This window comes from Methylobacterium sp. CM6246 (genome assembly GCF_054818005.1).
Genome location: NZ_JBTXKY010000001.1, coordinates 4,631,705 through 4,687,890, shown reverse-complemented (window position 1 = coordinate 4,687,890; position 56,186 = coordinate 4,631,705). Strand labels below are relative to the sequence as shown.

Sequence of the window (56,186 nt, the reverse complement as noted above, 5' to 3'; positions counted from 1 at the left end):
GAACGGATAGCCGCCCCGCGTCGCCCAATCGGCGCTGGCGAGGCCGAGCACCCCGCCGAGCGCCAGGGCGTAGACCGCGAGGCCGGCGACCGAGCTCTTGCGCCAGACACGGGCGAGGAACCGGCCGGCGCCGCCGAGGGACCGGACCTTCGGCGCGGGACGGGGTTCTCCAGCCGCAGCGCTGCGGCCGGGGCTAGCGGGGATTGCGAACCTCATTGGGTCACCGCAGCTCGATGCGGCCGCCGACGGACCGTGCGCCCTCGGCGACCTCGCGCGGCTGGGCCGGGGGTGCCGCGGCCCGGTCGCCGGGCTTCCGGTCGGTCTTCTGGGTCGCCTTGTCGACGCCACCAGCGGCATCCGGCCGCGCGTCGCCCGCGGGCGGGCGCTCGACGGTGCGGAACAGGCCGTTCAAGCCGCCGATCACCTCGAAGGAGCGACGCGAGAGCTTGCCGTAGGCGCTGGCATTCGGATCGATCGGTGCGGTCGGACCGCCGGACGCCTGCTGCTGGGCGGCCCGCGGGCTTTCCTTGAGGCCGGGCAAACCCTTGATCTCGATGCCCTGGTGGGCCGGCTCCATCACGTCGTGCCAGAGCTGGGCGGGGAGCGAACCGCCGGTCAGCTTGTTGGTCGAGGTGTGGTCGTCGTTCCCGAACCAGACCGCGCCGACGTAATTGCCGGTGTAGCCGACGAACCACGCATCCCGGTAGGCGTTCGTGGTGCCGGACTTGCCGGCGACCTTCACGCCCTCGAGCTGAGCGCGCTTGCCGGTCCCCTCCTCGACCACCTTGTTGAGCATGAAGTTCATGTCGGCGACGACCTGGGACGGGAGCACCCGATCGGGCGCCTCGTCGGCGTGGCGGTAGATCACCTCGCCGGACGAGTTCTTGACCTCCATGGCGGCGTAGGGCTTGGCCTTGTAGCCGCCGTTGGCGAACACCGCGTAGCCGGCGGCCTGGTCGATCACCGTCACCTCGTCGGAGCCGATCGGCATCGAGACCGTGTCGATCAGGTTCGAGGTGATGCCCATCTTGTGGGCCAGATCGGTGATCTTCGCGCGGCCGGCCTTCGCGGCGCGCGCCTCATGGCTGATACCCATGGCCTTGCCGAGCGAGATCGAGATCTTGATCGGGATCGTGTTGATCGATTTCGCCACGGCGAGCCACATCGGCACCCGGCCGGCATAGGACCGGCCGTAATTCTGTGGGCACCAGTTGCCGATGCAGACCGGGCTGTCGACCACCGTGGTCTCTGGCTTGAACAACCCCGATAGGAGGGCAGCGGAGTAGACGTAGGGCTTGAACGACGAGCCGGGCTGGCGCAGCGCGTCGGTGGCGCGATTGAACTGGCTCTCGCCGTAATCGGCGCCGCCGACCATGGCGCGCAGTGCCCCGTCGGGATCAAGGATGACCATGGCGGCCTCGTCGACGTCGAAGGCGTCGCCGGACTTGCGCAGGATGTCGGCCACAGCCTCGTCGGCCCGCTTCTGGATCGCGAGGTCGAGGGGTGTCTTGACCGTCAGGACGCGGTCGTTGCGGAGCTTGCCCGCATCGGCCATGGCCTTGATCTCGCCGAATGCCCAATCGAGGTAATAATCGGCGGTGATGTCGCGGGTGCGAGTCACGGGGGTCGCCGGGTTGCGGAGGGCGGTCTGGATCTGGCCTTCCGTGACGAAGCCGGCTTCCACCATGTTGTGGAGCACGTCCGCGGCGCGGGCGCGGGCGGCGGGCAGGTTGACGTGCGGGGCGTATTTCGTCGGCGCCTTGAACAATCCCGCCAGCATGGCTGCCTCGGCCAGGCTGATGTCTTTCAACGGCTTGCCGAAATAGTAATCCGCCGCCGCCACGGCGCCGAACGTCCCGCCGCCCATGTAGGCCCGGTCGAGGTAGAGCTTCAGGATCTCGTTCTTGGTCAGGTGGCTCTCCAGCCACAGGGCCAGGAATGCCTCGTTGATCTTGCGCTCCAGCGACCGCTCGTTGGTCAGAAACAGGTTCTTGGCCAGCTGCTGCGTGATCGAGGAGCCGCCCTGCGTGCCGCCGCCGCCGCGCGAGTTGTTGACCAGGGCCCGCAGGGTGCCGATCGGGTCGATGCCCCAGTGCTCGTAGAAGCGCCGGTCCTCGGTGGAGACCAGCGCCTTGATCATGATGTCGGGAAACTCGTCGAGCTTGAGCGAGTCGTCGTGCTTGATGCCGCGCCGGCCGACCTCGGTGCCGTACCGGTCCAGGAACGTGACGGCGAGGTCCTGCTGCTTCAGCCAGTTCTCGCTGGTCAGCTGGAACGCGGGCTGCGCGAAGGCGAGCAGCAGAACCGCGCCACCGGCCCCCAGGGTGACGGCCTCGCTGGTCAGGTCGAGGGCGATCCGCTTCCAGCCGTGGACGGCGAACCGGCCCATGAACCGCTGGAAGCGTTCGTAGGCCGCGCCGGTCGAGCGACCGCTGTCGTAGAGGCCGGCATTGACCCAGGCATCGAACGCCAGCGCGGCGCGCTCGATGCGGATCTTGATCTCGGTGAGCGTCGGCAGGCGCACGTTGTCGGACCCGGCTTGTCGAGCGCCTTCGCGGCGGAGGATCGAGCGCCCGCGCCGCGGGCATGGCACCGCGCGGCCGAGACACCGCGCGGCGTATCCATCCTTAGCAGGATCCGGAACGGTCGGCGAGGCTCTGCGCGGTCCCGTGATTCGCCGCAGGTGCAGCGCCTTGCCCCGCGGCACCAGCTCGGGCAGAGACAGACACTTCCCGCTCGCGAGATTGACCGATGTCCAAGCCCGAGGCGCTGCGCCACGGGGTCGCCGAGCCGTTCTGGCGGACCAAGACCCTCGAAGCCATGACGCCGTCCGAGTGGGAGAGCCTGTGCGACGGGTGCGGTCGGTGCTGCCTGATCAAGCTCGAGGATGACGAGACCGGCGAGGTCCATCATACCGATATCGGCTGCACCCTGCTCGACGGCCTGACCTGCCGCTGCCGCGATTATGCCCGCCGGCAGAAGCGCGTGCCCGACTGCGTCCGCCTCACCCCGGAGGCGGTGCGGACGATCCCGTGGCTGCCGCCGACCTGCGGCTATCGGCTCGTGCGCGACGGCGAACCGCTCTATCCGTGGCATCCCCTTGTCTCAGGCCGGGCCTCCAGCGTGCACGAGGCCGGCATCTCCATCCGCGGCCGGCTCGCCGGCAACGAGGAGGAGTTCTCCGACGACGAGTTGCCGGACCGGATCGTGGCTTGGCCGGGGGCGGATCCGGACGAGCGCTGACGCTCAGCTCGAGTTGACCCGGCTGCCGAGCAGCCGGCCGCCCGCGAGGCCATTGAGCCCGATCACACCGAGCACGGCGACGGCGTGAATCAGCAGATCCGACGCGGTGGCGTCGTGCGGATGGAACGGCATCAGCAACGCCGCGGCCGCGGCCGCGGCCGCGAGTCCGCCGAGCGCTGCCGTCAGGTTCGGCCGCAGCGGGCAGGCGCGGCGCAGCATCACGACGATCAGCACGGACAGCGGGACCGAGACACAGACCAAGAAACTGAAGCAGCCGGCGACTTCCTGGGGATTCGGCCGGTCGGTGCCGGGGGCGATCCAATCGCGCAGGCAGCCGAAACCGCTCGCCCCGATCCAGAGGGCCAGGGCCGGGAGCGGCAGCAACGCCCAAGCCCGGGAGCGGCCCGGCACGCTCGTGGCGAAGGCCGCGAAGGCGGCGCCGACCGCCGTCAGCACCGCCCCGAGTGCGGCGCAGACGAGATCCGGCACCTGCATCCGCTGCATGAAGCCGGTGCTATCGATCCGGCTCGCCAGGACCAGCCCGACGATCAGCGCCGCACCCAGCCACAGGGCTGCACGCAGGGCCGGGGAGGGCAGCGGCCGCACCGGCTCCAGGCCGAAAGCGAGATCCTCGACCAGACGATCGTGGCAGCTGAAGGCCTGCGGACCCGGGTCATGGCCGGCCAAGTCGGCCATCAGCGCCGCTCCTGCATCAGGTTGGCGCGCAGGGCCTTGAGCGCCCGGTGAAGGTTGACCTTGAGCGCGCCCTTGCTGCGCCCGGTCAGGGCCGCGGTCTCATCCAACGACAGCTCCCGCAGGCCGAGATGTTCCACGGCCTGCCGTTGCCCGTCCGGCAGCGAGGCGACCGCACGCGCAAGGGCGGCGGCGCGGTCGCGCGCCTCCAGACCCTGGCCCGGCGCGGGACCGGGATCGGCCTCCGCCTCGTAGGCGATCGGATCGTGAACCTCGCGGGGCCGGCGCCCGGTCCGGCGCAGGCGATCGATCGCCCGGCGCTGGGTGATGGCGCGCAGCCACGGCAGGAACGGCCGCGCGGGATCGTAGCTGGCCCGAGCCCGATGCACGGTCATCAGCGTGTCCTGGACGACGTCGTCCACGGCCTCGCCGCGCACGCCCTGCGCACGGGCGATCGACGAGACCACCGGCAGGCACGCCTTGAGCAAGGCGCGATATGCGGCCGCGTCGCCACCCTGCGCCGCCGCCATCAGAGCGGCCAATTCACCTTCGAGCGCCATCCGGGCTCCGCCGCCGATCCATTCCCCGGCACGGCCGGAGTCTAGCGCGGGGTTGGAGTCGGGCGCCAGGGCCCATCCGCATCCCGCGACGCCGGGCATCGCCAGCATCATTGCGGCATCTCCGCGGCGCTGGCGACGCGTTCGCCCAGGCGGGCCGCGCCCAGGATACGGCCGTCGGTCGCTTGCACCAGGAGGGCCGCCGTCTCACCCGCAGGTGCAGCGGCCTCGAACATCATGGCGGCGCCGGACCACGCTCCGAGATCCCGGATCGAGCGGACGACGTTCGCCTGTTCGAGCGTGCGGCCGGCATTCTCGCCGCGCAAGACCCGGCTGGTATGGCTCGGATCGAAGCCAATTAGCAGGACCCGGCCTGTTCCGCTTCCGGCTCCGACCCGGGCGGCGAGGCCGGCACCGTCGCGGGACAGCGTAACTCCGACCGCCATCCCGGCACGCCGGGCCTGTGCCACGGCGGCCCGCAGGCCGGCCTCGTCGGAGCCGACAACGGCCGTGCGTCCGTCGATGACGGCCTGCGGGGTGTAGTTCGAACTGCCCAACCGGGCTGCGTAATCAGCCTGCCGCTCGGTGGCGGCAGGCAGGGAGTAGGGATCGCGCCAGTCGAGGTGGTTCCAGTAGGTGATGTGGAAGGCCAGCGGCAGCACGTCCGCACCTTCATGCGCGAGCCGCCCGATCAGCGCTTCGGCGGGCGGGCAGGAGGAGCAGCTCTGCGAGGCGAAGAGTTCGACGACGACGGGCCGCTCGAGCGCCGCGGCCGGACGTCCGGCGGCGAGCAACAGGGCGACGGAGATCAACGCGACGACTTTCATGGCCGAGCCTCTCGGCGCCGGCATATGCTGCACGGCGCGTAACGGACCTTTCGGCGGCACGTCCGCGCCGGTTACGCCGGATCCAGCTCGAACCGCGCCACGTCCCGCAGTAGTTCCACGAAAGCGGCGGCGCCGTGATCGAGGGCAACGTGACCGGCCTCGGCACTGCCGAGCCGGGCATCCCCCATGGCTCCGGACGGGTGCAGGTCGCCTGCCTTCCAGGCGAAGGCGGCTGGCCGGCCGGCGCGGAGATGGGTGAAATCCCGGATCATCGCGCGGCTGCGAGGTGGAAAATCCGCGATCCGGTCAGTCCGCACCAGATCCGGCCGCAGCGCCAACATCAGTGCGGTCTCGATGCCACCGGCATGGATGCCGTGGGCGATCTCGTCAGCGGGAAACAGGCCGTCGGGATAGCCGAACCGGGCCCAGGACGTCGTGACCGCGACCATGTCGAATCGCGCGCGCAGATCACTGGTCACGAGATCAATGAGGGCGCTGTTGCCGCCGTGGCTCGTGACGATCACCAGCTTGCGGCAGCCGGCGCGATGGATGGCGGTGCCGATCCCGGTCCAAGCCGCCAGGGCCGTCCCGGTATCGAGCGAGAGCGTGCCGGGAAACGCGTCGTGTTCGTCGGACTTGCCGATGACCTGCACCGGCAGCAGCAGCACGTCGAGGTCGTGCGGCACACGCGTGCGCACACGGTCGAGGTAGCCGTCGGCGATGATCGCGTCGGTGCCGAGCGGGAGGTGCGGCCCATGCTGCTCGATGGCGGCCACCGGCAGCACCGCGATCACCCGCCGCATGTCGCGCCGGTTGAGGTCGTCCGTCGTCAGCTCGGACCAGTTTTGCGCCGCCATGCCTTGGCCGGAACTTTCCTTCGACACCGCCCTCGGCATCAGGTTGCCGAGGGCGATCTAACCCGCCCAACCGACTCGCGTCGATGGGCGCCGGACCGACCGGGGCCGGAGCCGGAGCCGGTCAGGCGAACAGGGCGTCGATGTCGTTCTGGGACGGAGTTTCCTCGACGGCCTGGGGGCCGTTGAGAAGGAGGTCCTCCGCGCGGGCGCGGCGAGCCGTTTCGGCCGGGTCGGTGGAGGATGCATCCCGGGCCTTCACGGCGCCGACAAAGCGGGCGAGCCGCTGTTCGAACAGCCGCAGGGCCTCCACGACCTTGGCGATGCGCTGGCCGGTGATGTCCTGGAAGGCGCAGGCTTCGAAGATCGTGTTGATTCGCTCTTCGACGGCATCCCGGTAGCCAGGCCCGTCCGGGAGGCCGAGCATCGCCTCCGCGGCCTCCATGATCGTGTTGGTGGCCCCGGCGGTCGCGACCACGACGCTGCCGAGTTCCTCATGCGCCATGGGAATCCGGTCGCGGCTCATCTCGTTCGCCCGGAGCGCACCGATCTCTTCGCGCAAATGGGCGATGTAATCCGCGATCTCGATTAACTCGGAGATCACGGCGTGCGGTTCACGGAACCGCATATCGGGCTGTCGCGCGGCGGCTGACGACATGCTCTCCTCCTGGGATCGGCGAGCAGCGATGCCGGCGGCATCGCTCTTGGGCGCCTTCCGGCGTGCCGGCGGCTTTGCCGGGGGGCGCGTTGGACGTGCCACGGAAATCATCAGTTCCCGCAGACCGCCTCGATCTTGGACTTGAGCGTCGCCGCATTGAACGGCTTGACGATATAATTGTTCACGCCAGCCTTCTTGGCGGCGATGACGTTCTCGGTCTTGGATTCGGCGGTCACCATGATGAACGGCGTCGTCCGAAGATTTTCGTCGGCCCGCACGTGCCGGAGCAGCTCGTAGCCGGTCATTGGCTCCATGTTCCAGTCGGAGATGACCAGGCCGTACTTGCGGTCCTTGAGGCGAGCCAGTGCCGCCGTACCATCCGATGCGTCATCGACCTCTTCGAAGCCAAGCTGCTTCAATAGATTCCGAATGATTCGGACCATCGTCTGGTAATCGTCGACAACGAGGATCGGCATGCTCAGATCGAGAGCCATAGACCAACTGCTCCGTATTGCCCGGCGGGAAGCCGCGGCGGCTCCCGGAAAGATGAACGCTTCACTAACGCCGCAAAATAGCCGCGCTGCACAGCATTTAAAATAGGCCCGCCGCATTGCGAAGCCGTTAATCTGCGGGTGTGTCTTTCGCAGACCGCCCCTGCGTCGTCACAGGGCGGGGAGGTCGCTTGACCCTCCGGACGGCTTTCGGCAGGGTCCGGCGCTGTCGGGCCTGACGCGAACCGCGCAGGCGCCTCTTTCTCATCCGACCCTTCCGAGTCTCCGACCCCGAATCGATGGCCTCAGGCGACAAACCGGCCATGCGGCCTTTCACGATTTGCGGCATCGATACGCCGATCCCACCGGCCCTCGCTGGAGCGGTCGCGGCGATCGGCAATTTCGACGGCGTCCATCGTGGCCACCGCGTGCTGGTCGAGAACGTCCGGGCGGCGGCGCGCGAGGTGGGCCGGCCGTCCGCGGTGCTGACCTTCGAGCCGCATCCGCGCGCCTATTTCGCGCCCGATGCGCCGATGTTCCGCCTCACCGCGCTGGCGGCCAAGGAGATCGTGTTCGCGCATCTCGGCCTCGACGGGTTGGTCGTGCGCCGCTTCGACGGGGCGCTTGCCGCCACGGGCGCCCGCGCCTTCGTGTTCGACTTCCTGAGAGGGTCTCTGGGGCTGTCCGGCGTGGTGGTCGGGCACGATTTCCATTTCGGACGCAACCGCGAGGGCACGCCGGCGATCCTGGCCGAACTCTGTGGCGAGGCCGGCCTGGGCTGCCGGATCGTCGAGCCCGTCGCCCTGGCGGGCGAGACCGAGCCGGTCTCGTCCAGCGCGATCCGGGCTGCCCTGGCCGCCGGCGACGTCGCCCGGGCCAACGCGCTGCTCGGCTACCGCTGGTTCGTGCTCGGCCAGGTCCGTCACGGCGACAAACGTGGGCGCCAGCTCGGCTTCCCGACCGCCAACGTGATGCTTCCCGATTGCGGGCTGGCCCACGGCATCTACGCGGTGCGCGTCCGCCTCGGCCCCGGCGAGATCCGCGACGGCGTGGCGAGCTACGGGCGCCGTCCGACCTTCGACGACGGCGCGCCGCTCCTGGAAGTCTACGTGTTCGATTTCGCCGGGGACCTCTACGGACGGGAGATCGCCATCGAATGCGTCGGCTACATCCGCGGCGAGGAGCGCTTCGACAGCGCCGACGCGTTGATCGCGCGCATGCACGTCGATTCCGACGCGGCGCGGGCCCTGCTGGCCACCGATACCGCCCCGTCGATGCTGACCTGAATCCGTGGCCAGGGTGCACCATTCCGGGCGATGCTTGCCGGCGTTCGGGAAAACGTGATGCGGATCAGACCGCTAGACCCCTGTCGCGGATCCGATATCTAGGGCGGCAGGATCGATCAGGAGGCGGATGTGCTGGGTCGCTACGAGCGCGGACATAACGGCGAGGCGGTCGTCCAGTATGGGGACGGCACGATGCGGGTGGTCAAGCCGGGCAGCTTCGTGCGCTGCGCGGTCACAGGCGACCCGATCCCGCTGGACGAATTGCGCTACTGGAGCGCGGCCCGGCAAGAGGCCTACGTATCACCCGAGGCGATCCTGTCGCGGCTCAAGGAAACCGGGCGCCCGTAGCGTCACAGGGCCCGGCGGATCTGCTCGCGCAGGGCCTCGGGATCGTCCGGCACGAGGCGCACGGGCTGGACGTGGACCCGCGCCACGAACGCGCCGGGCAGGCGGACCGCGTCCTTCTCGGTGGTCACGAGTTCCGCACCGAGACGGTCCGCCTCGGCCGCCAGGGCGGCGAGTTCCGCCTCGCGGTAGGGATGATGATCCGGAAACGGCCGAGCAGCCGCGATGACGGCCCCGGTCCCGCGCAGCGTCGCGAAGAATTTCTCAGGCCGACCGATTCCCGCGAAGGCGAGACAACGCCGGCCGGTCAGGCCGACCGGATCCGGAACCAGCCGCGCCCGGTGGACCGGCAGCCCCCGCCGCTCCGCGGCCAGCGCCATCGCGACGCCGGGAGCCCCGTCTCCGACCAGGATCAGACCGGCGACATGGGACCATTGTCCTTCGAGCGGTGCGCGCAGGGGCCCCGCCGGGAACGGCCGGCCGTTGCCGATGCCGGCACCCCCATCGATCACCGCCCAGGCGAGGTCCTTGGCGAGCGTCGGATTCTGCAACCCGTCATCCATCACGATCACATCGGCACCGAGCGACAGGCACAGCGATGCTCCGGCGGGGCGGTCCCGGGACACGACCGTCGGCGCATGACGGGCCAGGAGCAGCGGTTCGTCGCCAACATCCGCGGCCCCGTGGCTGGTCGGATCGACCCGGACGGGCCCAGCCAGGCGCCCGCCATAGCCCCGGGACAGGAAGGCCGGCCTGAGGCCGAGTTCGATGAGCAGGGTCGCGACCGCGATCGCGGAAGGCGTCTTGCCGGCTCCGCCGAGCGTAAAATTCCCGAGGCACAGGACCGGGCAGCCCGCCTGGATGCCGGGGCGGTTCATGCGCCGGGCGCTCAGCGCTCCATAGGCCGCGCCGAGCGGCGCGAGGGCGCGCGCGGCTGGATGGTCGGCCCCCGCCGTCCAGAAGCGCGGTGGCCTCATCAGGCACGCATGAGCGGGCGCGCGAGGTCGCCGCGGTCGAGCCGCTGAAGCTTCATCTGCGCCACGAACGGCTCCAGCACCGCGAGCGTACGGCCGACCGCACCCTCGAACGGCTCCAACGCCCGGGGGCCGGCCTGCACCATGCCGGCCAGACGCGCCGGATCCCCCAAGAGTTCGCCGACCAGGACGGCCAACTCGACCCCGTCCCGCACCGGCAGGGCGGCGCCGGCACGGTCGAGGGCGCGATAGACCATATCGAAATTGGCGGTGTGTGCGCCGTGCAGGATCGCCGTATCGAGGCGAACCGGCTCGATGGGGTTCTGGCCGCCATGCGGAACCAGGGAGCCGCCGAGGAACGCCAGCGGGGCGAGGCGGTAGAACAAGCCCATCTCACCGATCGTGTCGGCGACGTACACTTCGACGGACGGATGCGGACGTCCGCCGCTGGAGCGCCGGGCACTACGCAGGCCGTAGGTGGCCGCGGCTTCGGCCGCATCCGTGCCGCGGCTCGGATGCCGGGGTGCGAGGATCGTCAGGAGTCTCGGAAATTGCGACTTCAGCACGGCATGGGCGTAGGCGACGATGCTGTCCTCGCCCTCATGGGTGCTCGCAGCGACCCAGACCGGTCGGTCGGCGACCATGCCGTCGAGATAAGCCAGTTGCTGGCGATCGACCGGCGGCACCTGGGAGTCGAATTTCAGGTTGCCGGCGACGCTGACCCGGGGTGCGCCGAGCTTGGCGTAGCGCGTGCCGTCCTCCTGGGTCTGCGTCAGGCAGATTGCGATCCGGGAGAGCAGCGCCTTGGCGGTGCGCGGGCACCGCTCCCAACCCTTGAACGAGCGCTCCGACATCCGGCCGTTGACCAGGATGAGCGAGATCTCGCGGGCGTCCAATTCCAAGATCGTGTTCGGCCAGATCTCGGATTCGGCCACGATGGCGAGGTCGGGCTGCCAATGGTCCAGGAACCGCGCGACCCAGCGCGGCGCATCGAGCGGCACGTATTGGTGCACGGCACCCGGAGGCAGGCGGGCCCCGATCAATTCGGCGGCCGAACGCGTCCCCGTGGTCACCAGCACCGAGAAGCCGCGGGCGATCATGCCCTCGACAAGCCCGATCAGCGACAGGACTTCGCCGACGCTGGCGCCGTGCATCCAGGCGAGCGGTCCGACTGGGCGAGCCCGGCCGGGCAGCCCGCGCCGCTCGGGCAGCCGCAGCGGATCCTCCTTGCCGTGATGCGCGCGCCACGCGAGGAGCCCGGCCAGCGCCGGCTCACCGACGCGCAGGCCGGCCCGGTAGGCCAGCAGCGGCAGGGTCACGGACGGCAGCTTCACGCGGGGTCTCCCACCGGGGCGGCCGCCGCGGCCGGAGACCCGTTGCGATAGAGCGCCGCCCGGTCGGCACGCCCGACCAGCGCGTAGGCCCGGGCGTGCACGCGGTCCATCTCGGCTTCGAGGTGGCGCCGGAGCGATTCGAACTCCTCGCCGGCGCAGTCGCGGGCGACGTAGATCGGCTCGCCGAGCACCACCGCGCCCCGGCCGAAGGGCAGACCGAGACAGGCCCTGTCCCAGGATCCGAAGCGCAGGTGCCGGCTCGTGACCACGGCAGCCGGGACGATCGGGCGTCCGGAGAACCGCGCGAGGGTCAGGATCCCGGCATCGCAACGCCTGGACACTTTCGGTACGTCGGCGCTGAACGCCACCGACTCGCCGGCCTTCAGGGCCCGCAGCATCGCCCGCAACCCTTCCGCACCGCCCTTGGCGCGCAGGTCGGTCGCCCGGTCCCGGCCGCGAGCGCCGGACGCCCGGATCACGCGCACGCCGAGATGCTCCAGCGCGATGGTGTTGATGTTGCCGTCCGGATTCTTGGAGATGATCGTCGCGACCCGATCGCTCGGCCGTCGCATGAACGGCATCATGATATGCTGCCCGTGCCACATGCCGGCGATGAGCGGCACATGTGCGCCGATCCATTCGTCGGAGCTCCCGTTTGCCGCCGCGCCGGCCTGCACCTCGAAGCGATTCGTCGCCTGCACGAGCCGCAGATAGCCGGCCGCGAGGCGCCCGAGGGCGCGCTGAACGACGGGATGGCGTAGGATGCGCTTGCCGAGACTCATGAAACGCTTTTGGCGACCGGAGCGGCGCAGCCCGATTGGGGCGAGCGCGGATTAGTCCGGCCATGGTCTAGTCCCCGCGCCTCGGCCAACGCAACTCGATCGGCCATCGGACAGACGCGATCGCACGCCCGGCACCGGAGCGGCCCAGGCGAAAGCGCGGCCATCGCAGCGAAAATCCGTCCGCGCTTGTTTATATCAATTCTAAACAGTAGATTAGAACAAATCCAAACAGGAGTGCCGAGCATGGCTGCCGCCTTCGAATCCGTGATCGACGCCGCCGAAGCGCGGCGGAATTTCGCGCTGCGCTACGTCCAGCCTGGGCTCGCCGGCCTGATCGACGGTTCGGTCTCGACCCTCGCGCCGATCTTCGCCGCCGCCTTCGCCACCGGCCATAACGGCGCGACCTTCCTGGTCGGGCTAGCGGCCTCCGTGGGGGCGGGCATCAGCATGGGCTTCACGGAGGCGCTGTCGGACGACGGCAGCGTCACCGGACGGGGCGATCCGTGGATGCGCGGCCTGGTCTGCGGGGTCATGACGACGCTGGGGGGCCTCGGCCATACGCTGCCCTACGCGATCCCGGACCGGCTGCCGCCCGGCTGGCCGAACCCGTTCCTGCTCGCCACGAGCCTCGCCGTCGTGGTCGTGATCGTCGAGCTGGTCGCCATCGCGGCGATCCGGACGCGCTTCATGGCGACGCCGTTCTGGCGCGCGGCACTCCAGGTGATGCTGGGCGGCGCGCTGGTGCTGGCCGCCGGGATGCTGATCGGCAGCGCTTGACGCGGGAGCCCGCGACCGCGATGCCGGGCGCGTTCCGTGCCCTCCTTCAGCGTTGATCGTCGGCCTTGATCTTCCGCCTGGCCCATCTCAGTGACCCCCATGTCGGCCCACTGGGCCGCGTGCGCCTGCACCAGCTCATCGGCAAGCGCGCTACCGGCTACGCCAACTGGCGGCGTGGTCGCTCGCGCAGCCACGACATGACCGTGCTCGAAACCCTGGTGGCCGACCTGAAGCAGCAGGGTGCCGCGCATGTCGCCTGCACCGGCGACCTGTGCAACATCGGCCTGCCGAGCGAGTGGGAGACGGCGCGCACCTTCCTGGAGGCCCTGGGGCCCCCCGAGACCGTGAGCTTCGTGCCGGGGAATCACGACGCCTACGTGCGTGGCTCCCTGGAGGGGTTGCTGGCGGCCTGCCATGGCTACACCGGGGACGATTCGGGCTCGTCGGGACGCTTTCCCTACCTGAGGCGGCGCGGCCCCGTGGCCCTGATCGGCCTCTCGAGCGCGATCCCCACGAAGCCGTTCGTGGCCACCGGCCGCCTCGGACCGCCGCAACTCGCCGCGGCCGAAGCTTTATTGCGCGCGCTGGCGACCGAACCGGGCAAACCGTTCCGGGTGGTGATGATCCACCACCCGCCCCAACCGGGGGGCGCGTCGTCGGGGCGGGAGTTGAAGGACGCCGCCGCCTTCACGGCGATGATCGCGCGGGCGGGCGCCGACCTGATCCTCCACGGCCACAACCACACCACCACCTGCGCCCTTGTACCGGGGCCGGACGGCCGTTCCGTACCGGTAATCGGCGCGCCATCGGCGTCCGCGCGCCCGGATGGGCATGGCGGGCTCGCGGCGCGGCGGGCGTCCTATCTGATGTACGAGATCGCCCGCTCGGGCGAAGGTTTCGCGGTCAGCGCGCGGCGGCGCGGCCTGGACGCAGCTGGTGTTGTCTGCGACCTCGGACCGATCAGCTTGACCTGAACGCCCGGGGCGTCGTCGAAACCGAGACCGGCCTGCCCGTCTGGCGGCCGGCCTCGGCTCAGGTCATCAATGGCTCGCAGCGGCGAGCTCGGACCGTCGCTGTTTGCTGATACTGGCCTCATAGCGCTCCGCCTGCAGGCGGGTCAGCCCGCTGATCAACGCGAGAGTCCCGCGATAGACCGTATAGGTGCCGTCGTGAGTCGGCTTGACGCGAATCATCTCTGCCATGGAAGCCTGCCTTGCTCTGGAGGTTGTCTGTCTTCGTCGGAGGAGATTGATCCTTCCCGCAGATTTGGCCGGTTGAACGGGCGAACGCTGGCGAGGTTATCAATCAGTCCATGCTTGGCAAGGGTCGGCTACCGCGAAATGCTTAGGTTCCTCTGCTGCGATGCGGCAAGCCGTTGCCGATACTCGCGATCGGCCAATGCTTAAAAAAACGGCCGCGCGCTTGCATAATGAATAAGGCCGTGACGGACGGTGTCGCGCCTCGACTCGGCGCGTGTCCGAAGCGAATCTCGCCCTGCGGGGCTCGGCAAAGGGACATCACATGCAGCTCTGGCGTCTGACCGCGACCGACCTGTCGGCTCTGATTCGCAGCGGCCAGGTCTCGGCCCGGGAGGTCGCACAGGCCGCCCTCGATCGCCTCGACGCGGTCAATGGGCGAATCAACGCCGTGGTCGAGCATCGCCCCGACGAGGTGCTGTCGCAGGCCGATGCGGTCGACGCCGCCCGCGCCCGGGGCGATACGCTCGGGCCGCTCGCGGGCGTGCCGGTGACGATCAAGGTCAATGTCGACCAGCGGGGCTTCGCGACCACGAACGGCCTGCGCCTCCAGCGCGATCTCATGGCTACCGACGACAACCCCGTCGTGGCGAATTTCCGGCGTGCCGGAGCGGTGCTGCTCGGACGCACCAACACGCCCGCCTTCTCGCTGCGCTGGTTCACCACCAATCAGTTGCACGGCGAGACCAGGAATCCCCGCGATCCCGGCTTGACGCCGGGGGGCTCGTCCGGCGGCGCAGGCGCAGCCGTGGCGGCCGGGATCGGGGCCGTCGCCCACGGGACCGACATCGCCGGCTCCGTCCGCTACCCAGCCTATTCCTGCGGCGTTCACGGGCTCCGTCCGAGCCTGGGGCGGATCCCAGCCTGGAACGCCTCGTCGCCGGAGCGCGGGATCGGGCCGCAATTGATGGCGGTATCGGGTCCGCTGGCCCGCAGCATCGCGGATGTGCGCCTCGCTTTCCACGCGATGGCGGCCCCGGACCCGCGCGATCCTTGGTGGGTGCCGGCGCCGCTGGAGGGTCCCGCGGTGCCGCGCCGGGCTGCGCTCTGCGTGCGGCCCGGCGGCCTCGCGGTGGTGCCCGAGGTCGAGGCCGCGCTGCGCGAGGCCGCCCGGCGCCTGGCCGAGGCCGGGTGGGCGGTGACCGAGATCGCCGACACGCCGCCGATCCGTGAGGCGAGCGCCTTGCAGCTTCAGCTCTGGCTCGGCGACGGCTACGAGGCGGCCCGGGCGGCGGCCGAGCGCGAAGGCGACCCGGCAGCCATCGACCTGCTGGAACACTTCCGTACGCGCGCGGAAGCGATGGCCCCCGACGCCATCGCCAAGGCACTGACGCGTCGCGCGACGCTCGTGCGCGACTGGTCGTTGTTCCTCACCGAGCATTCCGTGTTGCTGGTGCCGGTCTCCGCCGAGCTGCCGTTCCCGGACGGGCTCGACCGGACCGGCGAGGTCGGGATCGCACGCGCCTTCGAGGCGAACCTCCTGCAGGTCGGCCTGGCGCCGATCGGAGTTCCGGCGCTCACCGTCACAACCGGGCTGGTCGGGCGCACGCCCGTCGGCGTCCAGCTCGTCGCCGCGCGCTACCGGGAGGATCTCTGCCTCGCGGCAGGTGCGGCCATCGAGGCTGCCGGCGTTCCAGAGATGCCCGTCGACCCAGTCTGACCCAGCGCCTCCCCGCAGGCGGGAACCTGATGGAAACAGCCCCGGTTATACAACCGATAGTTGCATGAGGTTCCCGATGTCCGTGATCGCCACCGCAGGCTGCGTCGGAAGCTCCCTGGTCTTCGCGCTGGCGGCGCCCTCGGGTCCGCTGCTGGCCATGGTGGGCTTCTTCGGGGGCGGCACGATCGGGGGGATGATCGGCGCCGTGGCGGTGGCCACCCTGGGTTGGGGCCGCGCCTGACTGCGACGCGGCGTCGGCTACCGGCCCCGTCGCCGCGCGGCCTCCGTCAGAAAGGCCTGGACCGTGGTCCAGCGCAGGTCCGGGTAGCGGGCGTTGTCGAGCGGCGTGAGCCGCGCCCGCCCCTCGAACATGTCGCGCAGGTACTGCATGCCCTGCCAGGGCGGGAACACCGCGCCCCGCCCCGGCGCCAGGGTGCGGGCGACCCGGATCATCAAGCTCAAGGTCCCGAGCCCACCGGCGCGCAGGGGCCGGTAGCGGGTGCCGAAAACATCGCCCGCCGTCTCGGCCAACGTGCGGGCGCTGAGGCTGTCGCCGGCGACGCGCAGCCAGCGTGGCGCCTCGGGGTCCAGGGCTGCCCGGGCCGTGAAGCCGGCGGTGTCGTCCTTCGTGGTGAAATCGAGGATCTGGTCGGCGCTGCCCCAGCAGAGCACCCGGTGCGGACGATGGAGGATCAGCGGGGCCTGCCCGTCGAGCAGTTCCATGAATGCGCCGCTGAGCACCGAGGTGGCCTGGATCGGCGCGGCGTCGAGCCGGGCCTGAAAGGCTCGGCGGAGGTCGAGGTTGCGGTTTCCGCCGGGCGCGGTTTTCGCATAATCGATCGCGAAGTCGGACGGGATGAAGCGCGGGACGCCGGCCCGGACCGCGCCCTCGAGCAGGGCGGTCTGCGCGTCGATCACCGTGCCGCTCAGACCGTTGAGCGCCGAAACCACGCAGCCGGCGCCAACGCAGGCTGCCTGCCAGCTGCCCGGGCGTCCGGGGCCGGCCTCCACGATGCGCGCGCCGAGGGCCGTGAGCGGTGCCGTCCGGGCGAGATCGGTCCCGGGCCGGACGATGGCGGTCACAGGCGCACCCTCGCGCCGAAGGGCCCGCACGATCCGCAGTCCGAGGTCGCCGGTCGCGCCGGCGACGACGACCGTCACGGGGTCCGCGCTCACGGCTGTCCCACGGCGCCGAGATTGGCCAGCAGAGCCGCGAACAGGCGCGCCCGCCGGGGCAGCGTCTCGATCAGCACATGCTCGTCGAGGGTGTGGTAGCCCTGGCCGAGCGGCCCGAGACCGTCGAGAGTCGGGATGCCGTTGGCGCCCGTGAAGTTGCCGTCGGAGCCGCCTCCGGCGCTGCGGTGGGGCAGGGTCTGGCCGAGAGATTCGCTCAAGGTGCGCGCCTGCTCGTAGAGGGCCATGCAGCCGGCATCCGGCTCCCAGACCGGCCGGGTGACGCCCCGGGTGACCGAGAAGTGGACGCCGTCCTGCTCGCCCGTCAGCGCCAGCATCCGCTCGACCCCCCGGTCGAGGTCCACCTGGCGCTTGGCCATGCTCAGCGCTTGGCCGCGGCACAGGGTCGGGACGCAATTGACCCATTGCCCGCCCGAGACGATCCCAGTGGAGAAGGTACAGTCGGCGTCCGACATGGCGTCGATCGCCAGGATCATCCGCGCCATGGCGCGGATCGCCGAGCGGCCCTCAAGCGGGGACGCGCCAGCATGGCTCGGGCGGCCGAACGCTTCGAGGTCGAAGCGCGCGATGGCGTAGCGCCCGGTGACGACGCCGTTGTCGGCTTGGCCGGGCTCGGGCACCAGCACGATTGCGTGGCGGGCAGCCTCGGCCTCGATCAGGTCCCGGGTCGAGGGGCTGCCGACCTCCTCGTCGCCGGTGAACAGGAACGTCACCGGCAACGGCGTCTCGATCCGGGACGCCGCCAGGGCCCGGATCGCCGCGAGCGCGATCACGTTGCCGCCCTTCATGTCGAGGATGCCCGGCCCATAGGCACGGTTGCCCTCGATCCGCCAGGGCAGGCTCCCGAGGGTGCCGACGGGATGCACGGTGTCGAGATGCCCGAGCACCAGGATGCCGGGCCGGTCAGGATGCCTGTGCGGGAACCGGGCGCGGACGCAATCGCTCAAGCCCATCGATCCAGGAATGGTCTCGACCGCGGCCCCGGCGACCGCGAGTTCGCGCGCGGCCAGGCCCATCATGCGGTTGACCGCGGCCGCGTCGTGGGTCGGGCTCTCGCATTCCACCCAAGGACGCAGCGTCGCCAGGATCGCGTTGGCATCGAAAGACAGGTCCGGGGTCATCGGGCGCCCTCGGCGAAGGGATCGGCAACCTTGGGCCAGTAGCGGTCCGAGCGCTTGGTGTAGGGAATCGCACCGTAATCGGGCGGGACCGCGCCAGGGGCCGCGACGTAGCGGACCTCGCTCGCGATCGGTGCGAAGGCGGCATAGAAATGCTGCATCGATTTCACCACCACGATCCGCTTGTCGTCGAGGGTCAGCCCCAGCCCCGCGAAGGCGTCGGGCGCGAAGGCCTGCTGGCGGATATGGGTCAGGACCACGTGGATCCCGTCGGCCTCGACCCAGGCGGCGGGGCCGAGGTGGGCCCGGCCGCCGCTGAGGCCGCCCTGGCTGTGATCCTCGGAGAGGCCGCGCACGGTGATGCGCAGGTCCACGGGATCGCCCGAGGTCACGCCGCACTTGCCGCCGATGCGCAGCACGAAGGACGCGCCGAGCCCGGCCTCGTGGCAGATCCCGACCGCGCCCGGATCCCAGATCAGCCCGAGTGCCACATCTTTGATACCGCGCTCGGCCAGCCGCGCCAGGATCGCGGTGTTGTCCGAGGGCGCTCCGGCGCCGGCATTATCCGCGAAGTCGGCCAGCACCATCGGGCGCGGGTCGCCGGAAGCGAGCGCGGCGTCGATGGCGGCATCGATCGTATCGCAGCGGCTCGCCGCCGCCTCGCGCATCGCCCAGACTGCGCCGGCGAGTTCGTTCGCGAGCGCCTGCGCCTTGGCGGCATCGCCGTCGGCGACGACCAGCATCTTGGCGCCGACATCCGGCACGTCGCCCCATGGGAAGCCGTGCCCGAAGGAGACCGACAGGATGCCGTCCCGGCCCTCCAGGGCCTCCATCCGGCGCACGAAGCCCGCGACCGGCTCACGGGTGGTGCGCCACATGTTGACCATCCGGCAATCGGCATACGCCATCACCGGGCGGATGTTCTTCGCCACCGTGCGCATCACCAGCGGGTAGAGGTCGCGGGCGCGGTCCACGATGTCGGTGTGGGGGTATTCCTTGTAGATCACGATGATGTCGGCGCTCCGCCGCATCGTCTCGGTCAGGTGGCAGTGCAGGTCCAGCTCGAGGCCGATCGTGACGTCGGGCCCGACGATGGCGCGGACCCGCTCCAGGGTGTCGCCCTCGCAATCGTCATAGCCCTCGGCGACCATGGCGCCGTGCATGAACAAGAGAACGGCATCCACCGGCATCGCGGTCCAGAGATCGTCCAGCAGCGCGTCGCGCAGCTCCTCGTAAACGGCGCGCAGGGTGATCCCCCCCGGCTGCGCGAAGGTCGAGACGCTCTCGACCACCTCGTGCCCGTCCGCCTCGGCCAGCTCGCGCCAGGCCTTGAGGCCGATATTGCTGAGGCGGGGCGGGTTTTTGCTGCCGTCGCGGCGGGCATAATCGGCCAAAAAGGCCGCCCGGCCAGTGGGCAGCGGCGCGAAGGTGTTGGTCTCGGTGGCCAATCCGGCGATGAAGATCTTCAAGGTTTTTCGGTCCCCGTCTTCGACCCGCCGCCGGTCAGGCGGCGGCCGGGCTCAGCGTGATGATCGTCTCGGTGGCCGCCTCCACGGTCGCGCGGCCGTAGAGCATCGGCACATGGTGCTGGCGCCCCCAGACGGGAGCCAGGTCGCCGTAATGCGGGCTGCCCGGGTCCCCTGACTGTCCGGGCACGTTGATGAAGACCGAACGGTCCCAGTCACCCACATCCACGACCATGCGGAACGAGGCACCGTGGGTCAGCCGGAACGTGTCGGTCCGGTACTCCGCGTGCATGACCGATGCCGCGGCGCCGCCGATGGGCAACGGACCGACATCCCAGTCCAAATTCGGCCGCAGCGGCGAGAGCGGATGCGCGAACAGGGCCTGGTGCAGGCGGCCCCAGGACCAGGTTTCCGGGTCCTGACCCATGCGAACACGGCAATCCCGGAACGCGGCGCCTAAGGTCTTGATGAGGAGAGCGTCGCGCGTGGCCGGCTCGAGGCCCGTCTCCAGCCGCTCGATCAGGCTCTGCGTGTCGCCGGGCGGCAGCAGGCGCTGCGTCTCGGCATCCGGCACCAGTGCCTTCAGCAGCGCCGGGCGCAGGTGGCGGGCCCAGACCACCTCGATAAGAGCAGCCGCCGCGGAGTTCTCGTGCAGCGTCCCGTCGAACGCGGCCAGCAGGGCCCGGGCCGCGGCGACGTCGGGATCCGACACCGCCCGAAGCGCGCGGAGCAGCCCGGCGAGCCGTAGGGCCGGCTCGGATAGCGCGTCGCCCTGAAGGGCCTGGGAATCCGCCAGGCTGTGACGGGTCTGACCGTCGAGCACCGCCCGGATGCGGCGGGCGCGCCAGGGCTCGGCCCACTCGAAACCGACCTTGCGGGTCTCGGCGGGAAAGTCCGGCGGCAGGTTCATCTCGTTGGCGGTGGCAAGGTAGCCCTCCGGCGGGTCGATGCGAGAGGGCAGGGTGGCCGGATCGTGGAATCCGGCCCAGTCGTAGCGGCCGTCGCCCGGCACCGGCAGCAGCCCGTCATGGGACGGCCGAACCGGTGCCTTGCCGGCCATGAACCAGGCGATCCGCCCGGTCGCGTCGGCGTAGAGCTGGTTGACGGAGGGGGCCGACCAGTGGCGCAGGGCCTGCCCGAACGCCTCCGGGGTCGTGACGCCGAGATAGGCGAGACTGCCGAGATAGGCGGCAGCGCCCGGATCGGACCAGACCGTGCGCAGCGCAAAGGCGCGTCCGCCCGCCTCGCGGAGCACCGGACCATGCCGGGTGAAGCCGAGCACCGAGGTCTCGTCCGGGCCGCCACGCACCGGGATCGTCTCGATGACCCGCTCGATCCGCTCCCAGCCACCCTCGTACTTGTAGCGGTCGGCGTCATCGGGATCGGTCTCGCAGACGAAGAGATCCTCCTGGTCCATCGGCGCGATGGTCAGGCTGAAGGCCGCATGGCCGTTATGGCCGATCGAGATACCCGGCAGCGCCGGCTCGCCGGCCCCGATCACGTCGAGCCCCGGCGCGGTGAGGTGGACCGCGTAGCGCAGCGAGGGCTGCAGATAGATCCTGTGCGGGTCGCTCGCCAGGATCGGGCGGCCGGTCTCGGTGCGGGAGGGCGCCACCACCCAGTTGTTCGAGCCTTCGGCCGGCTCCCTCGGGGCGGCGCGCGGCCCTCGCGTGACGGCGCCGTGCGCATCGACCCTGGTCCAGGCCCAGGCTTCTTCGCGCGTCGCCGCCATCCGCTCGGGCGTGAACCCGACCGGGGCGGTGGCCAACCGGAAAGCGTCGAGGAGATCGTCAGGCCAGCCGGCGGCGTCGATCCCGTCCGGGATGACCGGATCGTGCGGCGGGCTCATCCGCTTGCGCAGGTCGTCGGCGGCCAAGCCGGCCTCGCGGGTCTCGGCCCTGGCCAGCACACGCGCGCGGGCGACTTCGGACAGGACGTTACGCACCAGCCCATGGCTGCGGATTCGGACCACGTCTTCCGGAAGCCATCGCGCCGGGCGCGTGTCCGTCAGGGCGAATTCCGGCGGCAGCAGCGCCGGCCGCGCCTCGGCCAGCGCCACGAAGGCGTTGATCCCGTCCGCGAAGGCCGTGACGATCGCTTGCGTGTCCTGCGGCCCGTAGGCGGCCCACTCGTCCGCCATGTCGCCGCGATACAGGAACAGCCGGGCGGCGCGGTCCTGGGCGAGGTAGCCCGGCCCAAAATCCGCCGCCAGCAAGCCGAGGCCGCGCTTGCGCCAGAGGTCGAGCTGCCACAGCCGGTCCCGGGCGGCGTTGAAGCCCTGGGCCCGGAACGCGTCGAGCGTCGTTCCGGCCCGGATATGTGCCAATCCCCAGCGGTCGACCCGGATTTCCACCGGGCCTTCCAGCCCGGTGAGCGGGTAGGTGGTGCGGCTCACAGAGCCACTTCGATCAGGTGCGGGCCGGGATTTGACAGGGCGTGCTGGAACGCCGCGATGAAGTCCTCCAGCGTTTCCACCCGCCGGCCCTCCACCCCGAAGCCCTTGGCGAGACTGACCCAATCCAGGGCCGGATCGTCGAGGCTCAGCATGCCGATCGCCTTGGGGCCGGGATTGAGCGCGCCGACATTGGTGAGTTCCGCCCGTAGGATCGCGTATGAGCGGTTCGACCAGACCAGAGTCACGACATCGAGCCGCTCGCGGGCCTGGGTCCAGAGCGCCTGCACGGTGTAGAGCCCGCTGCCGTCGGCCTGGAGGTTGATCACCTTGCGGCCCGGGCAGGCGATCGCCGCCCCGGTGGCCATCGGGATGCCCAGCCCGATCGACCCGCCGCTGAGCTGCAGCCAGGAATGCGGCGCCGCATCCCGGGTCAGGGCGAAGAAGTTGCGGCCCGTGGTGATCGACTCGTCGCAGATCACCGCGCCCTCCGGGATCAGCGCGCCCAGGACCTGGCCAATCGTGTCCTGGTCGAGGGGCCCGGAGGTGGGAAGCTTCGGACGCGAGTTCACGGCGACAGGCGCGGCCGGCGGGGCTTCCACCGCCTCGGCCAGCCGCTCCAGTGCGTCGATCTGGTCCTCCTCGGGGGCGGCGAGGGTGATGGTCGAGGCTCCCTCCGGCGCGAGAAGGCTCGGCTTGCCCGGATAGGCGAAGAAGCCGACCGGCTGGGTAGCGCCGATCAGGATGATGTGGCGGAAGCCCTTGAGGGCCTCGATCGCCTGATCGATCGGGTAGGGCAGGCGCTCGATCGGTACGGTGCCGGCGCCCCGGTCGATCCGGGCGTTCGAGGTCATCGCCATCAGCGTCGCGCCGGTCTTGCGGGCGATCCGGTCGGCGATGACCCGGCCCTCGCCTCGCACCGCCCGGTCGCCGAGATGCAGGAGCACCGGTTCGCCGCTGGAGAGCACGGCGACGGCGGCCGCGATCGCGGCCTCCTCGGCCTTGGCCGGCTCGGGGATCGCCGGCACAGGCGCGATACCGATCCCGGGGTCCCACGCGGTGTTGGCCGGCAGGACCAGGGTCGCGACCTGCCCCGGCGCGGTGCGGGCGGCAGCGATGGCGGCGGCGCCGTCCGCGCCGATCTCGGCCGCGCTCATGCCGGTGTGAACCCAGGACGACATCGGCCGGGCCAGCCCCTCGATGTCCGAGGTCAGCGGCGCGTTGTACTCGCGGTGGTAGGTGGCGTGCTCGCCGACGATGTTGACGACGGGGGTGCGCGCCTTCTTGGCGTTGTGCAGGTTTGCCAGCCCGTTGGCGAGACCCGGCCCGAGATGCAGCAGGGTCGAGGCCGGCTTGTCGGTCATGCGGGCATAGCCGTCCGCGGCGCCGGTGGCCCCGCCCTCGAACAGGAACAGCACGCAGCGCATGCCCTCGACCCGGTCGAGCGCCGCCACGAAATGCATCTCGGACGTGCCGGGATTGGTGAAGCAGACCTCGACCCCGCCGGCGACGAGGGTCCGAACCAGGCTCTCGGCCCCGTTCATCGTGGTTGGCGTCCCATCACTCACGGGCAGCTCCCTTCCGGTCCGGCTCGAGCGTCCGGCGAATCGCATTCTTTATTATCGTGGCGCAGCCCGTGCCGAGCGCAAGGGCCGAAACGCGCGTTGCCCGGTCATCGGGCGCCTGGACTATCGCACGATCTGGCGCGAGATTTGCCGCTGGCGTCCCGCAACTTCGACGAACGGGATCCGATGAAACTTCGCCGCCTGATTGCCGCCTCCCTGGCTGGTTCCTTCGCCCTGGTCCCCGCGGCCCGGGCCGAGAGCGTGCTGCGCATCGCCATGACGGCCTCCGACATCCCCACGGCCACCGGGATGCCCAACAACGGCTTCGAGGGCATGCGCTTCCTCGGCTACCCGATCTTCGAGGGTTTGGTGCAATGGGACCTGAAGAGCACCGACAAACTCGCCGGCATCATCCCGGCCCTGGCCGAGCGCTGGGAGCAGGATCCCAACGACAAGACGATCTGGACCTTCCACCTGCGACAGGGCGTCAGCTTCCATGACGGCACCCCGTTCAATGCCGACGCGGTGGTCTGGAACCTCGACCGCTACTTCAAGAACGACAGTCCGCAATTCGAGCCGCAGGGGGCCGGCATCTCCCGGGCCCGGGCGCCCCTGGTCGGGACCTACAAGAAGATCGACGAGTCCACCGTGCAGATCACGACCACGCAGGTCGCGTCGTACTTCCCCGACATGGTCGTCTACCTGCTGTTCACCTCGCCCCAATCGTTCGAGAAGGCGGGCCGCGACTGGGCCAAGGTCGCGGCGCTGCCGGCGGCCGGCACCGGCCCGTTCAAGATCACCCGCGTAGCCCCGCGGGAATCGGTCGATCTGGCCAAGTTCGACGGTTACTGGGATCAGAACCGGATGGCCAAGGTCGACAAGGTCCGGCTGATGCCCATCCCCGAGGCGAATGCCCGGGTCGCCGCCCTGCGGTCGGGGCAGGTCGACTGGATCGAGGTGCCGGCGCCCGATGCGATCCCGTCCCTGAAGCAGGCGGGCTTCGCCATCACCACGGGCTCCTACCCGCATGTCTGGCCGTACATCTTCAACATCGGCGCCAAAGACAGCCCGCTGAAGGACGTGCGCGTCCGCCAGGCGCTGAACTACTGCGTCGACCGGGCCGCCATCGTCGAGCTGCTCAACGGCACGGCCGAGCCGGCCTCGGGCTGGCTCAACGACAAGGACCCGAATTTCGGCGCGCCGAAGAACCGCTACGGGTTCGACGCCGCCAAGGGCAAGGCGCTGCTGGCCGAGGCGGGGTACTCGGAGAAGAAGCCGCTCAGCCTCAAGGTGATGATCTCGTCCTCGGGCTCCGGCCAGATGCTGCCGATGCCGATGAACGAGTACCTTCAGGAGAACCTGAAGCAGGCCTGCAACGTCGAGCTGAGCTTCAACGTGGTCGAGTGGCAGGTGCTGCTGAATTCGAGCCGGGCGCTGCCGGACGCCCCGGGCCTGCAGGGCTCGATGGCCCTCAACGTCTCCTCGCCCTCGTCCGACCCCAGCGTGATGGCGCGCTACTTCGCGGGCGACCGGTTCCCGCCCGGCGGCTTCAACTTCCCGAACTGGAAGGACGATGCGTTCGACGCCGCCCTGAAGGCGCTCGCCGAGACCGACGACGCGAAGGTGATCGATGCGCAGACGGCGCTCGCCCACGAACGGCTGGTGGACAACCCGCCCTGGCTGTTCATCGTGCATGACCTCAACCCACGCGGGATGTCGAAGAAGATTCACGGCTTCGTCTCCCCGCAATCCTGGTTCGTCGACCTCACCCTCGTCAGCGTGCAGTGATCCCGATGGCAGATCTGAATCCCGTCGATGCGTCCGCGGCCGAACTCGCCCGGGCCATCAGTTCGAAGTCCTTGTCCCCGGTCGACGCTGTCGATGCGCTGCTCGGCCAGATCGAGCAAATGGAGCCCAAACTCCAGGCCTTCACGGAGGTGTTCGCCGCCGATGCACGCCTGGCTGCCGAGGGCGCCGAACGGGCGATCCGGTCGGGCCACGCGGTTGGACCGCTCCACGGCGTCCCGGTGGTGCTCAAGGATTTGATCGACCTTGAGGGCCGGATCACCATGGGCGGCTCGGCCGCCCACCGGGCGCGCCGGGCCGAGCGCACCGCGACCATCGCCCGCCGACTGATCGCACAGGGCATGATCGTGCTGGGCAAGACCCACACGGTGGAGTTCGCCTATGGCGGGTGGGGCACCAACCAGCATCTCGGCACCCCCTGGAACCCCTGGGATCTCGAGACGCCGCGCACCCCCGGCGGGTCGAGCAGCGGTACCGGCGTCGCGGTGGCGGCCCGGATGGCGCCCTGGGGCATCGGCACAGACACGGGCGGATCGGTGCGCCTGCCCGCCTCCTTCTGCGGGCTCACGGGCCTGAAGGTCACGGTTGGACGCGTCTCGACCTGGGGGATCGTGCCGCTGTCGACCACGCTGGACACGCCGGGCCCGCTCGCCCGCACCGTCGAGGACACCGCGCTCCTCTACGAAGCCATCTCGGGTCCCGACCCGCTCGATCCCACGACCCGGGGGATCGCCCCGGACGCGCCCTGGTCGATCCTGAACCGCGGCGTGCGCGGCCTTCGGCTCGGGCGCATGCCGGACGCCGAGCGGGACGGTGTCGCCCCCGACATGCTGCAGGCCTACGATGCGGCCCTCGATCTGCTGGCTCGGCAGGGGGCCGAGATCGTCGACGTCGTCCTGCCGTTCCGGTTCAGCGAATGCGTCGCCATGAGCGGCATCACCAACGCCGAGGCTTATTTCGTCAACGGCGCCCTCGCGGAAGACCCGGCCTCGCAGCTTGGCGACGCCGTGCGGGCCCGGATCCTGGCCGGCGCGAAGGTTACGGCTCAGGAGTATCTCAGCACGCTCCAGCGCCGGGCCGCGATGAAGCACGCCTACGCCGCCGCCCTCGACGGGATCGATGCCCTGCTGACGCCGACGACGGAATGCGCCGCCGTAGCCCTTGCCGAGGTCGACGAGGCGCACCTGCCGTCCCGGTTCACCCGCTTCGGCAACCTCCTCGACCTCTGCGCCCTGGCGCTGCCCGACGGCTTCACCGCCGCCGGTCTGCCGCTCTCGCTGCAGATCGTCTGCCGGGGTTACGACGAGGCGACGGCGCTACGGATCGGCCAAGCCTATCAGCGGGCGACCGACTGGCACCTGCGCCGTCCGCCGGTGTGAGGCCACGAACGATCGGCGCCTCATCGCTCTCCGGCTCCGCGGAGGAGCGCCATGCGGCAGGACAGCGTGAGGGCAGCGCGGCCGCACCGCGCTGAACTGACGATGCAGCACCAAGCGGCGCCGCGCACGATCTATCGAGGCAACCCCAAGTCCCTCCGATCCGGGCCGCAAGCGTTCTGACGGTCGGGATCTGCGGCTGGAGCCGCACGTGCAGAAAACCGATCTCACCGACGATACATAGACAGCCGGCCACGCGTGCCGGACCCTCTGCGAGGAGACCGAGCCACCACGTCGCCGCCACGCAAGCGAAGGCGAGGAAGCAGGCGGAAAGCGCAGCACGCGCGGGGTGCTTCCACCGCCCCTGCGCTGATCCGTCGTCGTCCTGGGATGTCGGAGCCATCTGCGGCTCCCGATAATGGAACCGCAACGATCCTGTACGATGAAATTTGGCGTTGACCTGAGCACCCAGGCCCATTCCGGGCGGGTCGCCGCTTGGTCGGCGCGGATGGTGACACGGCCCTTCGCGATACGGCCCCTCGAGCGGAGCGAACCCGCGCGCTCAGGCAGCCGGCGCCTGGCCCGACACCACGACGCCGAGTGTATCGAGCAGAGACGACCGCGCCCGGCTGACGCGGCTCTTCACGGTGCCGACCTGGCAACCGAGCTTGCTCGCGGCCTCCTCGTAGGTGTGGCCCTCGGCGCCGACCAAGAGTAGCGCCTGCCGCTGCGCCGCCGGGAGGGTCCCGAGCTGCTTCCAGACGACCTTGAGAGTGCTGGCATCCTCCTGGTCGGACAGGCTGGTCATCTGGCTCGCGTGGGTGCCGTCCACGTCCTCGACCTCGCGCCGGTTCTTGCGCAGCTCCGAGTAGAACTGGTTGCGCAGGATCGTGAACAGCCAGGCGGTGAAGTTCGTCCCGGGCCGGAACCGGGCCTGGTTGGCCCAGGCCTTCACGAAGGTCTCCTGCACGAGGTCGTCAGCCCGGCTGACGTCGCCGACCAGCGACAGCGCGAACGTGCGCAGCGCGGGAAGCGCCTTGATGATGTCGCTGCGGAAATCGAACGCCACGACCTGGCCGTGCGCCGCCACGGCCGCCTCGAAGCGCTCCATGAGAACGGCGAGCTGGGGTGGCAGCGGCTCCTGCTCGACGACCTGGAAATAGTCCCGGATCGGCAAGGCGAGATGCTGGCCGAGGATCGTTGCGTATCGAGGCGGGGTGCTGCCCGAGGGGTTCGATCCATCATCGATCATGCGCGTTCCCTGCGGTCGAAGACTTGGTATACTGGAATGGCTCTAACCCGGTATCTCGGCAATCCTGAACCGTTACCAAACGCTCCCGACAGCATCGGGAAATTTACGCAGACTTGCTGAATGCCGAAGACGGTCGTCGCACCCTCCCTGTGGCGGCCGGGCGCGCAACGATGCAGAATGCGGGTCGCCAGGAGAGCGGGATGAGCCAGGACGACCACGACCACCACCACGCCCACGACCATGAACATCCGCACGGCAGCGAGCTGTCGCCGCTCGAGGCGCGAGTCCGCGCCCTCGAGTCCCTGCTGACCGAGAAGGGCTACATCGAGCCCGCCGCCCTCGACGCCCTGGTCGAGCTCTACGAGACGAAGGTCGGGCCCCACGCGGGAGCACGGGTGGTGGCCCGGGCCTGGGTCGATCCCGATTATCGCGCCCGGCTGCTGGCCGACGCCACCCCGACGATCGCCGAGCTTGGTATCGGCGGTCGTGGCGGCGAGCACATGGTGGTGGTGGCCAACACCCCCGAGACCCACAACCTCGTCGTGTGCACGCTCTGCTCCTGCTATCCGTGGCCGGTGCTGGGCCTGCCGCCGGTCTGGTACAAGGCGCCGCCCTATCGAGCGCGGGCGGTGATCGATCCGCGCGGCGTGCTGGCCGAGTTCGGCGTCACCATTCCCGAGACCACGCGGATCACCGTTTGGGATTCCACCGCAGAGACCCGCTACATGGTCCTGCCGATGCGCCCTGCCGACACCGAGGGCCTTTCCGAGGAGGCTCTCGCCGCCCTCGTCACCCGCGATGCGATGATCGGCACGGGCCTGCCCGGGCTGCTTCCAGCGGAGATGCCCCTATGAACGGCGCCCAGGACCTCGGCGGCGCGCACGGCTTCGGGCCGGTGGTGCCCGAGCCAGACGAGCCGGTGTTTCACGCCGCATGGGAGCGCCGCGTCTTCGCGATGGCGATGGCCATGGGCTACACCGGCGCCTGGAACCTCGACGGCAGCCGTGCCAACCGCGAGTCGCTGCCGCCGGCGCACTATCTCGCGTCGAGCTACTATGAGATCTGGCTGGCGGCCCTGGAGAAGCAGATCGCCGCCACGGGCCTCGCCACGCCGGAGGAAATCACAGCGGGCCGGGCCTCCGCGCCGGCCAGGCCGGTGGCACGGGTGCTCGCCCGGGACGGGCTGGAGGCCCGCTTCCGGGCCGGCTTCCCGAGCAGCCGCGACCCCGCCGCGCCCGCCCGCTTCACGGTCGGCGACGCCGTCCTGGCCCGGAACATCCATCCGACCGGGCATACGCGCCTGCCGCGCTACGTCCGCGGGCGGCGGGGCCGGATCGAGCGCATCGACGGCGCCTTCGTGTATCCCGATACCAACGCCTACGGCGCGGGCGAGAACCCGACTTGGCTGTACACCGTCAGCTTCACGGCCCGGGAATTGTGGGGCGAGAGCGGCGACCCGGGCGGGATCGTCACGGTGGCGGCGTTCGAACCCTACCTGGAGGCGGCGTGAGCGTCCCATCGCCCAAAGCCTTCGCGGCCCCCTGGGAAGCGCAGGTCTTCGCCCTGGTGGTGTCCCTGCAGGAGGCCGGGCTGTTCACCTGGGCCGAATGGGCCGAGCGGATCGGCCGGGAGATCCGGCCGGACGACGGGCCCGAGCGGGCGGCCGATTACGGTGCGTGGCTCGCGACCCTGGAACAGATCCTCGCGCAGCGCGGGGTTGCCCCTCCCAGCAGCGTGGCCGCGCGGGCCGAGGCGTTCCTCCGCGCCGCCGCGGCCACGCCCCATGGCCAGCCGATCCGCTTGGAGAACGATCCGCTCTATCGGGCGTGATCCGTGAGGCCCTCGAGGGGCACCGGGGCGGCGTGGGGCCGGCCGGCCAATTGCGCGTCGATCAGCGCCAGAACCTCGCGCCGTCCGCAATTCTTCGCGGCTTCGAAGGGCGTCCAGGTCTGATCGAATTCGAACTGCGCGAAGACGGCGCGGTAGCGTTCCAGTTCCTTCGGCGTGAGCGGCACGCCGCGGACGAAGGCCTTGTGCGCCGAGATCGTCGTGGCCCGGCGCGGGTCGGCGGGGTCGAGCTCGAACTTCAGCGCGTCGCCGCAGAAACAGATCTTTCGGGCCCGGTCGAACAGGACGGCGTGGCCGTCGAAATGGCCGGCGGTGCGGTGCAGTTCCAGGCCCGGCAGCGGCTCCAGGACGTCGTCGTAGGGCCAGCTCACCTGCAGCGCCGCGCTCCAGGTGAAGTCGGCCGCGGGCAAGCACAACTCGGGGTCGAACCGGTCCTGCAGTTGCACGAGGGCGCCATAGGCATGCGGGTGTGAGGACGAGAGCACCTGCATGCCGCCGAGCGTCTCGATCTGGTCCAGGGCGGCCTCGCTGAAAACCGGGCAGCCCTCGAAGCCCATATTCCCGTTCTCGGTGCGGATCAGGTAGGCCGAGGGGCCGATGCCGGAGACCGGCTCGTTCCAGAACCGCCACACGCCAGGCTCCAGTTCCTGCCAGTGGCAGGGAAAGGCATCCTGCGCCTCCCGGGTCGTGCGGAATCGCCAGCCGTCCTGCGGCACCACGTGGCGGGCGTCGAGGCACATCGGGCAGGACGGGGGCGCCTCGAAATGGCGCTGCCAGAACCCGCAATTGTCGCAGGTGTAGGCGGGCAGGTTCAGGGCGCCCGCGAAGGGCAGATAGCCGGGCATCGTCTCGAGCCTCTCCTGGCGAATGGTCCCGGATTCCCAAAGGGCTCAGTCCTTTGGCCGGCTTCGGGGGTGGAACCGCCCGAAGCATCGGGCGACGCCCGACACCAGGGGTCCGCCCTGGACCTGCAAAAGATCTCAGACCTTTTGAAACCAGGAGGTGTCTAGTGGGTCCGGTCAGGTAGCGCAGCGCGCCGCGAGCGGGAGGCCGCCACGGCAGCGCCGGCGAGACCCAGCAGCGCGAGCCCGGCCAAGCCGCCGACCACCGCGTCGCGGGTGCGGCTGGTGACGAACTCGCTGCGGGTCGATTTCATCCGATCGTTGAACCGCCCATCGATGCCGACATCGCCGGGCACCGGGTCGAACAGGTTGCCCGCCATGTCCGGGATCGTCGTGTCGGACAGCTGCGCCGACCACATCGTGGCGGCCTTACGGTCCGCCAGCGCGGGGGCGAGCGCCTGGGCGGCAGCCATCATCATCGACGAGCGCCCGACCCAGACTTCCCGGCGCGGGTGCTCGGCGGCGTATACGATCGCCTCCGCGCAGAGCCGCGGATCGAACACCGGATCCGGGGCATACTGGCGGTGGCCGGTACGGTTGCGCGCCCAGTTGAACTGCGGCGTGTTGACGGCCGGCAGGTAGACCACGCTGAGGCTCACGGCGACGTTGTCGTGGAGCAGTTCGCAGCGCAGGGCGTCGGTGAAGCCGGAGACGGCGAACTTGGCCGCACAATAGGGCGCCTGGAGCGGCGCCGCCCGGATCGCCAGACCCGAGGAGACCTGGATGATCGCGCCGCGGTTGCGCCGCTTCATGTAGCGAAGCGCCGCGAGCGTACCGTAAACCTGGCTCAGGTAGGTGGTCTCGGTGACCCGCCGGTACTCATCCGGCGTGATCTGGTCGGCCGGGTTCACCACGGTCGCCATGGCGTTGTTCACCCAGGCCCGGATCGGGCCGAGCTCGGCCTCGATCCGGGCTGCGGCCGCATCGACGGCCTCGGCATCGGCGACGTCCGCCGCGATCGCCAGGACCGGCTGACCGTAGGCAGCGAGCGCCCGCTCGGCGGCGGCGAGCCGCCCGGGATCGCGCGCCACCACCGCCACCGACCATCCGCCGGCGGCGAAGCGATGCGCGGTCGCGAGCCCGATTCCGGCGGTCCCTCCGGTAACGACTGCAACCCGTGCCATCCTGGCCTCGCCTGAGTGGAGAAAATCGCAGCGGCAACGGGTGCCGACGCCCACGGTTGCGCCGCACCGCCGTGCCGGAACGTCACGGCCACCGGTCTTTTTGGAACCCGGCGCGCAACGTCCGCCGACGAGCGCTGTTGATCCTGCGTAGTCACGCGCTCTCGGCGTGCAGCCGGCCTAAGGATCGCAGGCATGCGCTACGGACGACGGTTCTCCCTGCCGATCGATCCCTGGCCGCAAGCCTCGCTGGGTGAGCGGATGTCCGTCGGCCTGGTCCTGACCTTGCTGCTGCTAGTGCCGTTCTGCGCTGCCAGCGCAGTGATGGTCGTGAGCGCGGCTATCGGGACTTACATCGCCTGGTCCTACGATCTCGGCGCCTCCCTGCGGAGCGCCATTGAGCGCCAAGTCGGCAAGCTCGCAGACAGGCATGGCCGGATCGTCCGGAAAGCTTGACCCGAAACGTGACAGCAATCGGGCTCGGATGTTGGCTGGCCTCGTGCGCCTGCAGCGACCCGATGAGATATCAAGATCGAACCGGAGCCGGCTTGCAAAGCTTGACCCATCATCGGTCGGATTGGGTCACCTGCACTGAAGCCCCGCTCCGTCTTTGCAAGCAAAGCGCGCTGAGACAGCGGGCGATCTCCCAACCTTGACGCAGCACCGGCACGATTCCTCGCGCTCTCGAGGACGAAACTGTCGGGATGACGCGCAAACCGGTGTATGGCGACCCCACAACCACCGCGTCACGCAGGTCCGATTTGACCTCGACGCATCGAGTGGGCCAGTCAGGTTCGGAACCGAGAGATCGCCATGTTCCGTTCCCTGATGAGTGCCCGGCGCTTCGCGCCGCTGTTCTGGTGCCAGTTCTTCTCGGCGTTCAACGACAATTTCCTCAAGAACGCGCTGGCCTTCCTGATCCTGTTCGGGATCGGCGGGCAGGCGGATGCCCATGCCGGCGTCCTCGTCACCTTGGCGAGCGCGGTGTTCATCGGGCCGTTCTTCATCCTGTCGGGCCTCGGCGGGCAATGGGCCGACCGGTACGACAAGGCGCTGATGGCCCGGCGGCTCAAGTTCGCCGAGATCTTCGCGGCCGGCACCGCGGTGATCGGCTTCCTGCTGCATTCGGTCCCGGTGCTGTTCGTGGCGCTGGGCCTGTTCGGGACGATCGCGGCCCTGTTCGGGCCGATCAAGTACGGGATCCTGCCGGACCATCTGCGCCGCGAGGAGCTGCCGGCCGGCAACGCGCTGGTCGAGGCCGCGACCTTCCTGGCGATCCTGCTGGGTACGATCGCGGCCGGCGCGGCCTCGGCGATGGGCGGCTCCGGCCTGGTGTTCGGTGCCCTGGTGATGGGCTTCGCGGTCCTGTGCTGGCTCTCGGCCCGGATGATCCCGCCGACCGGGGAGGGGGCGCCGGACCTGCACGTCGATCGCAACGTGGCGCGCTCGACCGCCTCGCTGCTGCGCGACCTCTGGGCCGACACGCGCCTGTGGCGCGGCTCCCTGACGGTGAGCTGGTTCTGGCTGGTCGGCGTCGTGGTGCTGTCGCTCCTGCCGGTCCTGGTGCGCGACGCCTTCAACGGCACCGAGACCGTGATCACCCTGCTGCTGGCACTGTTCTCCGTCGGCATCGCGGTGGGATCGGGGCTCGCCTCGTGGCTTGCCAGCGGCCGGATCGTGCTTCTGCCGACGCCGGTCGGGGCGGTTCTGATGGGCCTGTTCGGCCTCGACCTCGCCTGGACGATCGGACATCTTCCGCCGCCGTCCACGGCGGCGATCGGACCGTTGGACTTCCTGCGGACCGGCGACGGCCTGCGCACCGCCATCGGGTTCCTCGGCCTCGCCATGTCGGGGGGCCTCTACATCGTCCCGTCCTTCGCGGCCGTGCAGGCCTGGACCGAGAAGGCGATGCGGGCCCGGATCATCGGGGCGGTCAACGTCGTGACCGCGGCATTCATGGTGGCCGGCACCCTGGCGCTGGCGGCCCTGCAGGGCGCGGGCCTGTCGATCGCCAGCCTGCTCGCGGTCGTGGCGGTGCTGAACCTGATCGTCGGCGCCGTGGTGTTCGCGACCCTGCCGACCAGCCCGTTCCGCGACGCGCTCTCGATCCTGTTCCGGGCCTTCTATCGGCTCGAGGTCCGCGGACTCGACAACGTCGCGGCGGCCGGGCCGAACTGCATCCTGGCGCTCAACCACGTCTCGTTCCTCGACGCGCCACTGGCGCTGTCGCTGCTCGACCAGGAGCCGGTCTTCGCGGTCGACAGCGGAATCGCGCAGCGCTGGTGGGTGCGGCCGTTCCTGCGGGTCACAAGGGCGATGCCCCTCGACCCGACCCGGCCGCTCGCCACGCGGACGCTGATCAACGCGGTCAAGAATGGCGAGACCCTGATCATCTTCCCCGAGGGACGGCTCACCGTCACCGGCAGCCTGATGAAGGTCTACGACGGCGCCGGGCTGATCGCCGACAAGTCGGGCGCCATGGTGGTGCCGGTGAAGATCGACGGATTGGAGCGTACCGCGTTCTCGCGCCTGTCCCGCGGGCAGGTCCGCCATCGCTGGTGGCCCAAGGTGACCGTGACGCTAATGCCGCCGGTGCGGCTCACCGTGGATCCGGCGCTGCGCGGCAAGGCCCGGCGTCAGGCGGCCGGGGCAGCCCTCTACGGCATCATGTCCGACCTGCTGTTCCGCACGGCCGACACCGACCGGGGCCTGATGGCAGCGCTGATCGAGGCCGGGGACCGCCACGGCTGGCGCCGCACCGCCGTCGAGGATCCGGTCACGGGCCGCCTGTCCTACAGCCGCCTCGTCCTCGGCGCGAACGTGCTCGGCCGCAAGCTGATGCCGCTCGCCCCGGAAGGCGGCCGGATCGGCGTGATGCTGCCCAACGCCAACGGCGCAGCCGTAACCCTGTTCGGCCTGGCCTCGGCGGGCCGGGTGCCGGCGATGATCAATTTCTCCGCCGGCGCGGCCAACGTGCTCTCGGCATGCCGGGCGGCGCAGGTCGACAAGATCCTGACCTCCCGGGCCTTCATCGAGAAGGGACGGCTCGGCACCCTGATCGAAGCGATCAAGGGACAGGTCGAGCTGATCTACCTGGAGGACGTGCGCGCCACCGTCACGACGCCGGACAAGATCCGCGCCCTGCTGGCCGGGCGCAAACCCCTGGTGCGGCGCACGGGCGAGGATCCGGCCGCGGTGCTGTTCACCTCGGGCAGCGAGGGTACGCCCAAGGGCGTGGTGCTGGCCAACCGCTGCATGCTCGCCAACGTGGCCCAGGTTGCGGCCCGGATCGATTTCGGCCCGACCGATAAGGTCTTCAACGTACTCCCGGTGTTCCACGCCTTCGGGCTGACCGCCGGGCTGGTCCTGCCGCTGGTCTCGGGGGTGCCGGTCTACCTGTACCCGTCGCCGCTGCACTACCGGATCGTCCCGGAGCTGATCTACGGCTCCAACAGCACGGTCCTGTTCGGCACCGACACGTTCCTCGCCGGCTACGCCCGGGCCGCGCACGCCTACGACCTGCGCTCGCTCCGCTACGTCGTGGCCGGGGCCGAGGCCGTGAAGGAAACGACCCGCAAGACCTGGGGCGAGAAGTTCGGGCTGCGGATCCTGGAGGGCTACGGCGTCACCGAGTGCGGACCCGTCGTCGCGCTGAACACGCCGATGTTCAACCGCTTCGGCACGGTCGGGCGGATCCTGCCCGGGATCGAGACCCGCCTCGAGCCGGTGCCCGGGATCGACGATGCCGGCCGCCTGTCGGTGCGAGGCCCCAACATCATGCTGGGCTACCTGCGGGCGGAGAAGCCCGGCGTCCTGGAGCCGCCGCCGGGTGGCTGGCACGACACCGGCGACATCGTAGCGATCGACGCCATGGGCTTCGTGACGATCAAGGGCCGGGCCAAGCGCTTCGCCAAGATCGCCGGCGAGATGGTGTCGCTCGCCGGCATCGAGGCGCTCGCGGCCGAGCTCTGGCCGAACCAGCCGAGCGCGGTCGCGGCGGTGCCGGACGCGCGCAAGGGCGAGCGGCTGGTGCTGTTCACGCAGGAGAAGGGCGCGACGCGTCCCGCCTACCAGAGCTTCGCCAAGGAGCGCGGCGCCTCCGACGTGGCGATCCCCGCCGAGGTGGTGGTGCTGGACGCGATCCCGATGCTGGGCAGCGGCAAGGTCGACCAAGTCTCGGTGGTCAAGCTTGCGCACGAGCGGGCGAAAGAAACGGCGGCTGCCTGACCGGCCATCCCATCCCACCCCCGCGCGTCCCCCAAACGGGGGATGCGGGCGGCATCGCGTTAGCATGGTATCACGAATACAGTCATGATTCGATCAATCTTGAGTGATCGAGATTCAGGGACTGAATTCCGCGATTCGCGCGTGTGTCGACGAGGGGTTGATCATGCAAAAGGGCAGGCGATTTCCGATCTGGCTGACTCGGCGGGCCTACTTCAAGCGTCTCGAACGCTGGGCGAAGCCCGGCAAGGCGCGCAAGCCCGCGCCGCCGAGCGCCGAGATCGCGCCTGCAATGCTGTCGTCCAACGTCGTGCCGTTCCCGATCCACCTGGCCCAGGCGAGCCGGCCGGCTTTCCCGGACCTGCGCGGCGTCGGCATCGGCTGAACCGACGCCCCGGGCCTTGCCTGCCGCGGCGGATCGTTGAATCTGTGCGCCCTGGCAGACCCGGGATCTGGAGGATGCGTGCCGCACCATGGGCCTGATCCCGGCGCGGCCGCCGCGTCCAGGCTTCGCCGCGCGGCCCGCGCGGGCCTCGCGATGGCGGCACTTCTGGTCGTGCTGGTCTTGGCCGGCGCCGGGCTGGTCTGGCGCTACGCCGCTTCGCTGCCGCCCCTCGACCTGGCGGCGGCCTCGGCGCGCTCGACCGTGGTGCTCGACCGGTCCGACACGCTGCTGCGCCCCTTCGCCACCGCGGACGGCCGCTGGCGGCTTCCGGCCAGAGCGGCGACCGTCGATCCGCGCTACCGGGCGATGCTGCTGGCCTACGAGGATCGGCGCTTCGAGACCCATCCCGGCGTCGACCCGATGGCGATCCTGCGCGCCGCCGGTCAATGGCTGGGGCATGGCCGGATCCTGTCGGGCGGCTCGACCCTGTCGATGCAGGTCGCCCGCCTGGTCGAGCCGCGCCACGGGCGCTCGCTGGAGGCCAAGGTCCGTCAGATGGCGCGGGCTGTGACGCTGGAGCGGCAGCTCGGCAAGGCCGCGTTGCTCGACCTCTACCTGGCGCTCGCCCCCTATGGTGGCCCGCTCGAGGGCGTCCGGGCGGCGAGCCTGGCCTATTTCGGGCGCGAGCCGGCGCGGCTGACGGCGGCGCAGGCGGCCTTGCTCGTCGCCCTGCCACAATCCCCAGAGACCCGCCGGCCGGACCGCTTCCCGGGCCGCGCCCGGGCCGCCCGCGACAGGGTGCTCGATCGGGTGGCCGGGCGCGGGCTGATCAGCGTGGCCGAGGCCGCTGCCGCCAAGGCAGAGCCGGTCCCGACCGGGCGGAAGCCGTTCCCGATGCTGGCCGCCCACGCCGCCGAGGAGGCGGTCGCGGCCGAGCCCGGGACGGCGGTGATCCGCCTGTCCATCGACGGGCGGCTGCAGGCGCGCCTCGAGGACCTGGCCGCCGAGCGTGCCGCCGCGACCGGACCGGCCCTCTCGGCGGCCATCGTCGTGCTGGACAACCGCGACGGCCGCGTGCTGGCCCAGGTCGGCAGCCCCGGCTACCTGGATCCGAGCCGTCGGGGCGCGATCGATATGACCCTGGCGGTGCGCTCGCCGGGCTCGGCACTGAAGCCGTTCATCTACGCCATGGCCTTCGAGGACGGCCTCGCTCATCCCGAGACGTTGCTGGAAGACCGCCCGGCCCGGTTCTCCGCCAGCTATGCGCCCGAGAACTTCGACCTGACCTTCCAGGGCACGGTCACGGCGCGGCGCGCCCTGCAGCTCTCGCTGAACGTGCCCGCGGTGGCGCTGATGGAGGCTGTTGGGCCCGCACGCTTCATCGCCCGGCTGCGGGCGGCCGGCGCCGGGATCCAGCTGCCCCGCGAGGCCGCCCCGGGCCTGCCGGTGGCGCTGGGCGGCCTCGGCATCACGCTCACCGACCTCGCCCGGCTCTATGCCGGCATCGCCCGGGGCGGCGGAGTGCCCGACATCCTGCGCCGGGCCGGGGGAGTCGCCGGAGCGGGCACGGAGCGCCGGGTCACGGAGCCGGTCGCGGCGTGGTACGTCGCCGACATCCTGCGCGGGACGCCGCCGCCGGAGAACGCGCTGTCGAGCCGCATCGCCTACAAGACCGGCACGTCGTTCGGCTATCGCGACGCCTGGGCGGCGGGGTTCGACCGGCACGTCACCGTGGCGGTCTGGATCGGGCGGCCCGACGGTGCCGCGGTCCCCGGCCTCGTCGGGCGGGTGGCCGCGGCCCCGATCCTGTTCGATGCCTTCGCGCGCCTCGGGATCGAGCCCGAGCCGGTCCCGCAGCCCCGCAACGCCCTGAGCGCCACCGAGGCCGGCGGCTTGCCGCCGCCGCTCCGGCGCCTGCGCCGCGACGGGGCGGAGACGGCCGGCCCCTCCCTCAAGATCGCCTATCCCCCGGACGGGGCCCGGATCGATCTTGGCCTCGCGGCCGATCCGGCCGGGCATGGGGACGGAGGTCCCAGCCTCGCCCTCAAGGCCCTCGGCGGCGTCCCGCCGCTGACCTGGCTGGTCGACGGCCAGCCGGTGGCCCAGACACCCCGCCGGCAGGCCGCGTGGGTCCCGAACGGCGCCGGATTCGCGCGGATCTCGGTTCTCGACGCCACCGGAGCGAGCGACAGCGTCTCCATCCGCCTGGAGTGAAGTGCCGCCGCAGCGTTGCCGACGATCAGAGGCGCCGGGACGCGACATTATGTGCGGGCTAATACGGCCACCAATGTCAGTCTTCATACGAAGATTCATCGGTCATCAACGAATACCGGCCTAATGCTGGCCAGTGAGGTCGGTGATGGCTTGGAAGGTCGGCGCCGCGATCGCGGGGCTTCTCGGGTTGGTGGGTGTGACGGCTGGACTCGGCGGCGGTGCTGATCCGCGCCGGGCCGGCTGGCGCGAGACCTATCGGTCGCCTGCCGAGATCCCGTTCCCGGACGAGAACCCCTACTCGGCCGCCAAGGCCGACCTGGGCCGGCGCCTGTTCTTCGATCCGATCCTGTCCGGCGATGGCACCCGGGCCTGCGCCACCTGTCATCTCCCCGATCTCGGCTGGGGTGACGGGCGCGCCCGCGCCGCGACGCGGATGCAGGGCGACATGGACCTGCGCACGCCGACGCTGATCAACATCGCCTGGCAGGACGGCCCGATGGGCTGGGACGGAAAGTTCAAGACCCTCGAATCCGTCGCGGCGATGCCAATGATCTCGCCGTCCAACATGAACCTGCCGTTGGCCGATGCGCTCGCCCGGCTGTCCGCCGACTCGAGCTACGCGGTCGCCTTCGCCACCGCATTCAACGATCCCGCCATCACCCGGGACCGGCTGGAAGCGGCGCTGGCGACGTTCGAGCGCCTGATCGTGACCGGGACGAGCCCGTTCGACCGCTGGATCGCCGGCGACGAGGCCGCCATTGGCGAGCCGGCTAAGCGCGGCTTCGACCTGTTCAACGGCCGGGCCGATTGTGCCGGCTGCCATTCCGGCTGGTCGTTCACCGACAACTCGTTCCACGACATCGGAGTTGGCACCGGCAACGATATCGGCCGGGGCCGCTTCAAGCCCACATCGGTCGCCCTGCGCTACGCTTTCAAGACCCCGACCCTGCGGGAGATCGGCCGCCGGGCCCCCTACATGCACGACGGCTCGTTGGCGACGCTGGAGGCGGTGATCGACCTCTACGACCGCGGTGGGATCGAGCGCCCGAGCCGCTCCCGGGCGATCAAGCCGCTCCATCTCAGCGCGACGGAACGCGCGGACCTGCTGGCGTTCCTCAAGACGCTCTCGACCGAGGCGGCCCCCGACCTGACGACGGCATCATTCACCACCGCGGTCCCGGCGCCGTGACGGCGGCAGCGTAGATCACCGCCTCATTCCAGGGCGCCGCAGGCGAGCCCGGAACGACGAGCGGGTTGCTTTGGCACGACGGCAACATCCAAGCCGCGGAGACGCATCGCGTTGTCTGCCGCCCAACACCGAGCCCCGATAGGCTCGCGACGGCGACCGTCAGCGCGCCAGCCCCGGCTGCGGCGCTCCGATCGCGCGCCGCTCGGTCGCTTCAGGCGCGACGCCGACGCGAGCCTCGATGACCGCGTAGCGATGGGAGAGGTTCGCGAGGCTGACGATGATCCACACGCTGCCCAGCAGGCTCGCCGCCAGCACGCCGAGCAGGACGTAGACCGTGCGGGTGTTGCGCCGTACTTCGACCGACAGGTCCTGGGCGAGGTCCCGGTTGCCCTGGAACAAGGCGTCCCGCGCGGCGACCAGCTCGTTGTGCATCTCGCTGATGACGTGGGTGGCGTTGTAGAGCAGCAGCAGGTGGACGACGAAATCGTCGTCTGTGGTGGTGTTGAGGGCGGCCGCGACGCGCACGGCGAGCTGCCGCTCCCAGGGCAGCAGCTCCCGGCCGTGGACCGTCCGGTAGAACCGCTCGAGGTTGTTCACGGACGGAAGGCCTCGCGCCAGGCCGTGTGGAAGTTGCGCCGCAGGCGCCGGCCCTCGACGCGCAGGCGCATCGGCGCGGTCGTCGCCAGTTCCAGCCAGGTCGTGTGCTGGATCCGCAGCGCCTCGATCAGGCGCTCGCCGATCCGCTCGATCTCGGTGGCGCGGAAGTTCGGTTGCGCCCGCAGCTGCCGCACCACGTCGGAGGCTTCCAGATAATCGAAGTTGGTCGCCTGGGCGGTGTTCTTGGCGAGGATCGCCCGGTCGCATTCGAGCAGCAGCGGACGGAGTTCCCGGAGTACGTCGAGGGCGGTGGGATCGACGGCACCGGCGGCCACGACCACGCAGAGGCGGATCTTCTCCTCGCGGCAACTCTCGACGATGATCTCGGTGCTGCGCCGGGTCGTCTCGGTGTCGCCCGCTGGGAAGTCGACCACGACGAAGCGCTCGGCGGCGTCCGACACGCGCTCGATCAGGTCCTGGACCAGGGTCGGATCGACGCGGCCGGTGGAGTCCTCGGCCCGCAGGCGCTGCCGGAAGCAGGACACGCCCGGATGGCGCGGCATGAAGCTCTGGCTGCCCGGGTCGGTCTCACGCATCAGCGCCGTGTGGAAGTGCCGGTTGGCCGGGTCGGTGTCGACCGCAAGGACCGGCCCGACCTCGGCACAGAGATCCGCGATCTGCAACGCGATGGTCGTCTTGCCGACGCCGCCCTTGCCGCCCAGGCACAGGATCAGGACCTTGGTGTTGCCTGGGCCGAGCAGATCCTGCTGGATGTCCTGAAGCTCGGACGGGGTGTACCAGGCCGGAACCTTGAGCTGCGTGACGTCGGTCATGAAAGTCTCCTCGGGTTGAAGGGCGCAGGTCGGCGTCCGCGCGGGCGCTGCTGCGCCGGGCCGGGACGGTCCTGCAGGGGTTTCAGGGTCGGTATCGTCGATCCGGGCTCGTCCGGCGGGCAGCCGGGCCGCCTGTCTGCGCACGGTCGATCGCCGACCGGGACGCGGTGAACGGGCCTCGCGACGGCGGGAGAGCGGGGCCGCGGTTTTGGGCGCTTGGGCCGGGCACGCTCAAGCCGGACGTCCGCCCAGGCATCGGCCGATCGCTCGCCCACCGCCCGATGGCCGGCGATCCCCGCACAGTGGCGCAGTGGACGCGGGATGGCGGAACCGGATGTGGCCCCGCCGTGGCATAGCGCCGTACAGGTCGGGACCCGAAATGTTTGCCCTCGTCACGCCTCGCACTCCGTTGCCGGCCCGGTGCCGCGGCGGGACCGCGTCAGTTCGTCGTCTGGCCAGCGTCGCGCAGGAGCGAGAGTTCGCCCAGCGCGGCGCCAGAGGCAAGCCTATAATCCGAACTGTTGACAGCTTATCCGTGCGTATGATCGCAATTCCTCAGACTCAGTTCGCAAAAAATATCTCTTTCTTCGATAAAATTCCATCATCTTAGATTTTAGATACGTATTTATTCAAATTTATATATCTAGCACACGTCAATATACGCGGGATCTTAGGCTAAATATTGACAAATGCTCGGATGATACATCTTGGTCATCGAGGCGTATTGGGACGCCACCGCTGGCGGCGCGTCCTCAGATCCCGTCTCGAAACACGATTGCGGTTGCCGGTGAGGCTCAGGACGGCGGATGGCTTGCCGTTTCCGGATCCGGGATCAGGCCATCGCGGGACCGGCGCGCGGCTCGGCAACGCTTGAAATCCACAGCGTTAACCTTCCACTCATATTCGTTAATAAACCATTGGCGAGAAGCCTATTAACCTATCTAAATAGAGCGGTAACCACGGTGTCGACATGCACCGGTGAGGCTCCGATGCTACCAATCAAGACAAAGCGCACGTCAGCCGGATACGCTCTCACCGCCGCCGGAGCCGCGAGCCTCGCGGCCACCGGCGAGGCCCAGGCCCACGTCAAATGGTTCTGCGCCTACGACGTCGCCGGGCAGCCCCAGGGCCTCGAGCAGGTGCTGTGCGCCAACTTCGAGGGACTCACCGTCCTGGCTCTGGTGTGCCTGATGTTCGGGTGCCTGGCCGAGGGCACGCCGCTGGGCGGCGCCCTGCTCAACGCGCTGGATCGTGTGACCTCCCGGGTCCGGACCGACACCGAGCTGCTGGTCCGCGCCACGCTGGGTTTCTTCTTCGTCTCGCTCTGGGAACTCGGTGGCATCATCCTCACCCCCGAACTCAAGACCGACGTCGCCTGGATCCCGTGGTTCCAGCTCGCGCTGGCCGCCGGCCTGATCTGGCGCCGAACCATGCCGCTCACCGGCCTGGGCATCGTCTTCCTGTTCAGCTTCGCCACGGCGCAATACGGCGTCTTCCACTTGGCCGACTACCCGATCTTCCTGGGCGTGGCCGTCTACCTGATCTGCCGCGGCCTGGACCTCTCGCCCTTCGGCGTGCGCCCGCTCGACATCGTGCGCTGGACCGCCGCCATCACGCTGATGTGGGCGTCGATCGAGAAGTGGGCCTATCCGGAATGGACTGCGCCGCTAATCGCTGCCAAGCCGCAGATGACGCTCGGCGCCACCCCGGAACTGTTCATGCAGGCAGCCGGCGTCATCGAGTTCACCCTGGCCTTCGCGCTGCTCTGGACCCCGCTGGTGCGGCGCGCATCGGCGATCATTTTGGCCGCGATCTTCGTCTCGGCGGTGTTCGAGTTCGGCAAGGTCGATGCGATCGGGCATTCCGGGATCATCGTGGTGCTGATGGCAATCGCCGCCGACGATGTCCGGATCGCGGTCCGGGCCCGCCACGTGGTGCTGGCGCCGGCCTGGTACGGGGCCGCCCTGGCGCTCTTCCTCTTCCTCTACTACGCGGGCCACGCGGCCCTGTTCGGCGGGCTCGACACCCTGCCGGTGATCTGAGGCGCGGATCAGCGCGCTGCGAGGAGCGGCGCGAACACGTCGGTCAGGCCGGTGATCAGGATCTGGGTCCCGACGCAGAGCAGCAGGAACGCGAACAGGCGGCCGGTCACCCGCGCCCGGGCCGGGCCGATCAACGCCACCACCCGGTCGGCCGAGGCGTAGATCAGCGCCACCGCGAGCGCCACGACGAGAGCCGCCAAGGTGACGCCGAGATAGAAGCCGAACCGGTCCGCGTAGGCGGCGGGCCGGTTCGCGCCCAAGCTGATCGCCACCGCAATGGTGCCGGGCCCGGTGGTGAACGGCAGGGTCAGCGGGAAGAACGCGATCTCGGCCAACGGCGCCGGCGCCGGGTCGCGGCTCGCCTCGATCAGGGTCGTCGCCCCGCGGTCCTTCGAGCCGGACGCTTCGGCCTGCTTGCGGGCCTCGCGCGCCTCGGGGCGGTTGAGCTGGGTCCAGGCCGAGGACATCACCACCAGTCCGCCCGCGATCCGCAGGGCCGCCAGGGTCACTCCGAAAAAGTTGAGGATCGGTGTGCCGGCCCAGAGGGCGCCGAGCATCACCAGGGCGGCGTAGACGCCGATCTTGCGCGACAGCAGCACCCGCTCGGCATGGCTGTAGGCGGTGGTCACCTGCGCGAAGATGAAGGCCCCGCCGATCGGGTTCACGATCGCGATCAGGCCCGAGAAGGCGAGCAGGAACTGCTGGATTGTGAAATCGATGCTCATCAGGGCCGCCGCCTAGCCCAACAGGCCTCCGACGACCAGCCTATCGCTCTTCAGCCCGGCGACGGCGCGGGCACCAGCACCCGCGCGGGGGCGAGGCGGCGGGCGCGGCGCACCTGCTGGACCGCGATCGGTCGGTAGAGCTGCTTGGTCGCGTGGACCACGTGCAGGCCGGCGAAGGGCAGGGCCAAGCCTGAGCCAAGCCGCTCCCAGGCGGGACCGGTGCGCAGCATCAGCCGCGAGCGCACCGGCGGCATGTACAGGGTCTCGGCCCAGCCCTCGGGTGAGAACAGCGTGTCCCGCATCAACCGGCCGAGCTGCGAGCGGCTGTAGGGCTGGCCGTGGCCGAACGGCGTCGCCTCGCGCCGGGCCCAGACGCCGCGCCGGTTCGGCACCACCAGGATCATCCGGCCGCCCGGGGTGAGAGTGCGCCAGACCTCCTGCAGCAGTTCCGTCGGGCTCTCCACCGATTCGAGCGCGTGGACCAGGACGACCCGGTCGATGGCGGCCTCGGGCAGCGGCATCATGGTCGGGTCGGCCAAAGCCGTGCAGGACCGGCCGGTGCCGGGCCAGTTCACCACCCCTTGCGTCGCCGGCATGAACGCCAGGGTGCGCTCGGCGATGCAGTGGATCGGCCCGAGATACGGCGTCGCGTAGCCCAGTCCGAGGACCCGCAGGCCCGAGACCGAACCCAGGAACCCGTGAAGGGCGCGGGCGACGACGCGGTGCGTCTCGGCCCCCAGGGGGCTGGCATAGAAGGCGCGCAGGCCGTTGACGTCGAGACGCATGGACGAACAGGACACCGAGCCCGGGACGATGATCAACCTCAATGGTGAGACGCGATGCGCGCCGCAAGCGCCATCGATCCCCCCGGCGAAGGAACCCGCTCGATTGCCGCCGGTTCACGGCTGACGTTTCGCGCTGCGACGCGCCGGTGCAGTGTCGCAGCCCCGGGAGAGGGAATCCGATGGCTGCCGAGACCGAGATCCGAACCTTCCTGTGCCGCAGCGACAATATCGGGGTCCTGATCCGAGATCCGGCCACCGGCGCCTGCGCGGCGATCGACGTGCCGGAGGCCGGCCCGGTCCTGAAGGCCCTCGACGAGACCGGCTGGCGCCTGACCGACATCCTCGTCACCCACCGGCACGGCGATCACATCGAGGGCATCCCGGCAGTGAAGCGGGCGACCGGAGCCCGGGTGGTGGCCCCCGCCAAGGCGGGCGGCGCGGTGCCGGAGGTGGACATCACGGTCCGCGAGGGCGACACGGTGCAGGTCGGCGGGCTCAAGGCCCAGGTCTGGGAGACCCCCGGCCATTGCGCCGACCACGTCACCTACTGGTTCGCCGAGGCCGGCCTCGTCTGCTCCGGCGACACGCTGTTCACCCTCGGCTGCGGCCGGGTGATGGAGAGCCCGCCCGAGACCTTGTGGCGCTCCCTGCGCCGGTTCGAGCAACTGCCCGACGAGACCCGCGTCTTCAGCGGCCACGATTACGTCTTGTCGAATGCCCGATTCGCACTGGCGGCGGACCCGGAGAATCGCGACCTGATGGCGCGCAAAGTGGAGGCAGACCGTGCGAAGGCCGAAGGACGCTTCCTGATTCCCTCGACCATGGGCGCGGAACGCGCGACCAATCCGTTCCTGCGCAGCAGCCTGCCTGCCCTGGCTAGATCAGTCGAACTCGGAGCCGGCACAGATCCGGAAGCGGTGTTTGTGGCACTGCGTGCGTGGAAGGACCGCTTCTAGAGGCGGTGATAACCAAGAAAATTTTGTTGCGTTCTCAAGCCGAACTGACCCATACCCTGTGCAAGCGGTACCAATCCGCTAAGTCAACGGGCTCCCGGGGGGAAGCCGTAACGTCAACGCGAAGCGCCGGGACGCTTCCGCCGGTCTGATGGGGGTCCGTCTCGCCCTACCACCTGTCCACCTCCCGCCTTCCGCTTCCGTTCCTTAAGCCAGAATCCGACGGGGCTAAGGACGAGGCGCTCAGCGCAAAGACCAAGATTCCTGCAAGCGACACGACCGCCAGTGACGCGCTTCGCGACACCGGCGAGGTGGCAACCCCGTCGCGTCCCCGCGCGCCGGTCGCGGCCGATGTGCGGCTGCTCGGCATCGCCACCGAACACCTCTCCCGCCTTGGGCCCAAGCGCGTGACGGTGGTGGCCGTGGCGGCGGAAGCCGGCATGACGCACGCCAACGTCTACCGCTACTTCCCGTCGAAGGACGCGCTCCTCGACGCGGTGGCAGGGCGCTGGCTGCGCGAGGTCGAAGCCCGGCTCGCCGGCATCGCCGACGCACCCGACCCGGCCGACGACAAGATCGAGCGGCTGCTCACCGCCCTGGCCACGGTGCAGCGCGACGCGCTGTTCGACGAGCCGAACCTGTTCGCGGTCCATCTCGACGCCACGGTGTCGGCCCGGCCGATCGCCCGGCGGCACCGGGTGCGCTTGCGGAGCCTCGTCGAGCGGGTGGTCGAAGAGGGAATCACCTCGGGCATCTTCTCGGCCCGGGACCGGGAGCGGGCGATCGCCTACATCTTCGATGCGAGCTACCGCTTCACGCATCCGTTGGCGATTCAGCACGATGCCGACGTACCGCGCGACCTGATCGAGGCGCGATTCGGGGCGGTGATCCATGCGATCCAGCGGGTCCTCCGGTCCGGGATCCTCTGAGGACGGACCACACTCGAGTGTTGGTCGACAACGCATCGAAAGGCCCGGACATCGCGTCCGGGCCTTTCGCGTTTTTGGCCATGATGGTGCACCATGACCCAGCGAGTTCGACCGCCCTGAATTTCCTGAAATGACAGGATCTCGGATCTGTTATCTGAGCTTTGCCGCACCGGCGGGGCCGGGTGCAGTGCACCTAAAAGCCTCGCCGCATTGGCGTTTCGTCGCCCGGACTTGCGCCCTCCACGTCAGGCCCGGGCCAGCCCGGCCGAGTCTGCAACGGTCCATCGGGTTGAAGCGACGAGGCTTTTCGGCCACACAACCGCGCAGATTCCAGAGCGGCGAATCCCGCGCCGGCACCGACCAGTTGACGGTCCCGGCGCCTCGCCGATCCCACCGAAGATGACACGCAGCGGAGGTTGATCCGACATGGCTCGCAACAAGATCGCGCTCATCGGTGCCGGCCAGATCGGCGGCACCCTGGCCCTCCTGGCTGGCCTGAAGGATCTCGGCGACGTGGTGCTGTTCGACATCGTCGACGGCGTGCCGCAGGGCAAGGCGCTCGACATCGCCGAGGCCGCCCCGGTCGAGGGTTTCGACGCGACCTACGCGGGCGCGAGCGACTATGCAGCCATCAAGGGCGCCGACGTGGTGATCGTCACCGCCGGCGTGCCGCGCAAGCCCGGGATGAGTCGCGACGACCTGATCGGCATCAACCTCAAGGTCATGCAGGCGGTGGGCGAGGGCATCAAGGCCTACGCCCCGGACGCCTTCGTGATCTGCATCACTAACCCGCTCGACGCGATGGTCTGGGCCCTGCAGAAGTTCTCGGGGCTCCCCACCAACAAGATCGTCGGCATGGCCGGCGTGCTCGACTCGGCCCGCTTCCGCCACTTCCTGGCCGAGGAATTCAAGGTCTCGGTCGAGGACGTCACCGCCTTCGTGCTGGGCGGCCACGGCGACGACATGGTGCCGCTCACCCGCTACTCGACGGTCGCGGGCGTGCCGCTCACGGATCTGGTCAAGCTCGGGTGGACCACCCAGGAGAAGCTCGACGCCATGGTCGAGCGGACCCGCAAGGGCGGCGGCGAGATCGTCAACCTGCTCAAGACCGGCTCGGCCTTCTACGCGCCGGCCTCCTCCGCCATCGCCATGGCCGAGAGCTACCTGCGCGACAAGAAGCGTGTCCTGCCCTGTGCCGCCTATTTGGACGGCCAGTACGGCGTGACCGGCATGTTCATCGGCGTGCCGATCGTCATCGGCGCCGGCGGCGTGGAGCGCGTCCTCGAAGTCACGTTCGACCCGGCCGAGAAGGCGATGTTCGAGAAGTCCGTCGCCTCGGTGACCGGCCTGATCGAAGCCTGCAAGAGCGTCGACGGCAATCTCGCCTGATCACGGGGCGAATAGCGAATAGGGTTTGGCGATTGGTGACCCAGCCGAGGTCCTATCGCACTCTAGAAGCTACTCGCTATTCGCTACCCCCTACTCGCTCCTCCGTATGAGGTCCCGATGAACATCCATGAATACCAGGCCAAGGCCGTCTTGAAGGAGTTCGGCCTGCCGGTCTCCCGCGGCGTCCCGATCTTCGATCCGTCGGAGGCCGAGGCCGCCGCCAAGGAGCTCGGCGGCCCGGTCTGGGTCGTGAAGAGCCAGATTCACGCGGGCGGCCGCGGCAAAGGCACGTTCAAAGGCGCCCCGGAGGGTGCGAAGGGAGGCGTGCGCGTCACCAAGTCGATCGACGAGGTGAAGCTTTACGCCGGCGAGATGCTCGGCCAGACCCTGGTGACGATCCAGACCGGGCCGGCCGGCAAGCAGGTCAACCGCCTCTATATCGAGGAGGGCGCCCAGATCGCCGAGGAGTTCTACCTCTCGATGCTGGTGGACCGCGCCACCGGCGGCGTGGCCTTCGTGGTCTCCACCGAGGGCGGCATGGACATCGAGGCGGTCGCCCACGACACGCCCGAGAAGATCCACACGATCCCGGTCGATCCCGCCACGGGCGTGATGCCCCATCACGGCCGCGCGGTCGCCAAGGCGCTGGGCCTTTCCGGCGCCCAGGCCAAGGAAGCCGCCTCGCTCACCGAGAAGCTCTACGCGGCGTTCGTGTCCAAGGACATGAGCATGCTGGAGATCAACCCGCTGGTGCTCACCGCCGACGGCCACCTCAAGTGCCTCGACGCCAAGATCTCGTTCGACTCGAACGCGCTCTACAAGCATGCCGACATCGTCGCGCTGCGGGACGAGACCGAGGAGGACGCCAAGGAGATCGAGGCGTCGAAATACGACCTCGCCTACATCGCGCTGGACGGCACGATCGGCTGCATGGTCAACGGCGCCGGTCTGGCCATGGCCACCCTCGACATCATCAAGCTCTACGGCGAGAGCCCGGCCAACTTCCTCGACGTCGGCGGCGGCGCCTCCGAGGAGAAGGTGACCGCGGCGTTCAAGATCATCACCGCCGACCCGCAGGTGAAGGGCATCCTCGTCAACATCTTCGGCGGGATCATGAAGTGCGACGTCATCGCCCGCGGCGTCATCGCCGCCGTCAAGGCGGTGGGCCTGCAGGTGCCCCTGGTGGTGCGCCTGGAAGGCACCAACGTCGAAGAGGGCAAGGACATCATCCGGGGCTCCGGCCTCAACGTGATCCCGGCGGACGACCTCGACGACGCCGCCCAGAAGATCGTCGCCGCCGTGAAGGGAGCCTGATCATGTCGGTGATGATCGACGCGAACACCAAGGTCATCTGCCAGGGTTTCACCGGCAAGAACGGGACCTTCCACTCCGAGCAGGCCATCGCGTACGGGACCAAGATGGTCGGCGGCACCAGCCCCGGAAAGGGCGGCGCGAGCCATCTGGGCCTGCCCGTGTTCGACACGGTCGCGGAGGCCCGCGAGGTCACCGGCGCCGACGCCTCGGTGGTTTACGTGCCGCCGCCCGGCGCCGCCGACGCGATCTGCGAGGCCATTGCCGCCGAGATCCCGCTGATCGTGTGCATCACGGAGGGCATCCCGGTGCTCGACATGGTGCGGGTTAAGCGGGCACTGACCGGCTCGAAGTCGCGCCTCGTCGGCCCGAACTGCCCCGGCATCGTCACGGCCGGCCAGTCGAAGATCGGCATCATGCCGGCCAACATCTTCCGCCAGGGCTCGGTCGGCATCGTCTCGCGCTCGGGCACGCTGACCTACGAGGCCGTGTTCCAGACCACCAACGCCGGCCTCGGCCAGACCACCGCGGTGGGCATCGGCGGCGACCCGGTGAAGGGCACCGAATTCATCGACGTACTGGAGCTGTTCCTGGCGGACCCGAAGACCGAGTCGATCGTGATGATCGGCGAGATCGGCGGCTCGGCCGAGGAGGAGGCTGCGCAGTTCCTGCGGGACGAAGCCAAGCGCGGGCGCAAGAAGCCGATGGTCGGCTTCATCGCCGGACGCACGGCGCCTCCGGGCCGCCGCATGGGCCATGCCGGCGCGATCATCTCGGGCGGCAAGGGCGGCGCCGAGGACAAGATTGCCGCAATGGAGGCGGCCGGCATCCGTGTCTCGCCGTCGCCGGCCCGGCTCGGCTCGACGCTCGTCGACGTCCTCAAGGGCTGAGGCCAGCGCGCCTGCGTTGCGGCCGGCGCAGGGCCGCGACACCCATATCGACCTCGTCGGGGCGCGCTTTCGCCCCGGGTCAATTTCAGGGCGATCCGCACTGCGAGCGGGTCGCCGACAGGGCAGCCGGCCTGCCCGCGCGACAGGATGAACGGACCATGGCACGCCAGGACGTGAACGAAGCGCTTCTCGAAACCTCGTTCCTCTACGGCGCCAACGCCGCATACATCGAGGAATTGCAGGCGGCCTACGCCCGCAACCCGGTCTCGGTGGATCCGGAATGGCAGGCCTTCTTCAAGGGCCTGGGCGAGGACGAGACACTCGTCGAGAAGAACGCCGCGGGCGCGTCCTGGGAGAAGCCGAACTGGCCGGTGCCGGCGAATGGCGAACTGGTTTCGGCGCTCGACGGCAATTGGGGCGCGCTCGAGAAGGCGATCGGCGACAAGATCGTCGCCCGGGACGCCAAGGAGCCCAAGCCCGGCAAGCCGGTCGACAGCGTCGCCGCCACCACGGGCGTGTCCGTCGAGCAGGCGGCCAAGGATTCGGTGCGGGCGATCATGCTGATCCGCTCCTACCGGATGCGCGGCCACCTGCATGCCAAGCTCGATCCGCTCGGCCTCGCCCCGCGCGGCGACCACGAGGAGCTGCACCCGCAGCATTACGGCTTCACCGAAGACGCCGACTGGGATCGCCCGATCTTCCTCGACAACGTGCTCGGCCTCCAGTTCGGGACGATCCGCGAGATCGTCGACATCCTTGAGCGGACCTATTGCCAGACGCTCGGCGTCGAGTTCATGCACATCTCCGATCCCGCCGAGAAGGCGTGGATCCAGGAGCGCATCGAGGGCAAGGACAAGGAGATTTCCTTCACGCCTGAAGGCCGTCGGGCGATCCTCAACAAGCTGATCGAGGCCGAGGGCTTCGAGAAGTTCCTGGACCTGAAGTACACCGGGACCAAGCGCTTCGGCCTCGATGGCAGCGAGTCGATGATTCCGGCGCTGGAGCAGATCATCAAGCGCGGTGGCGCGCTCGGCGTGCGCGAGATCGTGCTCGGCATGGCGCACCGGGGCCGGCTCAACGTGCTCACCAACGTGATGGCGAAGCCGTTCCGGGCGGTGTTCCACGAGTTCAAGGGCGGCTCCGCGTCGCCGGCCGAGGTCGAGGGCTCGGGCGACGTGAAGTACCACCTGGGCGCCTCGTCCGACCGCGCCTTCGACGGCAACAACGTCCACCTGTCGCTCACCGCCAACCCGTCCCACCTCGAGATCGTCGATCCGGTGGTGCTCGGTAAGGTGCGGGCCAAGCAGGACCAGTGGGCCAAGCCGCATATCCAGCGCGCCAGCGTGCTGCCGCTGCTGATCCACGGCGATGCCGCCTTCGCCGGACAGGGCGTGGTCGCGGAATGCTTCGGCCTGTCGGGGCTTAAGGGCCACCGCACCGGCGGCTCGGTGCACTTCATCATCAACAACCAGATCGGCTTCACCACCGACCCGCGGTTCTCCCGCTCCTCGCCTTATCCGTCGGACGTGGCGAAGATGGTCGAGGCGCCGATCTTCCACTGCAACGGCGACGACCCGGAGGCCGTGACCTTCGCGGCCAAGGTGGCGGTCGAGTACCGGCAGAAGTTCGGCAAGCCGGTCGTGATCGACATGCTGTGCTACCGCCGCTTCGGCCACAACGAGGGCGACGAGCCGGCCTTCACCCAGCCGAAGATGTACCAGCGGATCCGCAAGCATCCCTCGGTGCTGGAGACCTACGGCCGCCGGCTCGTGGACAACGGAACCCTCGACCAGCCGGCGCTGGACGCCCGCAAGGCCGAGTTCCGCCAGATGCTCGACAGCGAGCTCGACGTCGCCACCAACTACAAGGCCAACAAGGCCGACTGGCTCGACGGCCGCTGGTCCGGCTTCAAGGCCGTGCACGAGGACGTCGACGACCCGCGCCGCGGACGCACCGCGGTGCCGGCCGAGACCCTGCAGGAGATCGGCCGCAAGATCACCCAGGCGCCCCCCGGCTTCCACCTGCACCGGACCATCCAGCGGTTCATGGACAACCGCGCCAAGGCGGTGGAGACCGGCGCCGGCATCGACTGGGCGACCGCCGAGGCCCTGGCCTTCGGGGCGACCCTGCTCGACGGCAACCGGGTCCGGCTCTCCGGCCAGGACGTCGAGCGCGGCACCTTCTCGCAGCGCCACGCCGTTGTGATCGACCAGGAGAACGAGCAGCGCTTCACGCCGCTCAACGCCATCCGCGACGGCCAGGCCTCGATCGAGATCATCAACTCGATGCTCTCCGAGGAGGCGGTGCTCGGCTTCGAGTACGGCTACTCGCTGGCCGAGCCGAACGCCCTGGTCCTGTGGGAGGCGCAGTTCGGCGACTTCGCCAACGGCGCCCAGGTGGTGATGGACCAGTTCATCGCGAGCGGCGAGCGCAAGTGGCTGCGCATGTCCGGCCTCGTGCTGCTGCTGCCGCACGGCTACGAGGGCCAGGGCCCCGAGCATTCCTCCGCCCGCCTGGAGCGCTACCTCCAGGCCTGCGCCGAGGACAACATGCAGGTGGCCAACGTCACCACCCCGGCCAACTACTTCCACATCCTGCGCCGGCAGCTGAAGCGGGACTTCCGCAAGCCGCTGGTGCTGATGACGCCGAAGTCGCTGCTGCGCCACAAGCGGGCGGTCTCGACGCTCGACGCGCTGGCCGAGGGTTCGACCTTCCACCGCGTCCTGTGGGACGATGCCGAGGAGGAGGGCGCGCCCAACAAGTTGGTGCGCGACGACAAGATCCGCCGCGTCGTCCTGTGCTCCGGCAAGGTCTATTACGACCTGCTGGAGGAGCGCGAGAAGCGCGGCCTGAACGACGTCTACCTGATGCGCGTCGAGCAGCTCTACCCGTTCCCGCTCAAGGCACTCGCCAACGAGATGGGCCGGTTCCGCAACGCGGACGTGGTCTGGTGCCAGGAGGAGCCCAAGAACATGGGCGCCTGGTCCTTCGTCGAGCCCTACCTCGAATGGGTGCTCGGCCAGGCCGGCTCCGCGGTGAAGCGCGCCCGCTACGTCGGCCGTCCGGCCTCCGCGTCCACGGCCGTGGGCCAGATGTCCAAGCACCAGGCCCAGCTCCAGGCGTTCCTCAACGAGGCGCTGGCGGTCTGATTTTATGGAGCCCGGCGGTCATCCGCCCGGGCGCCGCCGCCCTCAACAATTCCAGGCCGTCCGGCACGGCCCAACCGATCCGGAAGTGCGAAAGACCATGGCTACCGACATCCTCGTCCCGACGCTCGGCGAATCCGTGACCGAGGCCACCATCGGCCGCTGGTTCAAGAAGCCCGGCGACACGGTCGCGGTCGATGAGCCGATCGTCGAGCTCGAGACCGACAAGGTCACCCTGGAGGTCAACGCTCCGGCGGCCGGCCAGCTCGGCGAGATCCTGGTCAAGGACGGTGAGACGGTGGAGCCCGGCGCGCTGCTCGGCTCGATCGTCGAGGCCGGTGCCGCTGCGGCCTCCGGCGGCGGCAAGAAGGCCGCCGCCAAGGAGGCCCCGAAGGAGGCCGCCGAGACCAAGTCCGAGAGCCGCAGCGAGGCGCCGAAGCCGGCCGCCCCCGCGAAGTCCGAGGCGCCCGCCCGGGAATCGTCCGCCGGCTACGGCAACCACGGCGACGCCGGAGCCCCAGCCTCCCAGCGCCCGACCGGCGACAACGGCCCGGCGGTGGCCAAGCTCGCCCGCGAGAGCGGCGTCGATCCCTCCGGCATCAACGGCTCCGGCAAGGACGGCCGCGTGACCAAGGGCGACATGCTCGGCGCGATCTCCAAGGGCCCGAGCCCGGCCCCGGCCGCCCCCGCCAGGGAGGCCCGCCCGACCCCGCCGCGCGCGCCCTCGGCGCCGGACGATGCCGCGCGCGAGGAGCGCGTGCGCATGACGAAGCTGCGCCAGACCATCGCGCGCCGCCTCAAGGACGCGCAGGACACTGCTGCGATGCTGACGACGTTTAACGACGTCGACATGTCGGCCGTGATGGCGCTCCGCAGCCAATACAAGGACATCTTCGAGAAGAAGCACGGCACCAAGCTCGGCTTCATGGGCTTCTTCACCAAGGCGGTGATCGGCGCCCTCAAGGACGTGCCCGCGGTCAATGCCGAGATCGACGGGCAGGACCTCGTCTACAAAAACTATTACCACATCGGCATCGCGGTCGGTACCGATAAGGGCCTGGTCGTGCCGGTGGTGCGCAACGCCGACGACCTGTCGATCGCCGGCGTCGAGAAGACGATCGCCGGCTTCGGCAAGAAGGCCCGCGACGGCAAGCTGTCCATCGAGGACATGCAGGGCGGCACCTTCACGATCACCAACGGCGGCATCTACGGCTCGCTGATGTCGACCCCGATCCTCAACGCCCCGCAATCGGGCATCCTCGGCATGCACCGCATCGAGGAGCGCCCGGTGGTCCGCGCCGGCAAGATCGAGGCGCGGCCGATGATGTACCTCGCACTGTCATACGATCACCGGATCGTGGACGGTAAGGAGGCCGTGACCTTCCTGGTGCGGGTCAAGGAGGCGCTGGAGGATCCGGCCCGGCTCGTGCTGGACCTGTGATCCGGTTTGGCGGGGGAATGATCGTGGCCTCAATTGGAAAGTCTCGCTGATCGCGGCCGACGATCGCCATCGTCGAGGGCGTTCGGATCACGATCTGTCTCAACGATCATCTGCCGCCACATCTGCACGCATTCTTGTCCGGCCAGGAGGCGAAGCATTCGATCATCACGGGCGAAGTCCTCAGCGGGGCTTTGCCGCGTGCGAAGGACAAGGACATCCGGGCGTGGCTGGATGCCAACCGCGAACAGGTTTCCTATGTCTGGCGAGAGATCCGGGCCGGTCGCTACAACGGGGGAATGATCGAATGACGTCGCATCGGATCGCCGCCGTGGAGCCTCTTCATTATCCGGCTCTCCGCGTCACGTTCGATGACGGCATCGCGGGCATTCTGGACTTTTCGGACTCCATTACGACGGGCGCGATCTTCGCGCCGCTCGAGGACGAAGCCTTTTCCCGAACCGTCGCTGTCGGCGATCACGGACGGACCTTCGGCTGGAAACTCGACGCTGTCGGGCGCGAGATCGGTTTCTGCCCCGACACCGCACGGATCCGGATCGAGACCCAGATCGTCGAGGTTCTCGCGAGCCGCTACGAGTCGGCCCACGCGGCAGCCGCATGAGTGAGCCCATGAACAGACCCAACGTCGCCATCGTCACGGGCGGCAGCCGCGGCATCGGGCGGGCGGTATCGCTGCTGCTCGCCGAGCGCGGCTACGCGATATGCCTGAGTTACGTGTCGGACACGGCCGCGGCACAGGCGGTGGTGGATGCGATCACCGCCAAGGGCGGCAAGGCGCTGGCCGTGCGCAGCGATGTCGGCGTCGAGGCCGACGTGCTGGCGCTGTTCCAGGCCGCGGACGGGCTCGGCCGGCTCGCGGCGCTCGTGAACAACGCGGGCGTGGTCGATATGAAATCCGACGTGGCCGACATGAGCGCGGCCCGGCTCCAGCGCATGATGACCACCAACGTGGTCGGGAGCTTCCTGTGTGCCCGCGAGGCCGTGCGGCGCATGTCGACCAAGCGTGGCGGGGCAGGGGGCGCCATCGTCAACCTGTCCTCCGTCGCGGCCCGGCTCGGTGGCCCCGGCCAGTTCGTCGACTACGCCGCCTCGAAGGGCGCGATCGACTCGCTGACCACCGGGCTCGCCCGGGAGGTCGCCGGAGAGGGCATCCGCGTCAACGCGGTGGCGCCCGGCATCATCGCCACCGAGATCCATGCCAGCGGCGGCGAGCCCGACCGGGTCGAACGCCTCGGGCCCGCCGTCCCGATGGGCCGCGCCGGCACCGCCGAGGAGGTCGCCGCGCCGATCGCGTGGCTGCTCTCGGAGGAGGCCGCCTACACCACGGGTGCCATCCTC

The 56,186-nt window shown here is 69.8% G+C and carries 51 protein-coding genes and 1 pseudogene (2 of these 52 running past the window's edge); 28 read left to right on the top strand and 24 right to left on the bottom strand.

The window, feature by feature from the left end:
- Both ACYQPG_RS22680 and ACYQPG_RS22675 read right to left on the bottom strand, forming a co-directional pair.
- Positions 1 to 216 carry the beginning of a DUF1214 domain-containing protein gene (locus ACYQPG_RS22680; RefSeq protein ID WP_147907299.1) on the bottom strand. The gene continues 489 nt to the left of window position 1, outside the view, so the window shows 216 of its 705 coding nt (coding positions 1-216); it begins with the start codon at positions 214 to 216; the stop codon falls past the left edge of the window.
- A 4-nt stretch (positions 217 to 220) separates the two neighbouring features.
- Positions 221 to 2,524 (bottom strand): transglycosylase domain-containing protein, encoded by a 2,304-nt coding sequence (locus ACYQPG_RS22675; protein WP_419830276.1) that lies wholly within the window; start codon positions 2,522 to 2,524, stop codon positions 221 to 223.
- A 227-nt stretch (positions 2,525 to 2,751) separates the two neighbouring features.
- Between ACYQPG_RS22675 and ACYQPG_RS22670 the strand changes: the two genes are divergently transcribed.
- Positions 2,752 to 3,243 carry a YcgN family cysteine cluster protein gene (locus tag ACYQPG_RS22670; protein ID WP_147907301.1) on the top strand — a complete coding sequence of 164 codons (492 nt, stop codon included), beginning with the start codon at positions 2,752 to 2,754 and terminating at the stop codon, positions 3,241 to 3,243.
- A gap of 3 nt (positions 3,244 to 3,246) precedes the next feature.
- Here the strand turns inward: ACYQPG_RS22670 and ACYQPG_RS22665 are convergent, their stop codons facing one another.
- The 6 genes from ACYQPG_RS22665 to ACYQPG_RS22640 form a co-directional block, all read right to left on the bottom strand.
- Positions 3,247 to 3,939: an NrsF family protein gene (locus ACYQPG_RS22665; protein ID WP_461231807.1), complete on the bottom strand. Its 693-nt coding sequence runs from the start codon at positions 3,937 to 3,939 to the stop codon at positions 3,247 to 3,249.
- Positions 3,939 to 4,496, bottom strand: coding sequence for an RNA polymerase sigma factor (locus ACYQPG_RS22660; RefSeq protein WP_147907342.1), 558 nt, complete (start codon positions 4,494 to 4,496; stop codon positions 3,939 to 3,941). The genes ACYQPG_RS22665 and ACYQPG_RS22660 overlap by 1 nt, the downstream gene beginning before the upstream one ends.
- Positions 4,497 to 4,603: 107 nt before the next feature.
- Complete coding sequence (locus ACYQPG_RS22655; protein WP_461231806.1) at positions 4,604 to 5,320, bottom strand: DUF1223 domain-containing protein; 717 nt, start codon at positions 5,318 to 5,320, stop codon at positions 4,604 to 4,606.
- 71 nt (positions 5,321 to 5,391) lie between these two features.
- Positions 5,392 to 6,177, bottom strand: a complete 786-nt coding sequence (locus ACYQPG_RS22650) for a creatininase family protein (RefSeq protein ID WP_147907304.1) — start codon at positions 6,175 to 6,177, stop codon at positions 5,392 to 5,394.
- Between the two features lie 121 nt (positions 6,178 to 6,298).
- Entirely contained in the window at positions 6,299 to 6,832 is a 534-nt protein-coding gene (locus tag ACYQPG_RS22645) for a protein phosphatase CheZ (protein WP_147907305.1), read from the bottom strand.
- Between the two features lie 110 nt (positions 6,833 to 6,942).
- The gene (locus tag ACYQPG_RS22640; protein ID WP_007560016.1) at positions 6,943 to 7,326 is read right to left on the bottom strand and encodes a response regulator; all 384 of its coding nucleotides are present in this window, start codon (positions 7,324 to 7,326) and stop codon (positions 6,943 to 6,945) included.
- A 296-nt stretch (positions 7,327 to 7,622) separates the two neighbouring features.
- Here ACYQPG_RS22640 and ACYQPG_RS22635 point away from each other — a divergent pair, with 296 nt between their 5' ends.
- Both ACYQPG_RS22635 and ACYQPG_RS22630 read left to right on the top strand, forming a co-directional pair.
- Positions 7,623 to 8,609 (top strand): bifunctional riboflavin kinase/FAD synthetase, encoded by a 987-nt coding sequence (locus ACYQPG_RS22635; RefSeq protein ID WP_147938173.1) that lies wholly within the window; start codon positions 7,623 to 7,625, stop codon positions 8,607 to 8,609.
- Between the two features lie 129 nt (positions 8,610 to 8,738).
- The gene (locus ACYQPG_RS22630) at positions 8,739 to 8,957 is read left to right on the top strand and encodes a DUF2093 domain-containing protein (protein WP_147938174.1); all 219 of its coding nucleotides are present in this window, start codon (positions 8,739 to 8,741) and stop codon (positions 8,955 to 8,957) included.
- Positions 8,958 to 8,959: 2 nt separating this feature from the next.
- On the opposite strand, the gene lpxK is transcribed toward ACYQPG_RS22630, so the two are convergent.
- The 3 genes from lpxK to ACYQPG_RS22615 are packed head-to-tail and all read right to left on the bottom strand — an operon-like array spanning position 8,960 to position 12,044.
- Positions 8,960 to 9,931: a tetraacyldisaccharide 4'-kinase gene (gene lpxK / locus ACYQPG_RS22625; RefSeq protein WP_461231805.1), complete on the bottom strand. Its 972-nt coding sequence runs from the start codon at positions 9,929 to 9,931 to the stop codon at positions 8,960 to 8,962.
- On the bottom strand, positions 9,931 to 11,262 hold the full coding sequence (locus ACYQPG_RS22620) for a 3-deoxy-D-manno-octulosonic acid transferase (RefSeq protein WP_461231804.1): 1,332 nt from the start codon (positions 11,260 to 11,262) through the stop codon (positions 9,931 to 9,933). The genes lpxK and ACYQPG_RS22620 overlap by 1 nt, the downstream gene beginning before the upstream one ends.
- Positions 11,259 to 12,044 carry a lysophospholipid acyltransferase family protein gene (locus ACYQPG_RS22615; protein WP_419830270.1) on the bottom strand — a complete coding sequence of 262 codons (786 nt, stop codon included), beginning with the start codon at positions 12,042 to 12,044 and terminating at the stop codon, positions 11,259 to 11,261. Before ACYQPG_RS22615 ends, ACYQPG_RS22620 begins: the two co-directional genes overlap by 4 nt.
- A gap of 285 nt (positions 12,045 to 12,329) precedes the next feature.
- On the opposite strand from ACYQPG_RS22615, the pseudogene ACYQPG_RS22610 reads away from it, so the two are divergent.
- Both ACYQPG_RS22610 and ACYQPG_RS22605 read left to right on the top strand, forming a co-directional pair.
- Positions 12,330 to 12,821: pseudogene (locus tag ACYQPG_RS22610) on the top strand (VIT1/CCC1 transporter family protein); the annotation flags it as partial.
- A 68-nt stretch (positions 12,822 to 12,889) separates the two neighbouring features.
- Positions 12,890 to 13,795, top strand: a complete 906-nt coding sequence (locus ACYQPG_RS22605; RefSeq protein WP_147907343.1) for a metallophosphoesterase family protein — start codon at positions 12,890 to 12,892, stop codon at positions 13,793 to 13,795.
- Positions 13,796 to 13,861: 66 nt separating this feature from the next.
- On the opposite strand, the gene ACYQPG_RS22600 is transcribed toward ACYQPG_RS22605, so the two are convergent.
- Positions 13,862 to 14,023, bottom strand: a complete 162-nt coding sequence (locus ACYQPG_RS22600) for a hypothetical protein (protein ID WP_461231803.1) — start codon at positions 14,021 to 14,023, stop codon at positions 13,862 to 13,864.
- Between the two features lie 319 nt (positions 14,024 to 14,342).
- Here ACYQPG_RS22600 and ACYQPG_RS22595 point away from each other — a divergent pair, with 319 nt between their 5' ends.
- A complete protein-coding gene (locus ACYQPG_RS22595) occupies positions 14,343 to 15,737 on the top strand; it encodes an amidase family protein (protein WP_419831067.1) in 1,395 nt (464 codons plus the stop codon).
- A gap of 64 nt (positions 15,738 to 15,801) precedes the next feature.
- The gene (locus ACYQPG_RS22590) at positions 15,802 to 15,978 is read left to right on the top strand and encodes a hypothetical protein (RefSeq protein ID WP_461231802.1); all 177 of its coding nucleotides are present in this window, start codon (positions 15,802 to 15,804) and stop codon (positions 15,976 to 15,978) included.
- Positions 15,979 to 15,995: 17 nt separating this feature from the next.
- Here the strand turns inward: ACYQPG_RS22590 and ACYQPG_RS22585 are convergent, their stop codons facing one another.
- The 5 genes from ACYQPG_RS22585 to ACYQPG_RS22565 are packed head-to-tail and all read right to left on the bottom strand — an operon-like array spanning position 15,996 to position 23,451.
- On the bottom strand, positions 15,996 to 16,913 hold the full coding sequence (locus tag ACYQPG_RS22585) for an NmrA family NAD(P)-binding protein (protein WP_419830268.1): 918 nt from the start codon (positions 16,911 to 16,913) through the stop codon (positions 15,996 to 15,998).
- On the bottom strand, positions 16,910 to 18,052 hold the full coding sequence (locus ACYQPG_RS22580) for a M20/M25/M40 family metallo-hydrolase (RefSeq protein ID WP_461231801.1): 1,143 nt from the start codon (positions 18,050 to 18,052) through the stop codon (positions 16,910 to 16,912). Before ACYQPG_RS22580 ends, ACYQPG_RS22585 begins: the two co-directional genes overlap by 4 nt.
- Complete coding sequence (locus ACYQPG_RS22575; protein WP_461231800.1) at positions 18,049 to 19,518, bottom strand: M81 family metallopeptidase; 1,470 nt, start codon at positions 19,516 to 19,518, stop codon at positions 18,049 to 18,051. The genes ACYQPG_RS22580 and ACYQPG_RS22575 overlap by 4 nt, the downstream gene beginning before the upstream one ends.
- 34 nt (positions 19,519 to 19,552) lie before the next feature.
- Positions 19,553 to 21,910 carry a penicillin acylase family protein gene (locus ACYQPG_RS22570; protein ID WP_461231799.1) on the bottom strand — a complete coding sequence of 786 codons (2,358 nt, stop codon included), beginning with the start codon at positions 21,908 to 21,910 and terminating at the stop codon, positions 19,553 to 19,555.
- A complete protein-coding gene (locus ACYQPG_RS22565; protein ID WP_419831066.1) occupies positions 21,907 to 23,451 on the bottom strand; it encodes an acetolactate synthase large subunit in 1,545 nt (514 codons plus the stop codon). The genes ACYQPG_RS22570 and ACYQPG_RS22565 overlap by 4 nt, the downstream gene beginning before the upstream one ends.
- 207 nt (positions 23,452 to 23,658) lie before the next feature.
- On the opposite strand from ACYQPG_RS22565, the gene ACYQPG_RS22560 reads away from it, so the two are divergent.
- Together ACYQPG_RS22560 and ACYQPG_RS22555 are read left to right on the top strand one after the other, a co-directional pair.
- On the top strand, positions 23,659 to 25,260 hold the full coding sequence (locus ACYQPG_RS22560; RefSeq protein WP_461231798.1) for an ABC transporter substrate-binding protein: 1,602 nt from the start codon (positions 23,659 to 23,661) through the stop codon (positions 25,258 to 25,260).
- 5 nt (positions 25,261 to 25,265) lie between these two features.
- The gene (locus tag ACYQPG_RS22555; RefSeq protein ID WP_147907317.1) at positions 25,266 to 26,657 is read left to right on the top strand and encodes an amidase; all 1,392 of its coding nucleotides are present in this window, start codon (positions 25,266 to 25,268) and stop codon (positions 26,655 to 26,657) included.
- A 559-nt stretch (positions 26,658 to 27,216) separates the two neighbouring features.
- Here ACYQPG_RS22555 and ACYQPG_RS22550 read toward each other — a convergent pair.
- The gene (locus tag ACYQPG_RS22550) at positions 27,217 to 27,906 is read right to left on the bottom strand and encodes a sigma-70 family RNA polymerase sigma factor (RefSeq protein WP_147907318.1); all 690 of its coding nucleotides are present in this window, start codon (positions 27,904 to 27,906) and stop codon (positions 27,217 to 27,219) included.
- 200 nt (positions 27,907 to 28,106) lie between these two features.
- Here ACYQPG_RS22550 and nthA point away from each other — a divergent pair, with 200 nt between their 5' ends.
- The 3 genes from nthA to ACYQPG_RS22535 are packed head-to-tail and all read left to right on the top strand — an operon-like array spanning position 28,107 to position 29,736.
- Complete coding sequence (gene nthA / locus ACYQPG_RS22545) at positions 28,107 to 28,760, top strand: nitrile hydratase subunit alpha (protein ID WP_147907319.1); 654 nt, start codon at positions 28,107 to 28,109, stop codon at positions 28,758 to 28,760.
- Entirely contained in the window at positions 28,757 to 29,416 is a 660-nt protein-coding gene (gene nthB, locus ACYQPG_RS22540; RefSeq protein ID WP_419830263.1) for a nitrile hydratase subunit beta, read from the top strand. Before nthA ends, nthB begins: the two co-directional genes overlap by 4 nt.
- On the top strand, positions 29,413 to 29,736 hold the full coding sequence (locus ACYQPG_RS22535; RefSeq protein ID WP_419830262.1) for a nitrile hydratase accessory protein: 324 nt from the start codon (positions 29,413 to 29,415) through the stop codon (positions 29,734 to 29,736). The genes nthB and ACYQPG_RS22535 overlap by 4 nt, the downstream gene beginning before the upstream one ends.
- On the opposite strand, the gene ACYQPG_RS22530 is transcribed toward ACYQPG_RS22535, so the two are convergent.
- Positions 29,724 to 30,599, bottom strand: a complete 876-nt coding sequence (locus tag ACYQPG_RS22530) for an MBL fold metallo-hydrolase (RefSeq protein ID WP_419830261.1) — start codon at positions 30,597 to 30,599, stop codon at positions 29,724 to 29,726. The two genes, ACYQPG_RS22535 and ACYQPG_RS22530, sit on opposite strands and share 13 nt — an antisense overlap.
- A gap of 161 nt (positions 30,600 to 30,760) precedes the next feature.
- Positions 30,761 to 31,780: an SDR family oxidoreductase gene (locus ACYQPG_RS22525; protein ID WP_147938188.1), complete on the bottom strand. Its 1,020-nt coding sequence runs from the start codon at positions 31,778 to 31,780 to the stop codon at positions 30,761 to 30,763.
- 192 nt (positions 31,781 to 31,972) lie between these two features.
- On the opposite strand from ACYQPG_RS22525, the gene ACYQPG_RS22520 reads away from it, so the two are divergent.
- The 5 genes from ACYQPG_RS22520 (at position 31,973) to ACYQPG_RS22500 (ending at position 39,789) form a co-directional block, all read left to right on the top strand.
- Positions 31,973 to 32,233, top strand: coding sequence for a hypothetical protein (locus ACYQPG_RS22520; protein WP_419830260.1), 261 nt, complete (start codon positions 31,973 to 31,975; stop codon positions 32,231 to 32,233).
- A gap of 357 nt (positions 32,234 to 32,590) precedes the next feature.
- Complete coding sequence (locus tag ACYQPG_RS22515) at positions 32,591 to 36,004, top strand: acyl-[ACP]--phospholipid O-acyltransferase (protein ID WP_419830259.1); 3,414 nt, start codon at positions 32,591 to 32,593, stop codon at positions 36,002 to 36,004.
- A gap of 103 nt (positions 36,005 to 36,107) precedes the next feature.
- Positions 36,108 to 36,386 (top strand): hypothetical protein, encoded by a 279-nt coding sequence (locus ACYQPG_RS22510; RefSeq protein WP_246692607.1) that lies wholly within the window; start codon positions 36,108 to 36,110, stop codon positions 36,384 to 36,386.
- Between the two features lie 153 nt (positions 36,387 to 36,539).
- Positions 36,540 to 38,600 carry a penicillin-binding protein 1C gene (pbpC, locus tag ACYQPG_RS22505; RefSeq protein WP_461231797.1) on the top strand — a complete coding sequence of 687 codons (2,061 nt, stop codon included), beginning with the start codon at positions 36,540 to 36,542 and terminating at the stop codon, positions 38,598 to 38,600.
- Between the two features lie 145 nt (positions 38,601 to 38,745).
- Positions 38,746 to 39,789 carry a cytochrome-c peroxidase gene (locus ACYQPG_RS22500; RefSeq protein ID WP_461231796.1) on the top strand — a complete coding sequence of 348 codons (1,044 nt, stop codon included), beginning with the start codon at positions 38,746 to 38,748 and terminating at the stop codon, positions 39,787 to 39,789.
- 159 nt (positions 39,790 to 39,948) lie between these two features.
- On the opposite strand, the gene ACYQPG_RS22495 is transcribed toward ACYQPG_RS22500, so the two are convergent.
- Positions 39,949 to 40,386, bottom strand: a complete 438-nt coding sequence (locus ACYQPG_RS22495; protein ID WP_419830256.1) for a hypothetical protein — start codon at positions 40,384 to 40,386, stop codon at positions 39,949 to 39,951.
- The gene (locus ACYQPG_RS22490) at positions 40,383 to 41,219 is read right to left on the bottom strand and encodes a nucleotide-binding protein (RefSeq protein WP_461231795.1); all 837 of its coding nucleotides are present in this window, start codon (positions 41,217 to 41,219) and stop codon (positions 40,383 to 40,385) included. The genes ACYQPG_RS22495 and ACYQPG_RS22490 overlap by 4 nt, the downstream gene beginning before the upstream one ends.
- A 989-nt stretch (positions 41,220 to 42,208) precedes the next feature.
- On the opposite strand from ACYQPG_RS22490, the gene ACYQPG_RS22485 reads away from it, so the two are divergent.
- Complete coding sequence (locus ACYQPG_RS22485; protein WP_147907330.1) at positions 42,209 to 43,261, top strand: hypothetical protein; 1,053 nt, start codon at positions 42,209 to 42,211, stop codon at positions 43,259 to 43,261.
- An 8-nt stretch (positions 43,262 to 43,269) separates the two neighbouring features.
- On the opposite strand, the gene ACYQPG_RS22480 is transcribed toward ACYQPG_RS22485, so the two are convergent.
- Complete coding sequence (locus ACYQPG_RS22480) at positions 43,270 to 43,986, bottom strand: MarC family protein (protein ID WP_419830255.1); 717 nt, start codon at positions 43,984 to 43,986, stop codon at positions 43,270 to 43,272.
- A gap of 50 nt (positions 43,987 to 44,036) precedes the next feature.
- The gene (locus ACYQPG_RS22475; protein ID WP_147907332.1) at positions 44,037 to 44,771 is read right to left on the bottom strand and encodes a methyltransferase domain-containing protein; all 735 of its coding nucleotides are present in this window, start codon (positions 44,769 to 44,771) and stop codon (positions 44,037 to 44,039) included.
- A gap of 179 nt (positions 44,772 to 44,950) precedes the next feature.
- Between ACYQPG_RS22475 and gloB the strand changes: the two genes are divergently transcribed.
- The 10 genes from gloB to ACYQPG_RS22425 form a co-directional block, all read left to right on the top strand.
- Positions 44,951 to 45,727 (top strand): hydroxyacylglutathione hydrolase, encoded by a 777-nt coding sequence (gloB, locus tag ACYQPG_RS22470; protein WP_147938195.1) that lies wholly within the window; start codon positions 44,951 to 44,953, stop codon positions 45,725 to 45,727.
- Between the two features lie 308 nt (positions 45,728 to 46,035).
- Positions 46,036 to 46,653: a TetR family transcriptional regulator gene (locus ACYQPG_RS22465; RefSeq protein ID WP_238261510.1), complete on the top strand. Its 618-nt coding sequence runs from the start codon at positions 46,036 to 46,038 to the stop codon at positions 46,651 to 46,653.
- A gap of 426 nt (positions 46,654 to 47,079) precedes the next feature.
- A complete protein-coding gene (gene mdh, locus ACYQPG_RS22460; RefSeq protein ID WP_147907334.1) occupies positions 47,080 to 48,042 on the top strand; it encodes a malate dehydrogenase in 963 nt (320 codons plus the stop codon).
- 117 nt (positions 48,043 to 48,159) lie between these two features.
- Positions 48,160 to 49,356: an ADP-forming succinate--CoA ligase subunit beta gene (sucC, locus tag ACYQPG_RS22455; RefSeq protein ID WP_147907335.1), complete on the top strand. Its 1,197-nt coding sequence runs from the start codon at positions 48,160 to 48,162 to the stop codon at positions 49,354 to 49,356.
- A 2-nt stretch (positions 49,357 to 49,358) separates the two neighbouring features.
- Positions 49,359 to 50,243 (top strand): succinate--CoA ligase subunit alpha, encoded by an 885-nt coding sequence (gene sucD, locus ACYQPG_RS22450; protein WP_461231794.1) that lies wholly within the window; start codon positions 49,359 to 49,361, stop codon positions 50,241 to 50,243.
- 158 nt (positions 50,244 to 50,401) lie between these two features.
- The gene (locus tag ACYQPG_RS22445; protein ID WP_461231793.1) at positions 50,402 to 53,392 is read left to right on the top strand and encodes a 2-oxoglutarate dehydrogenase E1 component; all 2,991 of its coding nucleotides are present in this window, start codon (positions 50,402 to 50,404) and stop codon (positions 53,390 to 53,392) included.
- 97 nt (positions 53,393 to 53,489) lie between these two features.
- Positions 53,490 to 54,830, top strand: a complete 1,341-nt coding sequence (gene odhB / locus ACYQPG_RS22440; RefSeq protein WP_419830253.1) for a 2-oxoglutarate dehydrogenase complex dihydrolipoyllysine-residue succinyltransferase — start codon at positions 53,490 to 53,492, stop codon at positions 54,828 to 54,830.
- A gap of 62 nt (positions 54,831 to 54,892) precedes the next feature.
- Positions 54,893 to 55,138 carry a DUF4160 domain-containing protein gene (locus tag ACYQPG_RS22435; protein WP_147909299.1) on the top strand — a complete coding sequence of 82 codons (246 nt, stop codon included), beginning with the start codon at positions 54,893 to 54,895 and terminating at the stop codon, positions 55,136 to 55,138.
- Positions 55,135 to 55,449: a DUF2442 domain-containing protein gene (locus ACYQPG_RS22430; protein ID WP_461231792.1), complete on the top strand. Its 315-nt coding sequence runs from the start codon at positions 55,135 to 55,137 to the stop codon at positions 55,447 to 55,449. Before ACYQPG_RS22435 ends, ACYQPG_RS22430 begins: the two co-directional genes overlap by 4 nt.
- A gap of 8 nt (positions 55,450 to 55,457) precedes the next feature.
- Positions 55,458 to 56,186, top strand: partial view of an SDR family oxidoreductase gene (locus ACYQPG_RS22425; protein WP_419830251.1) — the 5' portion only. 21 nt of this gene lie beyond the right edge of the window; the window shows 729 of its 750 coding nt (coding positions 1-729); the start codon lies at positions 55,458 to 55,460; its stop codon lies beyond the right edge, outside the window.

Coding starts and splice junctions, on each gene's coding strand:
- ACYQPG_RS22520 (WP_419830260.1), top strand. CDS start 31,973: ATGCGCTACGGACGACGGTTCTCCCTGCCGATCGATCCCTGGCCGCAA.
- sucC (WP_147907335.1), top strand. CDS start 48,160: ATGAACATCCATGAATACCAGGCCAAGGCCGTCTTGAAGGAGTTCGGC.
- ACYQPG_RS22430 (WP_461231792.1), top strand. CDS start 55,135: ATGACGTCGCATCGGATCGCCGCCGTGGAGCCTCTTCATTATCCGGCT.
- ACYQPG_RS22665 (WP_461231807.1), bottom strand. CDS start 3,939: ATGGCCGACTTGGCCGGCCATGACCCGGGTCCGCAGGCCTTCAGCTGC.
- ACYQPG_RS22550 (WP_147907318.1), bottom strand. CDS start 27,906: ATGATCGATGATGGATCGAACCCCTCGGGCAGCACCCCGCCTCGATAC.
- ACYQPG_RS22560 (WP_461231798.1), top strand. CDS start 23,659: ATGAAACTTCGCCGCCTGATTGCCGCCTCCCTGGCTGGTTCCTTCGCC.
- ACYQPG_RS22650 (WP_147907304.1), bottom strand. CDS start 6,177: ATGGCGGCGCAAAACTGGTCCGAGCTGACGACGGACGACCTCAACCGG.
- ACYQPG_RS22565 (WP_419831066.1), bottom strand. CDS start 23,451: ATGAACGGGGCCGAGAGCCTGGTTCGGACCCTCGTCGCCGGCGGGGTC.
- nthB (WP_419830263.1), top strand. CDS start 28,757: ATGAACGGCGCCCAGGACCTCGGCGGCGCGCACGGCTTCGGGCCGGTG.
- ACYQPG_RS22555 (WP_147907317.1), top strand. CDS start 25,266: ATGGCAGATCTGAATCCCGTCGATGCGTCCGCGGCCGAACTCGCCCGG.
- ACYQPG_RS22530 (WP_419830261.1), bottom strand. CDS start 30,599: ATGCCCGGCTATCTGCCCTTCGCGGGCGCCCTGAACCTGCCCGCCTAC.
- ACYQPG_RS22445 (WP_461231793.1), top strand. CDS start 50,402: ATGGCACGCCAGGACGTGAACGAAGCGCTTCTCGAAACCTCGTTCCTC.
- pbpC (WP_461231797.1), top strand. CDS start 36,540: ATGGCGGCACTTCTGGTCGTGCTGGTCTTGGCCGGCGCCGGGCTGGTC.
- ACYQPG_RS22490 (WP_461231795.1), bottom strand. CDS start 41,219: ATGACCGACGTCACGCAGCTCAAGGTTCCGGCCTGGTACACCCCGTCC.
- ACYQPG_RS22485 (WP_147907330.1), top strand. CDS start 42,209: ATGCTACCAATCAAGACAAAGCGCACGTCAGCCGGATACGCTCTCACC.
- sucD (WP_461231794.1), top strand. CDS start 49,359: ATGTCGGTGATGATCGACGCGAACACCAAGGTCATCTGCCAGGGTTTC.
- ACYQPG_RS22515 (WP_419830259.1), top strand. CDS start 32,591: ATGTTCCGTTCCCTGATGAGTGCCCGGCGCTTCGCGCCGCTGTTCTGG.
- ACYQPG_RS22500 (WP_461231796.1), top strand. CDS start 38,746: ATGGCTTGGAAGGTCGGCGCCGCGATCGCGGGGCTTCTCGGGTTGGTG.
- ACYQPG_RS22475 (WP_147907332.1), bottom strand. CDS start 44,771: ATGCGTCTCGACGTCAACGGCCTGCGCGCCTTCTATGCCAGCCCCCTG.
- ACYQPG_RS22595 (WP_419831067.1), top strand. CDS start 14,343: ATGCAGCTCTGGCGTCTGACCGCGACCGACCTGTCGGCTCTGATTCGC.
- ACYQPG_RS22480 (WP_419830255.1), bottom strand. CDS start 43,986: ATGAGCATCGATTTCACAATCCAGCAGTTCCTGCTCGCCTTCTCGGGC.
- ACYQPG_RS22590 (WP_461231802.1), top strand. CDS start 15,802: ATGAGGTTCCCGATGTCCGTGATCGCCACCGCAGGCTGCGTCGGAAGC.
- ACYQPG_RS22645 (WP_147907305.1), bottom strand. CDS start 6,832: ATGTCGTCAGCCGCCGCGCGACAGCCCGATATGCGGTTCCGTGAACCG.
- ACYQPG_RS22600 (WP_461231803.1), bottom strand. CDS start 14,023: ATGGCAGAGATGATTCGCGTCAAGCCGACTCACGACGGCACCTATACG.
- nthA (WP_147907319.1), top strand. CDS start 28,107: ATGAGCCAGGACGACCACGACCACCACCACGCCCACGACCATGAACAT.
- ACYQPG_RS22640 (WP_007560016.1), bottom strand. CDS start 7,326: ATGGCTCTCGATCTGAGCATGCCGATCCTCGTTGTCGACGATTACCAG.
- ACYQPG_RS22655 (WP_461231806.1), bottom strand. CDS start 5,320: ATGAAAGTCGTCGCGTTGATCTCCGTCGCCCTGTTGCTCGCCGCCGGA.
- ACYQPG_RS22615 (WP_419830270.1), bottom strand. CDS start 12,044: ATGAGTCTCGGCAAGCGCATCCTACGCCATCCCGTCGTTCAGCGCGCC.
- ACYQPG_RS22635 (WP_147938173.1), top strand. CDS start 7,623: ATGGCCTCAGGCGACAAACCGGCCATGCGGCCTTTCACGATTTGCGGC.
- ACYQPG_RS22525 (WP_147938188.1), bottom strand. CDS start 31,780: ATGGCACGGGTTGCAGTCGTTACCGGAGGGACCGCCGGAATCGGGCTC.
- gloB (WP_147938195.1), top strand. CDS start 44,951: ATGGCTGCCGAGACCGAGATCCGAACCTTCCTGTGCCGCAGCGACAAT.
- lpxK (WP_461231805.1), bottom strand. CDS start 9,931: ATGAGGCCACCGCGCTTCTGGACGGCGGGGGCCGACCATCCAGCCGCG.
- odhB (WP_419830253.1), top strand. CDS start 53,490: ATGGCTACCGACATCCTCGTCCCGACGCTCGGCGAATCCGTGACCGAG.
- ACYQPG_RS22580 (WP_461231801.1), bottom strand. CDS start 18,052: ATGACCCCGGACCTGTCTTTCGATGCCAACGCGATCCTGGCGACGCTG.
- ACYQPG_RS22660 (WP_147907342.1), bottom strand. CDS start 4,496: ATGGCGCTCGAAGGTGAATTGGCCGCTCTGATGGCGGCGGCGCAGGGT.
- ACYQPG_RS22670 (WP_147907301.1), top strand. CDS start 2,752: ATGTCCAAGCCCGAGGCGCTGCGCCACGGGGTCGCCGAGCCGTTCTGG.
- mdh (WP_147907334.1), top strand. CDS start 47,080: ATGGCTCGCAACAAGATCGCGCTCATCGGTGCCGGCCAGATCGGCGGC.